Raw genomic sequence first — 55,724 nt, 5'->3', positions numbered from 1 at the left:
TGGCCCTGGGAATCTTCGACGCTGCCGCCCACTTCAACGGCCGGCTCCCGGAACTGTTCTGCGGTTTTGACCGGGGCGAGTTCGCCAGCCCGGTGCCCTACCCCACGGCCTGCTCGCCGCAGGCGTGGGCTGCCGCGGCACCGGTCCAGCTGGCACGGATCCTGCTGCGGTTCGATCCCGTCTTCACCCGCGGAGTGGTGCACCTGGCCCCGATCCTGCCCGAAGTCGTGGGGACATTCCGGGCAGAGAACGTGCTGCTGGACACCAGCCGCGTCACCATCACCGCCACGGGCACCAAGGGCAGCATCGAGGGCCTGCCGCCCGGACTCAGGTTCCTGGCGGAGCCCCGGCCGCCGCTGGCCTACCCGCCCAATGGATTTGCCGGCAGCCCTGGACGCCAGGGGATGGCCCAACCCAAAACGTAAGGCGACCCGGCACGGCTCAGGGCAGGGCGCGTTCCAGTACGAAGTCGTGCTCCACGGTGCTGCCCAGCCGGAAGGACTTGGTGCCCACCTTGTGAAAGCCGGACTTTTCGTAGAAGCGGATGGCGCGGGCGTTCTGGCTGTTCACACCCAGCCAGGCCCCGGCGCCCCCGGTGGAGGCCGCGGCCTGGAGGCTGGCGTGCATCAGTTCGGCAGCCGCGCCCAGGCCGTGATAGTCGGGGTGGACGTAGCACTTGCTGATTTCAACGGAGGGCAGCAGTGCCAGGGCGGAGGCCACGTCCGGGTCCGCGGCCGGCCTGTCCACCAGGAGGCTGTAGCCGGTGAGCCGCCCGTCGGCGTCGATGACCAGGATGGTGACGTCCGGGTCCTCAAGATAGCCCGTGAAGTGTTCCTCGCTGAGCGTGTTGGCCAGGTGGGCGGCAATGTCGGCAGGTGAGGACGACGGCGGGCAGGCCAGCGGAAAGGTGACGGCAGCCAGGTCGGCGAGCGGGCCGGCGTCGTCCCCTGTTGCCCTGCGGATGATGTGGGTCATGCGGTGTCCCTCCAGGTCAGGGGGTGATGGTTCGGACGGGGGAGCCGGCAAGCCAGGCGGTGATGTCCTCCAGGGCGCCCCCGTAGAACTGCCGGTAGCTTTCCTGGGTGACGTAGCCCAGGTGCGGGGAAAGCACCGTGTTCGGCGCGGCCAGGAGCGGGTGCCCGGCCTGCAGGGGTTCCTGGTCGAAGACGTCAAGGGCGGCGCCGCGGATCCACCCCTCGTTCAATGCCTTGATGAGCGCCTCCTGGTCCACCAGGGGTCCGCGGGCGGTGTTGACCAGGAGGCCTTCGGGGCCCAGCAGCCTCAGCTCCGCCTCGCCCACGGTGTTCTCCGACCGCGGGGAGAGCCGCAGGTGGAGCGTTGCGACGTCGGCCACTGTGAAGAGTTCCTCCTTGGACACCAGCCGGGCGCCGGCTTCTGCTGCGGACTCCGCGGTGAGGTTCTGGCTCCAGGCCACCACGTCCATGCCGAACGCCTGCCCGTAAGCGGCAATCCGCCGGCCGATCTTGCCCAGGCCCACGATGCCCAGGGTCTTCCCGGCCAGTTCGAGGCCTACCGTTGACTGCCAGGTACCTGCCCGCAGCGAGCTCTCCTCGGCGGGAAGGTGCCGGGCAATGGCCAGCAGGAGGGCCCAGGTCAGTTCCGGCGCGGCCGTGGGTGAGCCCGGGGTTCCGCACACCGTCACCCCGTGTTCGGCGGCAGCTTCGACGTCGATCGCGGCGTTCGCCATTCCGGTGGTGACGAGCAGCTCCAATGCCGGCAGCTTCTCGAAGACTTCCCGGGGGAACGCGGTCCGCTCGCGCATGGCGATCACCATGGTGGTGTCCGCCAACGCCGCAACCAGGGCATCCCGGGACGTGAAAGGTTCACGGTAGGTCGTCACGGTGACACCCGCCGTCTCCAAAGCCGTGAAATCGGCGAAGCCGTGGGCCGCGTCCTGGTAGTCATCGAGGATGGCAAGGCGGTGCGTCATCGGGTGTCCTTCGCAGTGTCCTACGTCCTGGGGTCACGCTTATCGTATGGCAGGAGTCGGTCACCAGGGCGCGTGAAGCCCCGGCACCGCAGGAGCGTGATAGCAATGGGAGTGATGAATCCATGCCCATTCCCGATTTTGGCCCTGTGAGCGGCCCCGCCCTGTCCCGCATCCCGAAAAGCTGGGTCCTGCTGGCCTGCATCGGCCTGCTGGCCCTGAACCTTCGCGGCCCCATCGTCTCCGTGGCACCCCTGGTGGACCTCATGCAGGCGGAACTGCACTTTTCGCCGGTCATGCTGGGGCTGCTGACCAGCATCCCGGTGCTGTGCTTTTCGCTCGCCGCTCCGCTGGCGTCCCTGGCGGCGCGGAAGTTCGGTGCGGAGTTCGCGGTGACGCTGACCATCGTGGGCGTGCTGGCCGGCGTGCTGCTCCGTTCCGCGGGAGGGCCGGCGCTGGTGGTGGCGGGGACGGTGGTCATTGGCGTGGCCATTACCGTGGGCAACATTGCGGTGCCGCTGATCATCCGCCGGGATTTTGCCCCGCGGCGGCAAGGGACCGCGATGGGGATCTATACCGCGGCCCTGAACATCGGGTCCTTCCTGACCTCGGTGGCCATGGCCCCGCTGGCGGCCGTGACGGGGTGGCGGCTGGCCCTGGCCGCGGTGGCTGTGCTGGCCGTGGCAGCGGTGGTGGTGTGGGTGCTGGCCGTGGGACCCCGCACCGCGTTCATGGTGTCAGGCGAGGACGGCGTGGACGCGCCGCGGGCCCCGGTGAGCCGTTCCGGCTGGGTCACGGTGGGGCTCACCGCGGGCTTCGGGGGCCAGGCCTTCTCCTACTATGGCGTCACGGCATGGCTGCCCAGCTACCTGCACGACGAACTGGGCATGAATGCCGCGCAGGCCGGCGCCGCGTCCTCGATCTTCCAGATCCTGGCCATCGTGGGCGGCCTCGGTGTGCCTTTTGCGGCCAAATACATGAGTACGACGGCGGTGGCGGTCACCCTGAGTGCCTTGTGGCTTGCCGTCCCGGTGGGGCTGCTTTTCCTGCCGCAGCTGTGGTGGCTGTGGTCCACCTCCGGCGGCATCGCGCAGGGCGGCGGCATCACGCTGATCTTCATCGCCGTCATCAAGCTGGCCCGGGACCAGGCCGCTGCGGGCCGGATGTCCGCCACCGTCCAGGGGCTCGGTTACTGCCTCGCGGCGGTGGCCCCGCCGCTGGTGGGCTTCGTCCACGACAGCTCAGGATCCTGGACGCCGGCCCTGCTGGTCATCCTGGGGTCGGTGCTGGCCTTCTTCGTCGGAACCACCCTGTCGGTGCGGAAGGTGCCGAAGGGCCGCTGAGGTGACCTGCCGCCGTCGACCGTTCTTCCCGGAACGCCTGTCCAGGTAACGCCTTAAACCGGCAACGCCCGCCCAATTTCCTGGTGAAAGTGGGCGGACGTGTGGGGTTGTTCCGCCGCCGGGCCGGCGCCCCGGATTTCGGGGGGCCTGTTGCGAAGGGCGTGCCGGCCCGGCAAACGGAGGTTTGTTACGCCGCGGCGAGCTCCTCGACGGTGGCCTTTTCGCGGGCCTCGGTCAGGTAGCGGGCGTAGGCGGGGAGGGTGAGGAACGAAGGGAACTCACGGCTGAGCGTGACTTCCTCGAAGATGTCCCGGGCGTCTTCGAACCGGTCGCCGTCGAAGCGTTCCAGCCGGGTGAATTCCTCGTCCAGCAGCTCCTCGACCCATTCGTGGCTGATGATCTCGCCCTGGTCGGTGATGGCCCGGGCGTAGATCCACTGCCACAGCTGGGAGCGTGAGATCTCCGCGGTGGCGGCGTCCTCCATGAGGTTGTGGATGGCCACGGCGCCGTTGCCGCGGAGCCAGGATTCGATATAGCGGATGCCGACTTCGATGTTGTTCCGGATGCCCTGCTCGGTGATGGTGCCGGTGGTGGCGGCCACGTCGATCAAGGCACGGTCATCCGGCGTGACGTCCTCCCGGAGCCGGTCCAGCTGGTTCGGCCTGGTGCCCAGGACGCCGTCGAACACCTCGCGGCACACCGGCACCAGGTCCGGGTGCGCCACCCAGGAGCCGTCGAAGCCGTCGTTGGCCTCGCGGGTCTTGTCGGCGCGGACCTTCTCGAGGGCGTTGGCGTTGGCTTCCGGATCCTTGCGGTTGGGAACGGCTGCCGCCATGCCGCCGATGGCCATGGCGCCGCGCTTGTGGCAGGCACGGACCAGCTGTTCGGTGTAGGCCCGCATGAACGGCTGGGTCATGGTCACCTGGCCGCGGTCCGGCAGGACGAAGCGGGGGCCGCGGGTGCGGAAGTTCTTGATCAGGGAGAAGATGTAGTCCCAGCGGCCGGCGTTCAGCCCTGCCGCGTGGTCGCGCAGTTCGTAGAGGATCTCCTCCATTTCGAACGCCGCGGTGATGGTCTCGATCAGCACCGTGGCGCGGATGGTGCCCTGCGGGATGCCGAGCAGGTCCTGGGCCAGGATGAAGATGTCATTCCACAGCCGTGCTTCGAGGTGGTTCTCGATCTTGGGCAGGTAGAAGTACGGGCCCTTGCCCTGGGCGAGCAGGCGGCGGGCGTTGTGGAAGAAGAACAGGCCGAAGTCCACGATGCCGCCGGCGATGGGCTGGCCGTCGATGAGCATGTGCTTCTCCGGCAGGTGCCAGCCGCGGGGGCGGACCACGATGGTGGGCAGGTCGCCGGCCGGGCGGAGCTTGTATTCCTTGCCTTCTTCGGTGGTGAAGTCGATCCGGCGCTCCAGGGCGTCGGTGAGGTTCAGCTGGCCTTTGATGACGTTCCGCCACGTGGGGGTGGAGGAGTCTTCCATGTCCGCCAGCCACACCTTGGCACCGGAGTTCAGGGCGTTGATGGTCATCTTCTTGTCCACCGGGCCCGTGATTTCGACGCGGCGGTCTTCCAGTCCCGGTGCCGGGGGAGCGACCCGCCACGAGGAGTCATTGCGGATGTGCTCGGTTTCCCGCAGGAACCGCGGGTCCGCTCCGGCAGCGATGTCAGCCCGCCGGGTGCGCCGCGCCTGCAGCAGCTCCTGCCGCCGCTCCGCAGTAGCCCGGTGCAGCTTCGCAATGAATGAGAGGGCATCCGGGGTCAGTACCTCGTCCTGCCGGCAGATGGGCTGCGCGGTCATGGTGATGCCGTTGATGGTGAAGCTATCGGTGAAGCTGTTCATCTCAGTCTCCTTAAAGACGGAAGGGAAGTTCGACGGCGGGACTTGCCTGGGTGGGGCCGGGAAGGGAAATCCTCCGCGTGCTATCCCCATCCCCGGCGTAAGACCTCGCAAAGCTCGGTCGACGCCGGGGACAGGGCCCCTTTACGCACGCTTCCGGATTTCCCCTCCCGGCCCGCGACGGTCACGCTTGGGCGAGTGCCGCCGTCGTGCCTCTTCGGTGAGCGAAGCGAACGGCTCACCTTGGGCGGCTGGGGATTAGTGGAACTGTCCCTCTTCGGTCGATCCGACCAATGCGAGGGTGGACGCGTTCGGGTTGAGCGCCGTGGAGATGGTGTCGAAGTAGCCGGTGCCGACTTCGCGCTGGTGCTTGGTTGCGGTGTAGCCGCGGGACTCGGAGGCGAATTCCTTTTCCTGCAGTTCGACGTAGGCGCTCATGCCTTCACGGGCGTAGCCGTGGGCGAGGTCGAACATCGAGTAGTTCAGGGCGTGGAAGCCGGCCAGGGTGATGAACTGGAAGGTGAAGCCCATGGCGCCGAGTTCGCGCTGGAACTTGGCGATGGTGGCGTCGTCCAGGTGCTTGCGCCAGTTGAAGGACGGGGAGCAGTTGTAGGAGAGCATCTGGTCCGGGAACTCGGCCTTGACGGACTCGGCGAACTTGCGGGCCAGCTCCAGGTCCGGGGTGCCGGTCTCCATCCAGATGAGGTCGGAATACGGGGCGTAGGCCTTGGCGCGGGCGATGCAGGGTTCGATGCCGTTGCGGACCTTATAAAAGCCTTCCGCCGTGCGCTCGCCGGTGATGAATTCCTGGTCGCGCTCGTCGACGTCGGAGGTGATCAGGGTGGCGGCCTCGGCGTCGGTGCGGGCAATGACGACGGTGGGGGTGCCGGCGACGTCAGCCGCGAGCCGTGCGGCGTTCAGGGTCCGGACGTGCTGCTGGGTGGGGATCAGCACCTTGCCGCCGAGGTGGCCGCACTTCTTTTCCGATGCGAGCTGGTCCTCCCAGTGAACACCTGCTGCACCGGCCTGGATCATGGATTTCATGAGTTCGTAGGCGTTCAGCGGGCCGCCGAAGCCGGCTTCGGCGTCGGCAACGATCGGGACCAGCCAGTCCTCGACGGTCTGGATGCCTTCGGAGAACTCGATCTGGTCCGCCCGGAGCAGGGCGTTGTTGATGCGGCGGACCACGGTGGGTACGGAGTTGGCCGGGTATAGCGACTGGTCCGGGTAGGTGTGGCCGGAGTTGTTGGCGTCGGCAGCTACCTGCCAGCCGGAGAGGTAGATGGCGCGCAGGCCCGCCTTGACCTGCTGGACGGCCTGGTTTCCGGTGAGGGCGCCCAGTGCGTTGGTGTAGCCGCCGGTCTTGTGCTCCTCGGTGAGCTGCTTCCACAGCTTTTCGGAGCCGCGGCGGGCCAGGGTCTGCTCTTCGGTGACGCGGCCGCGGAGGCGGACGACGTCGGAGGCTGAGTAGTCACGAGTCACACCTTCCCAGCGGGGGTTGGCGGCCCACTCGAGCTCCAGGGCGGCGGCCTGCTCTTCGGGCGTCTGCTGGGTGGGCTCAAATGCTGCAGTCATCGTTGATCTCCTTGATTGAGCTCCGGACGGGGTAGGTGGGAACCGCGTCGTTGAGGTTCCCACCGGCTTATCCGGTGCGGTGTTTCTTTCCGTGACAACTACTTTTCAGCACTTTCAACCCCCTTTCTAGACAAAAAGTCTGGAAAGAAATGCACTTCTTCACGTATTCTTCAGAAATGTCGCCTTCAAGCTGGAACAGGGACGTTTCCCAGCCCCCGTCAGCCGCCGCCGCGGAACTTGACGTCATCGCGCTGGGCCGCCGCGTCCGCCATCTCCGCAAACAAGCCGGGCTCACGCTCGATGACCTGAGCGCCGCCGTCGGCACCGCTCCCAGCCAGCTGAGCCTGATCGAAAACGGCAAGCGCGAGCCCAAACTGACGCTGCTCCAGCACCTGGCAGCGGCGCTGAACGTCAGCATCGACCAGCTGCTCGGGGCCGAACCGCCCAGCCGCCGCGCCGCTCTCGAAATTGAGCTGGAGCGCTACCAGCGCGGGCCGCTGTACGAGTCGCTGGACCTGCCCAAAATCCGCATCAGTTCGCGGCTTCCGCTGGATGTGCTGGAGGCCCAGGTGGGGCTGCTGCACGAGCTGGAACGGAAGATGAACGAGCAGGTCGCCACCCCGGAGGAAGCCCGCCGCGCCAACGGCGAACTGCGGGCCATGATGCGGGAACGCGGCAACTACTTCCCGGAGTACGAGGCCGAGGCGCAGAAGGTCCTCAAGGAGGTGGGTTACACCACCGGCCCGCTGAGCCAGCACGTCATCGCGGACATCGCCGAGCACCTCGGGTTCACCCTGCACCACGTGGGGGATTTGCCCCATTCCACCCGCTCCGTGACGGATTTGAAGAACCGCAAAATTTACCTGACGCAGAGCCAGCGGCAGGACCACGACCCCCGCTCGGTGCTGCTGCAGGCCCTGGGCCACTACGTCCTGGGCCATGAAACGCCCAAGAACTACGGTGACTTCCTCGCCCAGCGGGTAGCCACCAACTATTTCGCCGCCGCCCTGCTCCTGCCCGAGCAGGCAACCGTCGAATTTCTGCAAAAAGCCAAAGCGGCCAAGGAAATCGCGGTCGAGGACCTCCGGGACGCGTTCGCCGTGTCCTATGAGACCGCGGCGCACCGCTTCACCAACCTGGCCACGAAGCACCTGGGCATCACCACGCACTTCCAGAAGACGCACCAGAGCGGCATCATCTACAAGGCCTACGAGAACGACGGCGTGAACTTCCCCCAGGACCACACCGGCGCCATCGAGGGCCAGCCGTCGTGTAAGGCCTGGACCTCCCGTGCCGTGTTCGATGTGCCGGACAAGTTCAGTGCCTACAGCCAGTACACCGATACGCCGTCAGGCACGTACTGGTGCACAGCCCGCACCGAGCGGTCCGCCAGCGGGGAGTTCTCACTCAGCATCGGCGTGCCGTACCAGCACGTGAAATGGTTTCGCGGGCGGGAGACCACCGCCCGGGCCAGGTCCAACTGCCCGGATCCCAACTGCTGCAAGCGGCCGCCTGCCGAACTGACCAGCCAGTGGGCCGGGAACGCCTGGCCGTCCGCGCGTGCCCACTCGCACCTGCTGGCCGCGATGCCTCCCGGAGCTTTCCCGGGGGTGGATGAGACCGAGGTGTACAGCTTCCTGCAGGCGCACTCCGGCTCATAGGAACGCCCCATCACTTACTGCCCCTTTCTTCCCAACGCCCCATCACATCCCGCCGGTTTCCTCTGGACGCCCCATCAGATCCCACCGGTTTCCTCCGGACGCCCCATCAGATCCCGCCGGTTTCCTCCGGACGCCCCATCACTTTCCTGACGAAAGTGATGAGGCGTTTGGGTTTACGCCGCCAGAAGTGATGGCGCGTTGCTGGATTAAGTGCCAAAAGTGATGGGGCGTTGGGTCAGCCGTGGAGCTTGCGGTAGGCCTCAGCGGCGGCGGGATGCAGCGGGATCCCGGCGGTGTTGATGAGGCTCTCCGCGCTGAGGAACTGCACGCCCAGGGTGGACTGGGGGATGAGTTCGCCGGCGTTGTGCACCAGCAACTGGACTGTGCGCTCCACGGTGGCGCTGTCCAGGTCCCGCCGGCAGAGCAGCAGGTTGGGAGCGCCCACCGTCCACACCGCCGGTATGCCGGGATAGCTGCCCTCTGGAATCAGGACCCGGTCGTACATTCCGCCGTACCTCCGGCGCAGCTCCGGCAGCAGGGCGGACAAATCCAGCAGTCCCAACGCCACGTCCTGCTGCGCGGCAGCGATGGCCGCGGTGGGCACGCCGCCGGACCAGAACAGTGCATCCACGGTCCCCGCCTTGAGCGCTGCGATGCCGTCATTCAGGCCAAGATGTTCGACGCCGGCAGTCCCGGCGGAGGGCGGCGCGGCATCCGTTGAGGTGCCCAGGCCCGCTGCTTCGAGCAACCGTGGAGTGGTAAGGGAAGTCCCCGATCCGGGTTGCCCCACGGCCACGCGCCGCCCGGCAAGCCCGGAAATGTCCCGGATGCCGCTGTCCTTCCGCACCACGCAGTGGACGTAGTTCTCATACACCTTGCCGATCGCAGCGATCTCTGCCGCATCCCCGCCGGCCTGGTCCCCGGCGGCATCGGCCAGGGCCACGGCAAAGGAGGCACGCCCCGCCCGCAGTTCGGCGATGTTGTCCAGGCTTCCGCCGGTGGCCACGGCCCGGGCGTGGCCGGCGACACCGTGGCGTTCAAGTGCCGCGGCCAGCAGCGTTGAGAACTCGAGGTAGAAGCCGCCCGGTTCCCCGCCCGCCACCACCAGGTCCTCAGGGCGGTCGGCGCCGGTGCACGCACTGAGGGCAGGCGGCAGGCAGGCCGCGAGTCCGACGGCGATGGCTGACCTGAGCACGGACCGCCGCGGCAGTTGCGGCAAAGGACCGCCCGGGGCGACGGGATCACGCACGGGCGCTACCCCGGCTGGAACGCGGGAGCGCATGGTCCGCAGGGTTGACGGGGAACTCGAGGCGGGCGGACAACCCGTGGGGGACGGCGTCGGCCAGCACCAGGCGCGCGCCGTTGGCCGCGGCGAGCTCGCCCACAATGGTCATGCCCAGCCCGGTGCCCGGAACCGACGCGTGCTGAGGGGACCGCCAGAACCTGGTGGCTGCCGAGGCGCGCTCAACGGCGCTGAGCCCTGGACCGTCGTCGGAAATTTCCACTGCCACCATGCCCGGTTCCGGCCGGACCGCTGCCGTGATGGTGGCACCCCGGGCATATTTGATGGCGTTATTGAGCAGCTCGGCGGCCATCTGGGCCAGCTCCGCCGGGTGGCAGGAAACCAGTGCAGGCGGCTGCGGCGGCGGAGTGAGGACCAGCCGGCAGCCGGCCTGTTCGGCGAGCGGGGCTGCCCGTTCGATCTCGCCCTGGAGCACAGGGAACGGGTCCACCGGGTCCGGCGCGGGAAGCTCATCGAGGCTGCCGGCAGCCCGCAGATACCCCTCGGAGGCGCGGTGCTCTGCGGCGGCAAGCTTCAGTACCCCGTCCAGGATCTCTTCCACGCGTTCCAGCTCCGCCATGGCCCGCTCGGCGGCATCGTGTTCGCGGGCCGTCTTCAACTCGAGCTGCAGCAGGTCCAGCCGCAGCCGGAGGGCCCCCACCGGGTTGCGCAGCTGGTGCGAGGTGTCCGCAATCAGTTGGCGCTGGGCTGCCATGCTGGCACTGACAGTCCGCGCCATCGCCGTGAAGGACCGGCTCAGTTCCCGCAGCTCCGGGGGCCCGTCCTCCGGGAGGCGCCCGGTGCGTCCAGTCCGCTCCAGCTCGTGCAGGGCCGAATCCAGGCGCAGGACCGGACGCAGGACCCAGCCGGTGACCCGGGCAGCCCCCACCAGCAGCACGGCCGCCAGGGCAAGCGCGGCAATCCCCACCCCCAGCCAGCGCTCGCGGAGTTTCTGCCGCGCAGCGTCGGCGTGGACGTCCAGCAGTACGGCGCCGAGGACCTGGCTGGCGCTGCCGAACGGCCGGAAGATGAGCTGCGAACCGGAGCCAAGGGGTTCCAGTGGTTCAAGGGTGGTGTTGCTGACGTTCAGCCGGGCCAGGGACAAGGCGTTCTGCACGTCGGGCCGTCTCGCGTCCAAACCACCGGAGGCCAGGGTCTGCTCCTGAACGCGCACCACGATCCCCTCGCCGTACAACCCGGAATACGTGTCCATCTCCCGCTGCAGCCGCGCCGTGTCCCCGTCGCCCGCGGCGTCGAAGGCCACCTGGGCCAACCGGTTCAGCGACGCCGCCCGGTTGATCTGGAGTTCCTGGGTCAGCTCGCGGGACGCGGACGTGAGGATGGTGCCCGAGATCAGGAACACCACCACCAGGCAGAGCACGCTGAGGACGCCCAGCACCCGCAGCCTCATCCGGAAGCCGCTTCCACCCGGTAGCCCACTCCGCGGACGTTGATGATGAAGCCGGGTTTCTGCAGCTTGGCCCGCAGCCCGGTGAGGTGGACGTCCAGGGACCGGGAGGAGGCCAGGAAGGCGTCGCCCCACAGTGCGTCCAGGATCTGTTCGCGGGTAACCACCGAGCCGGCATGGCGTGCCAGCAGCGCCAGGAGCTCGAACTCGGTGGCGGTCAGGGCCAGCGGCAGCCCGGCTTTCGCAGCGGTGTGCCGGTTCAGGTCGATCGCGAGGTCGCCCAGCACAATGACGTCTTCCTGCTGGACGCCGCCGGCCCGGGCCGCCCGCCGCGTCACCGCTTCGATCCGGGCCAGCAGTTCCACCAGCTTGACCGGCTTGACCAGGTAGTCGTCCGCGCCGGAACGGAGTCCGAGCACCACGCTGCGTTCGTCGTCCCTGGCGGTGAGGATCAGGATGGGGACGTCGGTGACCTGGCGGAGCTTGCGCAGCACCTCCAGTCCGTCCATGTCCGGCAGTCCCAGGTCGAGGAGGATCACCTGGAAGTTCCGGTGGGAGAGCAGCGCGTCAGCGCCCCGCGCCAGCCGCCGGGCGTGGTGCCCGGCGCTTTCGACGGCGGCGGTCAGGGCACCTGCCATGGCGTCGTCATCCTCGACGATCAGCACGTCCATTGCCATCTTCCTTGCCGTTGTGCGGTTGCCCGGATCATCCCCGCTACTGGAGACTACCGCCTGCGGAAAGGTCTTGCCCGGCCGCGGCCGCCAGGCGGCGCCGCCGGAGCCACCGCAGATACCTAAGGAAGTGTTAGGAAATGCCCCGCGGCGTTGGTTGTGCGGTGGATCACCCATACCGTGGATGAGGCCCTCCGGCGTTGGAGGACGCACGTCACCACAAGGAGGAACTCACCGATGAGCACCCAGAAAACTGCGCCCCGATCGGAGGCCGCCCAGACCCGGCGGGCCGTGGGCAACATCCTGAAAGGTTCCGCCGGCAACCTTGTGGAGTGGTACGACCTCTACGTCTACACCGTCTTCGCCGCCTACTTCCAGGCCCACTTCTTCAATTCCAAGGATGAGCTCCAGGCGGGCCTGGAAGCGATGGCCGTCTTCTCGACGTCGTTCCTGATGCGTCCCATCGGCGCCTGGTTCTTCGGCCGGTACGCGGACCGCAGGGGCCGCAAGGCCGCCCTCACGCTCTCCGTGACCATGATGTCCGCCGGCTCCTTCGCCATCGCCGTGCTGCCCACCCAGGACGTCATCGGGCTGTGGGCCATGATCCTGCTGGTGCTGGTCCGCGTGATCCAGGGCTTCTCCGTGGGCGGAGAGTACGGCACCAGCGCCACCTACATGTCCGAGGCGGCCACCAGCAAGCGCCGCGGCTTCTTCTCCAGCTTCCAGTACGTCACCCTGATCGGCGGCCAGATGCTGGCCCTGCTGGTCCTGGTGGTCCTGCAGAACGTCATGCCCAAGGGCGACCTGAGCGAGTGGGGCTGGCGCATCCCGTTCGCGATCGGCGGCGTGGCTGCCCTGGTGGTGCTGTGGCTCCGCCGCTCCATGGAGGAGACCGTTTCCGCCGAGCAGATCGAGGCGGCCAAGACTCCCGCGGTGGCCGGACAGGCCCAGCCGGGCACCATGAAGCTGCTGTTCACGAGCTACTGGAAGCCGCTGCTGGTCTGCATCGGCATCACCCTTGGCGGCACCGTGGCGTTCTACACTTACACCAACTTCATCCTGAAGTTCATGAACGATACGTCCGGCATCGCCAAGACCGACACCTCCGTGATCAACTTCTGGGCGCTGTTCATCTTCATGCTGCTCCAGCCCGTGTACGGCATCATCTCGGACAAGGTGGGCCGCAAGCCGCTGCTGCTCTGGTTCGGCATCACCGGCGTACTCTTCACCTGGCCGCTGCTCTCCACCCTGGCCGGCACCAAGGACCCGTTCACCGCGTTCCTGCTGATGATGGGCGGCCTGCTGATCGTTGGCGGCTACACCTCCATCAACGCCCTGGTGAAGGCCGAACTGTTCCCCGCCTCCATCCGCGCGCTTGGCGTGGGCCTGGGCTACGCGATCGCCAACTCGCTGTTCGGCGGCACCGTGCCGCTGATCGGTGCGGCACTGCAGAAGGCCGGCCAGGAAGAGCTGTTCTTCACCTACGTCACCGTGGCCATCGCCATCTCGCTGCTGGTCTACATCTTCGCGCTGAAGAACAAGAAGGCCACGCACCTCGATGACGAACAGGGCCACGCCTGGGTGGCCAACGCGGCCGACGGCGACGAGCGGGTGGGTGCCGGACGCTAGCTTCCGGTGCGGGTGCTGCGCCGCCGCGCCAGCCGGCCGTGGACGGCGAAGAGGCGGGGCAGCACGAGGTAGACAGCAGTGGGAACCACCACCATGGTCAGGGCCATCGCCCGGAAGATGGGGTGCCAGCTTTCCATCAGGGGAGCGGCAGCCATCATGCCGATGGCCACCAGCGGAAAAATTGCCAGCCAAGTGATGGCCGCGCGGACATGGATGGACGGCGGTGCCGGCGGAATGACCTGCTCCTCGGGTGCTGTCACGGCTGGAAAAGCGGGGCTGGGGATGGTGTCCATCAGAATCTCCAACTAGGTAGTTGCAATTGCTTTTGGTAGACCCTAGCGGGGTTCGCGGAGCAATTGCAACTACCTGGTTGGAATTGCGTAGACTTATGTCATGGCATGGAACACAGAGCGCACCAAAGAGCTGCTGCTGGCCGCTGCCACGGAGGAATTCAGCGCCAAGGGGCTCGCGGGCGCCCGGGTGGACCGCATTGCAGCTGCCGCCGGCGTGAACAAGGAGCGCATCTACCAGTACTTCGGCAAGAAGGATGAGCTGTTCGACGCCGTCCTGGCAGCCGAAATGGTCCGGGTGATGACCGAGGTTCCCATCACCGGCAGCGGACCGGACGCGTTCGGGGAATACGCCGGCCGCCTCTTCGACCGACACACCACCGACGGCGTCCTGCCCAGGCTCCTGTTCTGGGAAGGCCTGGAGCGGGGCGGGGACACCGTCAGCCGCGCCACCCGCTCCGACCACTGCGCCATCAAGGTGGGCCAGGTCCTGGACGTCCTTCCCGGGATCGACCGGACTGACGCAGCGGACCTGCTGATCACCGTCATCACCCTCTGCGACGGCTGGCCCGTCCTGCCCCAGATCGACACGCTCCTGGCGGGCAGCAGCCCGGACCGGACCACCCGTCGTCGTGCGTTCATTGTCCGGACCGCGATCCTCCTCGCCGAAGCCCTCGCCGCCGGGGTGCGGCCGGCACCCGAAGCTGCCCTGGACCAGGCCGGCTGAAAGGCCTGCCGGACAGGTGGGCGGACTATATTGGGCCATGTCAGCACACCACCACCATCGCGGGAGTCTGCACCCATGGCCAAGGAACTCGCCACCCAGCTCATCGAACAACTCCAGGCTGCCGGCGTGCAGCGGATCTACGGGATTGTGGGCGACAGCCTCAACCCGATCGTGGACGCCGTCCGCCAGACCGGAGGCTCCGCGAAGGGCGGCATTGACTGGATCCACGTCCGCCATGAGGAAGCCGCAGCCTTTGCCGCCGCAGCCGAAGCCCAGCTCACCGGCAAGCTTGCCGTGTGCGCAGGGTCCTGCGGCCCCGGAAACCTGCACCTGATCAACGGACTCTACGACGCCAACCGCTCCGGCGCGCCCGTGCTGGCCATCGCCTCGCACATCCCCAGCAAGCAGATCGGCAGCAGCTTCTTCCAGGAAACCCACCCGGACCGGCTGTTCAACGAGTGCTCGGTGTACTCGGAGCTGGTCAGCACCGCTGAGCAGGCTCCCCGCGTCATGCACAGCGCCATCCAGCATGCGCTGGGCCTTGGGGGAGTTGCCGTTGTGACCCTGCCGGGGGACATCGCCGGGCTGGAAGCCGCAGGCCCCACGCCACTCCCGGCCACCTTCCGGCCGGCCAGCCTGGTCCCGGACCCGGCCAGCGTCGAGGCACTCGCGGACGCCATCAACGACGCCGGCAAGGTGGCCATCTTCGCCGGCGCCGGCGTGGAGGGGGCGCACAGCGAGCTGATGGCGCTCGCCGAACTGGCCAAGGCGCCGGTGGGCCACTCCCTGCGCGGCAAGGACTTCGTCCAGTACGACAACCCGTTCGATATCGGCATGACCGGGCTGCTGGGCTACGGGGCCGCGGCGGAAGGCATCGAGGACGCCGACCTGCTGATCCTCCTGGGCACCGACTTCCCGTACGACCAGTTCCTGCCGGACACCCGCACCGCGCAGGTGGACCGGGTGGCCCACCGGCTGGGACGCCGGACCGACGTCGACATCGCCGTCCACGGCGACGTGCTTCCCACCCTGCGCGCACTGCTGCCGCTGGTGAAAGCGAAGAAGAGCCGCAGGTTCCTGGACCAGATGCTCAAGAAGCACGACCGGCTGATGAACAAGGCCGTGGGCGCCTACACCCGGAAGGTGGAGAAGAAGCAGCCCATCCACCCGGAGTACGCGGCGTCCCTGCTGGACCAGGTGGCCGCTGAGGACGCCATCTTCACCGCGGACACGGGCATGTGCAACGTCTGGACCGCGCGGTACATCAATCCGCTGGGCACCCGCCGGCTGATCGGGTCCTTCCTGCACGGCTCCATGGCCAACGCCTTGCCGCACGCCATTGGCGCCCAGTTGGCGTACCCCGGCCGGCAGGTCATCTCCGTTTCCGGCGACGGCGGGCTGTCCATGCTGCTGGGTGAGCTCATCACGGCCGCCGCCTACAAGCTGCCGGTCAACGTGGTGGTGTTCAACAACTCCACCCTGGGCATGGTCAAACTCGAGATGCTGGTGGACGGCCTGCCCGATTTCGGCGTGGACGTGCCGGACGCCAACTACGCGGCCGTGGCGCAGGCGCTGGGCTTCCATGCCGTCCGGGTCACGGATCCGGCGCAGATCGAATCGGCGTACCGGGAGGCGTTCGCCCACCCCGGCCCGTCGCTGGTGGAGCTCATCACCGACCCCAAGGCGCTGTCCATCCCGCCGAAGATCTCCGGTTCGCAGGTGATCGGGTTCGCCACCGCCATGTCCAAGGTGGTCCTGAACCGCGGGGCCGGCGAGGCCGTGAGCATGGCGCGCAGCAACCTGCGCAACATCCCCCGGCGCTGACCGGGGTCCAAACCCGCCATCAAATCCTGCCCATAAATCCGGAACGCGTCTGCATAAGTGCAGACGCGTTCCGGATTTTACGGCGAAAAGTGATGGGGCGTTTGGTGTGTGGGGCCCGAAAGTGATGGGGCGTTTGGTCAGCGGGCGCCGCCCTGCCACAGGGCATCGAACGGGGCGCCGGAGGCAACGCGGTTGCGGATGCCGGCGGTGACGAAGTCCTTGGCGGTCCGGGCAGCCTCCAGCGGGCTGGCGCCCTTGGCCAGTTCTGCCGTTACGGCGGCGGCCAGCGAGCAGCCCGCACCGGAAACTGCCACCTCGCCCACCTTGGGAGCACTCAGGACTTCGAGCGTCTCGCCGTCATAGAAGACGTCGACGGCGTCCGGGCCTTCCAGCCGGACCCCACCCTTGGCCAGGACTGCTGCGCCGCTGAGCTCGTGGATGCGGACCGCAGCGGCTTTCAGTGACTCCACGTCCGTGATGTCCAGGCCGGACAAGGACTCCGCCTCGAAGTGGTTGGGGGTGACGAACGTGGCCAGCGGCAGGATCTGCGCCTTCAGGGCCTGGTCCGTGTCCAGCGCGTGCCCCGGTTCCTGGCCCTTGCAGATCAGCACCGGGTCCAGGACAACGTTGGCGAAGCTGTTCTCCTGCAGGGCACCGGCCACGGTGTTGATGGTGGCCGGGCTGCCCAGCATGCCGATCTTCACCGTGTCCAATGCCGAAGGTGCGCCCGACGCCGGACCGTAGGCCGCCGTCGTCGCCTCCAGCTGGTCCGCGATTACCTGCTGGTCCACCGGCACGAAGCGGTGGTTCCAGCTGTCCTTCGGGTCGAAGGACACGATGCAGGTGAGGTTGGCGATGCCGAAGACGCCGAGTTCCTGGAAGGTCTTCAGGTCGGCCTGCGCGCCGGCGCCTCCGGTGGCTTCGGAGCCGGCGATGGTGAGGACGACGGCGGGACTTGCGGCGGGCAGCGTTGCTTCAGGGGTAGCGGAAGTCATGCACCCATCCTGCCACCCGCCGTCGGACGCTTTCCATGTGTCACCGGACAGGGCTCCGGGACGCCGTGTGGTCAGGGTTCCAGCGGTGCCGGTGCGGGTGCTCCGGGTTGGTGCCCCGCTGCGTCATGGATCGTGACGAGGCCGGACACGGCCGCCCGCCCCAGCGCCGCGCAGAATCCTGTCCACAGGACCGTGCCCCACATAGCAGTCCAGTGGCTCCCCGTGATGAACATGAGCGTCAGCATCCCGGTGGCCAGGCCGGCCACGCCGACGGCCAGGATGTGCAGGCCCTGGTTGCGGACCGGCCGCATGCAAACTCCGGTAGCCAGCGCCAGGGGCATGCCCAGAAGCAGGGCGGAGAGCGTCCCGTAGAGATAGCCGGGGAAACCCAGGGGGAACCCGAAGACAAGGACTGTGAGGAACGCGCCTGCAAGGAACGCGCCGGGACCGAAGGTGACGCGCAGCGGGCGGCTCATCACCGGCCCTTGGCGATCTGCAGCAGTGCCCGCCCCAGCTCCGGCTGGCTGTAGACGAAGCCCGCGTCCAGCAGTTTCCGCGGCTGGACCCACCGGCTTTTGAGCACCAGCTCGGTCTCCGTGCGGATCAGCACGGCACCTGCCCGGAGGAGCCACGCAGGGGTGGGGAGTCCGAAGCGGGCGCCGTAGGCCCGCCGCAGCAGGCGCATCATTTCCCTGTTGCTCACCACGTCCGGCGATGCCACGTTGACCGGTCCGGTGATATCAGTCCGCGCGTACAGGAAGCGGATGCTGCGGTACAGGTCCTCCACGTGGATCCAGCTGAACTTCTGTGCGCCGTCGCCCATGTGGCCGCCCAGCCCCAGCCGTGCCAGGTTGGCGAACGGCGCCAGCGCGCCGCCGCCGCGGCCCAGCACGATGGCGATCCGCAGCGGGACCTTCCGGGTGGCCGGCGTCGTGGCCGCTGCGAGGGCGGCCTCCCACGCTTTGGCCACGTCCACGGAGAAGCCGGAGCCAAGCTCGCCGTCTACTTCGGACTGGGGGCGGTCCCTGGCGTCGCGGTAGATGGTGCCGGTGCTGGCATTCAGCCAGGTCGACGGCGGCTCGGGGCACTGCGCGATGGCCCGCCCCAGCGCCTGGGTGGTGGCCACGCGGGAGTCCAAGATGATCGCCTTGTTCCGCCGGTTGTAGCGGCAGGAGACGGACCGTCCGGCGAGGTTCACCACCAGCCCGGCGCCGTTGAGCACCCGGACCATGCCGGCGTCGTCATCCCATGCCGCCGCGGCGCCGCCCGTTCCCTTGCGTCCAATGGTGCGCACGGTCCACCCGTCTTCCTGGAAACGCCGGCGAAGGTACGTGCCGATGAAGCCGGAAGCCCCTGCCACCACAACGGTCTTTGTGCTGCCCATCTTTTCCCCCAATGTTTCTGCCCTAATCGCGGATGCTGCGGCTCAGGTCCAGGACGTCGTCCAAAACCTTGCTGGCTCCCGGGATGCGGGCCAGTGCGAGGCCGCGGGCAATGAGGGGGGCCGCGCCGTCCACCAGCCTCCTGGTCCGCCGCTGGCCCTCCGAGGTGTCATAGACCCAAAAGAGGGTGATGCCCATGTAGCAAAGCCACAGCAGCTCCGGCAGGTCGGCCCGCAGTTTCTTCGGCACGGCGGGCCTGGCCCCCTCCACGGTGCGCCTGAAGATGTCCAGGGATGCCTCCCGGGCCGGCGTGGACCCTGCTGAAAAGGGGTTCACCGGTGATGTTGGCCGGATCGCGGTGGCCACGAAGTCCGCGCCGAACCGGTGGTACGGGGCCATGACGTCGAGGCCGGCATGCAGTGTTGCCTTGAGGCGGTCAGCCAGGGAAGCTGTCCCGTCCAGCGCTTCCGATGCCCGCGCCGCGTGCTCTGCCTGCACCTGGATGTACAGCTCGTGGACCAGGTCATCCTTGGATGCGAAGTAGTAGTAGGCGTTGCCGACCGAGACGCCTGCCTCGGCGGCGATGGCGCGCATGGTGGTCTTCTCGAACCCGATCTCACGGAACATGCTCAGCGCGGTGTCCGCCACCAGCTGCCTGGTCTGTTCGCTCTTCGCCGCCACTGCACTCCATTCTTTGAACGTGTTCAAAAATCAGTGTGCCACAAGAGTTGAACATGTTCAAAAAATAGTTCGTGCCGGTCGGCCTTTCTCCTTGGGGAGCTTCGTTGCTTGGCGCGGTGCGAGAATGGCACGAGTGCTAATACAACCGGCCGCCCAGTACGGCAGGCCGGCCAACCACTCTTGAACGGATCCCTTGATGACCCCTGCCCCCGGCCACGGCACCGTGCCCCAAACCGTCCAACCGACTGCCGCAGGTCCCAACGCCAGATTCGCGGACATCGGTTCGCCCTACTTCGGGATCATGCTGGCGGCCATGGCAGTGGTGCTGATCCTGTCCAACATCGGAGCGTCCAAGGGGGTGGCATTCGGCCCCATCGTCACCGACGGCGGCTTCTTCCTCTTCCCGCTCGCCTACATCCTTGGCGACGTGATCAGTGAGGTCTACGGCTTCAAGGTGGCCCGCAAAGCCATTCTCACCACATTTGCGCTGTCCGTCTTCGCTTCCCTCTGCTACTGGGTGGTTATTGCGCTGCCCGGGTTCGACGACGAGTACGGCGCCGCGAAACAGTCCGCCCTGGAAGGGGCACTTGGCCCCGTGCCACAGATCGTCCTGGCCTCCCTGCTGGCATTCCTGGCAGGGCAGACCATCAACTCCTGGATCCTGGTCCGGATGAAGGCGCGCACCGGCGAGAAGTCCCTGTGGGCACGGCTCATGGGTTCCTCGGGAGCCGGGGAGTTTGTGGACACGCTGATCTTCTGCAGCATCGCCGCGCCCGTCATCGGCATCGCCGATCTCGGCAGCTTCGTGAACTACGTGCTGGTGGGTTTCGTCTACAAGACCCTGGTGGAGTTCCTCTTCGTCCCTGTGACTTCGCTGGCCATCAACTGGGTCAAGCGGCGCGAGCCCAGTTACGGGGCCTCCGTGCCATCAGGTTGCTAATCGCGTGGGATCGCCGGAAAGGTGCCGGATCGACGGAAAGAACCGGCGATCCGGCACCTTTCCGGCGATTTGGGCGCTCCACCGGCGTGGCTAGGGTCGGAGTGCGGCAAGCACGCGGGCTTTGAACACGTGTTCGCGGAAGAGGTCGGCCCACTTCACGCGCACAAACGTCCAGCCGTTCTCGGTGAGGGCATTCTCCCGCTGTCGTTCCTGGAACAGCACCTCACCAGTCGGTTTGTAGTCGAAGTACTTTGTTTTCCCGTCGAATTCGAGGGCAACCTTCTTTTCCTTCCAGGCGAAATCCAGCCGGTACCGGCCGGCACGCGTAGCCACCGAGACTTGGGGCTCCGGCAGGGGAAGTCTCAGCCGCATGAGGAGTTCGCGCGTGAGTGTCTCTCCGGCGGACTCCGAGCGCGGATCTGCGTGCGCGAGCGCCAGCCGGAGGGTCCGGATCCCGCGCCGTCCCCGCAGGCCGTCAGCCATGCTTTCCATCAGAGCCCTGTCCGCGCCGAGCCGGAGGGCGTGGTCCATCAGCACCAGCGACTGCCGATAGCCCAGCATCATGGCACAATCCACTGCCGTCCGCTCCAGCGAGGTCACCTTGAGGCCTCCGAGGGTCACCACCTCCAACGCAGTCCAGGGCCGGGTATGGCCGCGGACATCCTTGCCGAGCCGCTCACTGGAAGGGTTTCCCGGCATCAAAAGGTGGACCAGGTCATCCACGTCCCAGAGATACAACCCGTGCAGCCGGGCCGCGGAGGTGTGGCTGTACACGTAGCCGCCGGCCGAAGTAATCAGAGTCCCGAGTGCATGGGCGTGAATCAGCTGCATGCTGCGGACGGGACGTGACTGCTTTTCCCACAGCTCGGCGCGGATGTAGCAACCGTGGCGGAGGCGGACCAGCTTCCCGTGGAGGACCAAGGCCTTGATGGCCCGGGAATTGAGGCCGGCCACGTGCAGTTGCCCGGTCCGCCACAGGTTGCCGGTGTTTGGCAGAGCCGGGAGAGGGGTTGGTTGCTGCGGTGTCATCCCGACAGGATCCCGCCGCTGCGGCACTCACTGAAAGCGCCGCCGTCGTCATGTGGACAACGTCCTGCGTCCCCAACTCGCCGGAACCCGTCCGGTTCGCCGCAACGTTCCGGCGGCCCGGCAGCTTTCCGGCGGGTTCGACGGCGGGCGGTCGGCTTAGGCCTTCAGCGTCCCGTCCAGCAGGGCGCGCAGTTCCTCGAAGTGCCGCTCCGTGGCTTCCGGGTGGAACGCCGAGGTGTCCGCCATGGAGTATCCGTGTGGCGCGCCCTGGTAGATCTCGTTGGATGCCTGCAGCCCCGCGGCGTTGAGCGCTTCGCCCAGGCGCGCGACGGCGTCGGGGGCCATGCTCCGGTCGTGGTCCGCGTGCCCGAAGACGAACCGGGCACGGGCGCTGCCAAGCCCCAGGTGCGGGCTGTCCGGATCCTCCGTTGCCAGGCCGCCGCCGTGGAAGCCGCCGCACGCTGCCACCACTTCGGGGTGCGAGGTGGCGGTCCGGACAGCGAGCCGGGCGCCCATGCAGTAGCCGGTGGTGCCGATGGGACCCGGCGCCACGCCGTCGAGGGCTGCCAGCGCGGAAACCCAGGCATCGATGTCCGGCAGGGCCTTGTCCGGGGTCAGGCGGCCTACCCGCGGGAAGGCAGCTTTGCCGGCGGCTTCCCGGCCCTCCTGGGTGGACATGTCGCCCTCGGGTGCGAGCTCGGCGACTGTTCCTTCGCGGTAGAAAACGTTGGGCGCCAGCACCACGTATCCCCAGTCGGCAATGCGCTGTGCCATCTCCTGGATGCGCGGGCGCAGGCCGAACGCGTCCATGTAGAAGATGACCCCCGGGAACGGGCCGGTTCCGGTGGACGGGCGGGCAACGATGGCTTCGGCACGGCCCGCAGGGGCCTGGATCTCGATGAGCATCTGGTCAGGATAGCCGAGGCACCCGGGAGGCATGCTCAGGAGTAGTACCGGCCCAGGGTCTCTGCCTTGAAGTCGAAGAACGTTCCCGACTCGATGGCCAGGCGGGCGTCGTCCACCATCTTCACCACGAACCGCTCATTGTGGATGGAGATCAGGGTGGCGGACACCATTTCCTTGGCCTTGAACAGGTGGTGGATGTAGGCCCGCGAGTAGTTGGTGCAGGCGTAGCAGTCGCAGCCCTCCTGCAGCGGCCCAAAGTCGCGCTTGTACTTGGCGCCGGAGAGGTTGAACCGGCCTTCCGGGGTATAGAAGGCCGAGTTCCGGGCCACCCGGGTGGGGGAGACGCAGTCGAAAGTGTCGGCGCCGTTTTCGATGGCCGTGAAGATGTCATCCGGTTCGGAAATGCCCAGCAGGTGCCGCGGCTTGTCCTCCGGCAGTTCCTCGTTGCACCAGCGGACGATCGTGCCCAGGTTTTCCTTCTCCAGCGCCCCGCCGATCCCAAACCCGTCGAACGGCATGGCGCCAAGGTCGCGGCACGCCTTCCGGCGCAGGTCCTCGTACTGGGCGCCCTGGATCACGCCGAACAGGGCCTGGTACGGCTTGCCCGCGCGGTCCTCCGTAAGGCGGAAGTGTTCCGAGATGCACCGCTCCGCCCACAGCCGGGTGCGCTCCAGCGATTCCTCCTGGTACCGCCGGGAGTTCTGCAGGGTGGTGAGCTCATCGAACGCGAACATGATGTCCGCGCCGATCTGGTGCTGGACCTGCATGGAGATCTCGGGGGAGAACCGGTGCCGGTCGCCGTTCAGGTGGGACTTGAACCAGACACCGTCGTCGTCGATGTGCGCCAGCCGCTCCTTGCCCGGGGCCACGGCGTCATCGGGCCCGGAAGTATCCACGGACTTCATGTCGATGACTTTCTTGAACCCCGAACCGAGGCTCATTACCTGGAAGCCGCCGGAATCAGTGAAGGTGGGGCCCGGCCAGTTCATGAAGGCACCCAGGCCGCCGGCCTCGTCCAGGATGTCCGGGCCCGGCTGCAGGTACAGGTGGTAGGCATTGGCCAGGAGCGCCTGCGCTCCCAGGTCCGCCATGGATTCCGGCAGCACGGCCTTCACCGTGGCTTTGGTCCCGACGGCGATGAACGCCGGCGTCTGGATCTCACCGTGCGGGGTGGTGACGGTCCCGGTGCGGCCCAGGAATTCCCCGCCGTTTCCAGCTTCCTGCGCAGCCGATGGCGGGCAGGACTCCGCAAGGCGCGTGCCGACCTTGAAGGAGAACTGTGATCGGATTTCCGGCAGGGCAAAGGCGGGGTTGGCTGGCACCGTACCAGTGTGCCAGCAATCCGCCCGCGGCCCGTAAACGCGGGCCCCTGAAGCCGTGTGCCGGTACGCTCAGCTGGCCGGTTCCGAGGCCGGATAGTTCGAGGCGCGCCAGGAATCCCAGGATTGCCGGATGGCGTCGAAGGCGCCGGCGCCAAGATCGTAGGTGGAGGCGATGACGAACGAGCCGTCACCCTCCTCGCGGACGTCCTTGATGGCGGGATGGTCTGCCACCACCAGCAGCCCCTCGCCGTGCTCCGCGTAGCTGTGCACCGTGAGCCCCACCTGGTGGCTGGTCCGGTACCAGACCTTGCCGCTGATCTCCTCGCCGGTGCCGAGCGTCAGCTGGTACGGCTCACCCGGTGCAGGGAGGTCCGAGAGCCCCAGCTTGTCGATCGCGGAGCCGTTGCCTTCGCTCAGGTGCAGGAACAGGGTGTGCCGCTTGCCGTGCGGGTGGCGTTCCAGGGCGAACCGGAGCTGCTGCAGGAAGGTCAGCCAGCCCTGCGTGATGTCCTCGTCCCAGGCCGCCCATTCGGAGTTGTGGTCCACCGCGCCGCGGTTGACGCTGACCCGGGTACCGTCCGCGACCGGGTGGAGCTCGAACGTGTCCCCGCCGTGCACGGTCAGGCTGGTGTGGTCCGCGGATTCCTGCACATCGGAGAAGTAGATCTCCTTGATCTCGGACTCCAGGTCCTCGGCCTGCCAGCCATGCCACTGGGCCACCCTGGACGGTTCCCGCAGCATGGTCCAGACCTGCGGGGCATCGGCGTTGATCACTACGCTGAGATTGTTCGTCATAGCCCCGAATGTACAACTCCGGCTACGCCCGGGGTAGGGCTAATTTCCCTTGCCGGAAGATGCCGGCAACGCGGCCCCGGGGTCAGGAGCGTACGGCCTCCAGCTCGTTGCTGATGCGCCGTTCAAGTTCGGACATGCCGATGGTTTCCGATCCGCCGTGGGCCCGCAGGAACAGCAGGGATTCGAGCCGCAGCAGCCGCCATTCGCGCTCGGCGTCGTGGTTGGAGTTGTCGATCGAGCGGAAGATTTCCTTGTCGTACAGGTTGGGCTCATTGAGCGAGCGCTGCCGCACCTTGGCCGCCATCCGTGCCTTGAAGGCGTCCGTCTCCTGGTTTTCGGGAGTGCGGATCAATTTCTCGTAGACCTCGGCGCGTTCGTCCTGGCCATCCTGCCGGCAGATATAGCTGGCCAGCGCGAGGGCTGCCTCCACCGAGGTCCACCGGCCCGGGTTTCCGTCGTAGGGGAGCACGGTGATCAGGTCCGCCACCGACAGTGCGCCGTCCGCGTCCTTGAGCGTGATGAACAGTTCGTGCGCCAGGTCGCTGAGGTCCTTCAGGCAGCTGCCGGACTTGAAGTTGACCCCCTTCGAGAGCCGGTCCGCCAGGAGCAGGACGCCCTCGGCATCGGGGTGGGCCTCCGCGGCTGCTTCCACCACGGATTCGGGGGTGCCGTCCGGGGCCGGGATGAGCGCCAGTTCCTCCTCGCCGGGCCCGGTCACCGCAGGCGGTGCCGGGGGAAGGGGCGGGACGACGACGGCGGGCGCCACGTTGAGGGGACCGGTCCCGGCGCCGGGCTGCTCCTGCGCGCCGTGCCGGGGCGTCGGGGTTTCCGCCGGCGGTACGGCCTCGGGAAGGTCCGCCGGCAGCGGAAGCTGGGTGACGTCGTCGTGCGCGCCGTCCACCACGGTGACCATGGTGCCGATGGCCACCCGCAGGGTGCCGCCGCCGGAGAGGCTGGCCAGGACCAGTGCAGGGGAGCCGAAGTCGTCGTGCTCGAGCTCCACCTGGTCGATTTCGGCTGTGCGCCGGCCGTCGGGGAGGAGGATGTGGCTGCCGGTGGTCAGAGATCCAGCCTGCTGTTCACGGTGGTGCCTGGCGGCTGGTGATTCGGTCATGGGAGTCCTTAAGTTCTCTTGCGGTCCGCCCTACAGTCTACAAAGGGAGGCACTCAAAACCGGGGACCCCCACGTCCCGGCGGGGTGGTCAGAAGCCCACGCCTGCAAACGCCAGGGCCTGCCGGATCAGGCCGCCGCGGCCGCCGGAGAACTCCATCTGGACGCCGGGGCTGAGGACTTCCTCCGGGGTCATCCAGGTCAGTTCCAGGGCGTCCTGGCGCGGCTCGCACTCGCCCGTCACCGGGATCACGTAGGCCAGCGACACGGCGTGTTGCCGCTCGTCCGTGAAGCCGGTCTGGGACGGTGCGGGGAAGTATTCAGCCACGGTAAACGGCACGGGGCTCAGCGGCAGCTGCGGGAACGCCAGGGGGCCCAGGTCCTTTTCCATGTGCCGGAGCAGGGCGGCGCGGATGGTTTCGCGGTAGATCACACGGCCGGAGACCAGGGAGCGCACCATGGTCCCGTCCGCATCCGCCTGCAGCAGCGTGCCCACCTCGTTGACGTATCCCAGCGGGTCCAGCCTGACCGGTACTGCCTCCACGTACACCATGGGCAGCCGCCCGCGCGCCTCAAAGAGGTCTTCTTCGGAGAGCCAGCCGGGATTCGGGTCAGGTGTGCGCACGTTCATGCTTAAGTTCTACCCCATGGGGCGGTGCTGCGAGACCCACACCGTGGCGGGCGCGTTGGGGGTGCCCGCGTCGGGATTGGCCACGTGGAGGGTACTGCCAAACGCCTCCTCCGTCAGGCTGGCGGCGAAGCCGGCCGCGGTGAGGCGCTCCCGCAGCGGCTCCAGGCCGCCGTCGTATTCAAAGCCAAGGCCCGAGCGGGACGCTCCGGCTGCCGGCCGCACCAGGAGTACCCCGCCATTCTTGGCCGTGAAGTCCGCGGTTTCGTCGTTGTCCGGCACGGGCCGGGGGCGGACGCCGATGTGCAGCAGCGTGCGGACGGCACCTTCGGGGTCCGCGGTGTACCAGACCGCGGCTACGGCCAGTGCGGGATCGGCGTCAGCGCACTGGGCAAAGTGGGCAGCCTTGTCCGCGAGGAAGCTGAATCCGTCCGGCGCGCTGATCCGGCAGGCGTCACCGTGGTCAGCGGTGACGAGTTCGGCCGGTCCGGCGCCTTCCGCCGCGCCTTCCTGTGGGGACTCCTCCTGGGCTGAGAGGTTGGTGCGCCTGGCGAATTCGGCCACGTCTCCCACTTCCACCGCCAGCACCGTCCGGCCGTCCTGGCCCGAACCCGCCTCCGCGGAGTGGAGCGCCACGCGGCCCGACGCCGAATCAAAGACCTGCCACCCGCCGTCGTCCTCTGTCTGCACCATCCCCAGGGCGGTGAGGAGCTGCTTCCAGGACTCGGTGCGCGAGGTGAAATGGACGGGGCGGACTCGGAGCATGGCGTTGTCCTCGGGGTAGCGGATGGGCCGGTAGGGCCATGATGCCACGTGTGGCTGTCCGGCACACGGGCCTTGTGGTGCAGGATTCCACAGGCAGAATTAGGCCATGGCCAATGACCTTGAGGAACTGCTGCTGCCCGATGCTGCCGCATGGCGCGCCTGGCTGGAAGAGAACCACGGCACCAGCCCGGGGGTGTGGCTGGTGCTGCACAAGAAGGGCGGGACGGTGACGGGCCTTGACTACGCGGCGGCCCTGGACGAGGCCCTGTGTTTTGGCTGGATCGATGGCCAGGGCCGGCGCCGGGACAGCGAAAGCGTGTTCCAGCGGATGACGCCGCGGCGCCCCCGGAGCATCTGGTCGGCGCGGAACGTGGGGCACATTGCGCGGCTGGAGGAGGCCGGGAAGATGACCGGGGCCGGACGGGCCGCTGTGGCGGCGGCCAAGGCTGACGGCCGCTGGGACGCGGCCTACGGCGGGCAGGCCGACCTCGAGGTGCCGGAAGACCTCGCGGCCGCCATTGCAGCCAACCCGGCGGCGCAGGCCACCTTCGAGGTCCTGACGAAAACCAACCTGTTCGCCCTGGTGTTCAGGACCAATTCGGCGAAACAGGCGGCCACCCGGGAACGCAGGATCGCCGGGTTCGTGGACATGCTGGCACGGGGAGAGACACCCTATCCGCAGAAGAAGCGGCCACCGGCACGGGACTGACTGCTGGTGTATGACGTCCCGGGATTGGGTTCCCAGGAACCTGGCCGGTAAAATTGACGGTTCACTTGCGCTGGTGCCGTTCCCCTGTCCCGGGGGGACGGCACTTGTGCGTTCAGCGACGGATCGACACCACCCATGCCCTCCCCACGTCCCGCGTCCATTCGTGCCGCCCTTCGGCGTCCCCCCGTTCCGTGGGTCCTGGCCGCCGTCGCCGTGCTGGCGCTGGCAGCATTGCTGGTGCTGGGCGGCAACACGCAGAGGGACGGCGGGCAAGCCGGAACCCCGCAGACCGGTACTGGGCAGAGCGGTACCGGGCAGCCCGGTGATCCGCCAGCAGCCGCCCCCGCGGACGATGCCGGTTTCCGTCCGGCGTACCACCTCACGCCGGACGGGCACTGGATGAACGATCCGCAGCGGCCCTTTTTCCTTGATGGGCTGTGGCATTACTACTACCTCTACAACGCCGACTACCCGGAGGGGAATGGCACCGAGTGGTTCCACGCCACCAGCACGGACCTGGTGCACTGGAAGAACCAGGGCGTGGCCATTCCCAAATTCCGCAACGGCCTGGGCGACGTCGAGACCGGCTCCGCGGTGGTGGACACCGAAGGGACCGCCGGGTTTGGCAAGGGGGCCGTGATCGCCGTCCTCACCCAGCAGCACGACGGTGTCCAGCGCCAGTCCCTGTTCTACTCCACCGACAAGGGCTACAGCTTCCAGGCCTATGGGCAGAACCCGGTGATGGAGAACCCCGGCGCCGAGCACTGGCGGGACCCGCGGATCGTCCGGGACGACGCCAACAACCAGTGGCTGATGCTCCTCGCGGAGGGCCACAAGATCGGCTTCTACACGTCAAAGGACCTCAAGCAATGGACCTACGTTTCGGGGTTTGGCCAGGAGGGGCTGGGAATCCTGGAGTGCCCGGACTTCTTCCAGCTGGACCTCGACGGCGACCCCGCCAGGCGCACCTGGGTCCTGGCAGCGAGCGCCAACGGATCAGCGGAGGGCCGCACCACCGGCCTGGCCTACTGGACCGGAAGCTTCGACGGAAAGGCCTTCGCTCCGGAGGGCGGCCACCAGTGGCTCGACGGCGGCCCGGACTTCTACGCGGCCGTCACCTGGGATGACCCGCGGCTGGACGACGCGCAGCGGAAGGCGTCCCGGCACGCCATCGGCTGGATGAACAACTGGGCGTACGCCCGGAACCTTCCCACCGACACCTGGTACGGGGCCGCATCCGTGGTGCGGGATATCCGGCTGGCGTCCGACGGCGGCCGGCCGGCCCTGGTGTCCTCGCCCACCGCCGCGCTCCAGTCGCTGGAAGGGGAACCGGTCCAGGTGCCCGGCGGGAGCATTGGTGACGGCCTGGCACTCCCGGTTCCTGACAGTGGCGCCTTCAAGGCCGACGTCGAGCTGGCCCGGCCCGCGGGCGGCACCGGACAGGCGCGGCTGCTGCTGCAAAGCGGCGGCACCACTTATGCCACGGTGGGCTACGATTTCGCGGCCGGCCTGGCGTTCGTGGACCGCGGCGGCGATGCGGCGGCCGCCGGGGCGGACTCCAGTGGCGAATACCGGCAGGAGCGCTCGGTGGACGCCCGGCCGGCCGGGGACACCATCCGCCTCACCGTCTACGTGGACCGGTCCTCCATTGAGGTCTTTGTGGCGGGGCGGACCCTGACGTCCCTGGCGTTTCCGCCGGCAGGCAACAAGGAAGCCCGGCTGGTTGCTGACGGGCCGATATCGCTCAACGGCGGAACCGTCACGCCGCTGGCCGGCATCCGCTAAGCGCCGCGGGCGGCGGTGACGGCTGCCGCGGCCTCCAGCGTCATCCATGCCTGGAGCTGGGTGGAGAGCTCGACGGCGGCGCCCGGCGGATACGTCGCAGCCGCCGGTTGGGATGCGTGCACCGAGAAGATGCTCGTGCCTTCCCGCCGGGCTTTTGCCTCGCCGGAGCCGACGGGGCGACGGCCGGACCAGAATGCTTCGGCCGTGCCGGTCACCAGCCGCGCAGCCGTGGTGCGGGTGGCTCCGGGAAGCCGTTGGTCTGCGGCGGCGAGTGCCAGGTAACGGCAGAGGATCCCGGTAAAGAGGCCGCCGTCGCCCGTTCCTTCGCAGCGCAGCACCGCACCACCGGAGCCGGGACCGGGGCCGTTGCTGCCTGGAACGGTCAGCAGCCGCTCCACCGCATCAACCAGGACCGCGGCGCGGGCCAGGTTCGCCTCGCCGCCCAGCTCCAGGAGCGCACCCAGCACCGGGCCCTGGTTGTAGGTGTACACCGCCCGCTCCAGCACCACCTCCCCGGCGGGATTCAGGCGCGCGCCGTCGAGGTAGAGGGCCTGGTCCGCGTCAAAGAGCGTGGCATCGAGCCAGTCCAGGAGCGCCTGGGCCTTGGCGTGCTGGCCGGTGCGGGCATAGAACAGGGCCACCGGCGCCGTGGCGGGGGTGTTCTTGAAGTCCCGTTTCTTGCTCCAGAATGTCCCACCGCCCAGGTCCTCGGTGCAGGCGGCGTCGAACTGCAGCGCCAGCGACGCCCGGACCACGGCGTTGCGGCGGCGGCCCGGGCGCCGGGTTTCCTCTGCCAGCCTGTCCAGTCGGAGCGTTGCCAGCGCGAGCCACGCCATGTCGTCGTAGTAGCTGTTCACGAAGGTCAGGGCGTTGCGGAGCCTGATCCCGGTGACCAGCCGCGAGGCCAGGTGCCCCGCGCTGGGCCGGCCCGGGCCGTCGAACCGGGCCGCCGGGGTGGCTCCGCCGCCAAGTTCCCGCCGCCCGGCGTCCACCAGGCAGTCAACGTAGTGCGCCTGCCACCAGTAGTGCCAGGGGAGGGCCAACGATGCGGCGGGCCGCATCCGGCGGAGCACGGCACGCCACCGCGGCCCTGGCTGGGTGCCGGGCTCCTGCTCCGGCGTTGAGGGGGTGGGCTGACCGGCCGCATGCCGGCCCTGCCACAGCACGGCGCCCAGGTGGGTTCCGGGCAGGAACAGCAGTTTCCGGCCGAACAGGGCGGTCACGGAACGGGCCGCGTGGTTCGCCCGGTCCTGCCAGGCTGTCAGGGAGGTGCTGCTGGACGTCATGCCGTCCACCCTAACCGGGCCGCCGGAGCCGGGAGGGCAGGGAACCGGGAGTGCGTGCGGCGGCGCCGGATTTCAGTTAACATTCATTAACTGTTGCCCAAGGCCGTGCCGCGGCGTGGGACACGCATCAAGGAGGATGTATGGACATCAAAGGCAGCGTCGCACTGGTGACAGGCGGGGCGTCCGGGCTGGGCGCAGCCACCGCGCAGAGATTGTTCGACGCCGGCGCATCCGTCGTGCTCGTTGACCTGCCGTCCTCAGGCGGCCAGGCAAGGGCGGACGATCTGAACGGCCGCGCCGCAGCCGGCCAGTCCGCCGTCTTTGCCCCCGCTGACGTGACCAGCGAGGCCGATGTCCGGGCCGCCGTCGGGACCGCCGCGGGGCTGGGTCCGCTCCGGATCGTGGTTAACTGCGCTGGGATCGCCACCCCCGGTAAGGTCCTGGGACGGGACGGAGTGCTGCCCCTGGAATCCTTCAGCAAGGTCATCCAGGTCAACCTGGTCGGGACCTTCAACGTCCTGCGCCTGGCCGCCGAGGCAATGGTGGCCACCGAGCCCGCCGACACCCCGCTGGGCGGCCCGGAACGCGGCGTCATCATCAACACCGCCTCCGTGGCGGCCTTCGACGGGCAGATCGGCCAGCCCGCATACTCGGCCTCCAAGGGCGCCGTGGCCGCCATGACGCTGCCGATCGCCCGGGAGCTGGCGCGCTCGCTGGTCCGGGTGGTCACCATCGCCCCGGGCATTTTCGAGACCCCCATGATGGCCGGCCTGTCGCAGGAGGCGCAGGACTCGCTGGGCGCCCAGGTTCCGCACCCGTCCCGGCTGGGCAAGCCCGCGGAATACGCCAACCTGGTGGCGCACATCGTGGACAACGCCATGCTGAACGGCGAAACCATCCGCCTGGACGGCGCTATCCGGATGGCACCGAAATGAGCGCGCCGGACTCCCCGCAGCTGCCGGCGGCGGACTTCTTCGCCGTCGAAGCGATGCTGGACGAGGCTGAACGGAAAAAGCTCGCCGAGCTGCGTGACTTCCTGGCCGCCGAGGTGGCGCCGTACGCAGGGGAGTGGTGGAACAAGGCCGAGTTTCCTGCCCATATCCTCCCCAAGCTGGCCACGCTGGAGCTGAGCACGCCGGTCCACCGCGGCTACAGCCACCTCTTCGCCGGGCTGGTCATCGCGGAGATCACCCGCGTGGATACTTCCCTGGCCACGTTCTTCCTGGTCCATCACGACCTCTTCGTCGAGTCCCTGCACACCTTCGGCACGGAGGACCAGAAGCAGCGGCTGCTGGCCGACGCCTCGGAGCTGCGCACCACGGGTGCCTTCGCGCTGACCGAACCACTGCATGGCTCGGATGTGGCGGGCGGCCTGGAGACCCGGGCCCGGCGGATCTCCTCCACTACGGGAGAAACGGACGACGCCGGCGACACCTGGGTGCTGAACGGTGCCAAGCGCTGGATCGGCAACGGGACGTTCTGCGACTACATGTTGGTGTGGGCCCGGGACGAGGCGGACGGTTCGGTGCGCGGCTTCATCGTGGACGCCACGCTGCCGGGGGTCAGCCGGAGCAGGATCGAGAACAAGATCGCCCTGCGCACCGTCCAGAACGCAGACATTGTCTTCGAGGATGTCAGGGTTGCCGAGGCGGACCGGTTTGCCGGGATCAGCAGCTTCGAGGACACCAAGGAACTGCTCCGCAGCTCACGGATCATGGTGGCCTGGCAGGCGGTGGGCCAGCAGCTCGCAGCCTTCGACGTCGCCCGGCAGTACGCGGTGGACCGGCAGCAGTTCGGCCGGCCGCTGGCGCACTTCCAGTTGATCCAGCAGCAGCTGGTGACCATGCTGGGGAACGCCGTGGCCAGCATGTCCATGATGGCCGGACTCGCCCGGCTGCAGGAGCAGGGGGCAGCCAACATGCCGCAGGTTGCCCTGGCCAAGTCCTACCTCAGCGCCCGCATGCGCGAAACCGTGGCGCTGGGCCGCTCCATCCTGGGCGGCAACGGGATTGTCACCGACTACCGGATGGCCAAGATCTTCGCCGACGCCGAGGCCATCTACACCTATGAGGGCTCGTTCGAGGTGAACACCCTGATCGTGGGCCGGGCCATCACCGGAATCTCCGCCATCGGTGGTTGAGCCGGTCGAAACCCCTACTGGATGGGGTACGGCTCCTTCTCGCCGGCTTCCACCCGGAGGTCCAGGCTGTTGTTCTTCACGGGCATGGGGCAGGTGCCGTACGGGGTGAAGGCGCTGGGGTAATTGATGGCCCGGTTGAAGTCCAGCACCACGGAGCCGTCCGGCCGCGGCCTGGGGAGGGAGAGTTTCCGCCACTCGTCCGTGGTGTCGCCGTTGGTTTCGTCGTGGAACGTGACGGTCAGGGCGCCGAGCTTTTCTTCCTCCGCCTGGAGCCGGAACTCGTGACCGCTGCCCGGGAGGCGGAAGACCACCTCGCCTACGCTGCGGTGCACGCCGTCAACCAGCGGGTTCGCGGTGCCGATCGGCACATCCACCGGCGCAGGGTAGGGCTCAAACCTGCCGGTGACCTCCCAGTCGGGGTCGTACGGAAAGGTCGGCACGCCGTCGAATTCCGTGAAGACCGGCGATGCCGCGTCCCGGGTGCGGATCGCGTACCGGCCGCCGCGCATGGCCAGTTCCACCACCACCTGGTCCCCGTCCGGGCCGCCGAACTGCACCCACATCAGCGATTCCTCATCCGCCAGGACGGCGGATACAGTGCCGTCCACCGTTTCCCCTGTCTCCACCAGCGTGAGCCCGTCGGCCGGAACCGCAGTGAGGAACGCCGTCGAGCCCGTGGCGTCACTGGACCACAGGCCGGGGGCCAGTTCGACGGCGGACGGTGCGTCTTCGAGCCACTGGAAGGAGGTGAGGGTAAGCCAGCCGTGCGGCGTTGCCAGGGCTTTGTTGCGGTTGGCGCGGAAGCGCTGCCAGCGCTCCTCCCTGGCGGCTGGAGCGGTGGTGGCTGGGGTGGTGGTCATGGTTCCTTCCGGTTGCGTATGCCTTCGGCTACAACCGGATCGCCGGCATGTTCATTCCGCCGCTGATTCCTTTGTCCGGGGTTGAATGGAGAGGTGGACATCCTTGCGGAAGTGAATCGGGAGTGGCTTGCCGCGCTCACCTGGCTGGCGGCCGCCCTTGCCGCCGCGGGCGTCCTGGCGTGGCGCCGCCGGCGGCCGGACCTCGCAGCGCCCTCCGCCGTCGCCGTCTTCATGGCAGCCAATGTGGGCGCCGGCATCTACGTCCTGAACCACCTCGCGGACGGGCGCTGGGGCGGGGACGCGCAGGCGAAACTCGCCCCACCCGAACTCTCCGGAACCCCCGTGGTGGGCCAGTTCCTGCAGCCGCTCGATGGAGCCATGGCAGGGATGGCCGGCGGGGTCAACGATTTCATCGACTTCCGGGCCGCGCTGCCGGTGGCACTGGATTTCTTCGCGGCCGCCGGCTGGGCGCTGGCCCTCCTGGTGCCGCTGCTGCTCACGGCTGCCGTGGTCCAGGCCGGAAGGGCCCGGCGCCGCTCGGCGGAGGCTGCCGCCTGGCAGGACGAGGTGCAGAACCTACGGGCTGAACTCGACGCCGTCAAACGGCATGTGGGGTACCGCGACATCTTGTGAGACGGATTCCACTGAGGCGAGGCACCGGGGGTAGCATCTTTAGCTAGTAACGTGGCTCACAGTATCCAGCGCAGTGTACGAGCCAAGTCCGAATCCCTCGAAAGATTGTTTCAATGGCTCACACTGCAACACCTCCCGAGACTGACCTTGCCTCCGAACTGCGCGCGGATGTCCGGCGCGTGTCCACCCTGCTGGGCGAATCGCTGGTTCGCCAGCACGGACCGGAGCTCCTGGACCTCGTGGAGCAGGTCCGGCTCCTGACCAAGGAATCCAAGGAAGCGGCGCGCGGCGGTGCGCACGCCACCGGGCCCTGGAGCGCGCACGACGTCGTTGCCCAGGTCCGCGAACTCCTCGGCTCCCTGCCGATCGAGCAGGCAACCGACCTGGTGCGCGCCTTTGCCTTCTACTTCCACCTGGCCAACGCCGCCGAACAGGTCCACCGCGTCCGCAGACTCCGGACCCGGGCCGAAAAGGACGGCTGGCTTGCCAAGACGGTGGCGGACATCGCCGCGCAGGCCGGCCCGGACGTGCTGCAGGAAGTAGTCAACGGCCTGGACGTGCGGCCCATCTTCACCGCCCATCCCACCGAGGCGTCCCGCCGGTCCGTCCTGGACAAGATCCGGAAGCTCTCCGACGTCCTGTCCCAGTCCACTGCCGAAGGGTCAACCGGCAGGCGCCGGCAGGACCGGCAGCTGGCCGAGATCATCGACCAGATGTGGCAGACCGACGAGCTGCGCCAGGTCCGGCCCACCCCCGTGGATGAGGCCCGGAACGCCATCTACTACCTGGGCGGGATCCTCACCGACGCCATGCCGGAAATGCTGTCGGAGCTTTCCGAACTGCTTGGGGAACATGGCGTCAGCCTCGCCTCCAAGGACGCGCCCATCAGGTTCGGCTCCTGGATCGGCGGTGACCGCGACGGCAACCCGAACGTGACCGCGGCCGTGACCCGCGAGATCCTGCAGATCCAGAACCAGAGCGCCATCCGGATCAGCATCGGCATGATCGATGAGCTGATTTCCATCCTGTCCAACTCCACGGCCCTGGCCGGTGCGGATGACGCTTTGCTGGCATCCATTGACGAGGATCTGAAGAAGCTGCCGGGCCTGGACAAGCGGGTCCTGGAACTCAATGCCCAGGAACCGTACCGGCTGAAGCTCACCTGCATCAAGGCCAAGCTCATCAACACGGGCAAGCGGGTGGCCGCCAACTCCAACCACGAGCATGGCCGCGACTACAGCGGCACCGAGGAACTCCTGGCTGACCTGCATCTGCTGGAGCTCTCGCTCCGCAACCACTCCGCGGCCCTCGCCGCGGACGGCTCCCTGGCCCGTGTCCGCCGCGCCATCGCCTCCTTCGGCCTGCACCTGGCCACCCTGGACATCCGCGAACACGCTGACCACCACCACGACGCCGTTGGCCAGCTGATGGACCGAATCGGCGGCCCCGGACTGCGCTACGCCGAGCTGAGCCGTGAGGAACGCTTCGAGGTGCTCGGCTCCGAGCTGGCGTCCCGCCGCCCGCTGTCCGGCCACCCGATCAAGCTCGACGGCGCCGCCGACGGCACCTACGACGTCTTCCGCGAGATCCGCCGGGCCCTGCGCATGTATGGCCCGGACGTCATCGAGACCTACATCATCTCCATGACCCGCGGCGCCGACGACGTCCTGGCCGCCGCCGTCCTGGCCCGCGAAGCCGGCCTGGTGAACCTCTTCGGCGACAAGCCGTACGCAAAGCTCGGTTTTGCGCCGCTGCTGGAAACGGTGGAGGAACTGCGGGCCTCGGCCGAGATCGTCGACCAGCTGCTCTCCGACCCGTCCTACCGCGAACTCGTGCGGCTGCGCGGGGACGTCCAGGAAGTGATGCTGGGCTACTCGGACTCCAACAAGGAATCCGGCGTGATGACCAGCCAGTGGGAAATCCACAAGACCCAGCGCAAGCTGCGCGACGTCGCCGCCAAGCACGGCGTCCGCGTCCGCCTGTTCCACGGCCGTGGCGGTTCCGTGGGCCGTGGTGGCGGACCAACCTACGACGCCATCCTGGCCCAGCCCAACGGTGTCCTGGAAGGCGAAATTAAGTTCACCGAGCAGGGCGAAGTCATCTCGGACAAGTACTCCCTGCCGGAGCTGGCCCGCGAAAACCTGGAGCTGTCCCTGGCCGCCGTGCTGCAGGGGTCTGCCCTGCACCGGAACCCGCGGACCTCCGAGGACCAGCGCGAGCGGTACGGCCACGTCATGGAAGCCATCTCCGACGCGGCGTTTGACCGCTACCGGAAGCTGATCGACCACCCGGACCTGCCCGCCTACTTCATGGCCTCCACCCCGGTGGAGCAGTTGGGCTCCCTGAATATCGGTTCCCGCCCGTCCAAGCGTCCGGACTCCGGCGCCGGCCTCGGTGGCCTGCGCGCCATCCCCTGGGTATTCGGCTGGACCCAGTCCCGGCAGATCGTGCCCGGCTGGTTCGGCGTCGGCTCAGGGCTCAAGGCCGCCCGCGAAGCCGGGCACTCGGCCCAGCTGGTGGAGATGATCGACCACTGGAACTTCTTCAAGTCCGTGCTGTCCAACGTCGAGATGACGCTCGCCAAAACGGACATGGATATCGCCGGCTACTACGTGTCCACCCTGGTCCCGGAGGAACTTCACCACCTGTTCCGCACCATCCGGGAAGAGTACGAACTCACGGTCGCCGAGGTGCGAAAGCTCACCGGCGAGAACATCCTCCTGGATGCCCAACCCACCCTGAAACGCTCCCTCGAAATCCGCGACCAGTACCTGGACCCCATCAGTTACCTCCAGGTGGAACTCCTGCGCCGCATCCGCACCGAAGCAGGCATCACCGGGGCCGAGATCGATGAACGCCTCCAGCGGGCCATGCTGATCACCGTCAACGGCGTGGCGGCCGGCCTCCGCAACACCGGGTAATTCATCCTGATGCCCTATCACTTGTGGTCCCTAACAGGCGCTGTTAGGGACCACAAGTGATGGAGCATCCGGGGGTTTGGATAGGGTTGGAGGCATGCCTTCCTTCCAGACCCGCCTCAAGATCACCGGGCTCCGGCCGGGTAATCCGCCCGAGTCCGTCATGGACGCGGCCGTGGAGGCGCTGGGCACCCGACACCACGTGGAGGCGCACCAGCTGCAGATCGCCGGAGGCGTGCCGCAACTCAACCTTCGGTTCCTCGTGGAGGCGAGCGAGTACAGCGGTGAGAACCGCCAGGCGGTGGACTCGGCAGCCATGATGCGCGACGCCGTCGAACGCGTTGCGCTGACAGGTTCACTCAGCGTGCTGCGGCGCAGCCGCGGCAAGTGGCTGCCGGTCTAGCCTGCGTCGGGGAGGGGCTCGTCCTCCACCGGGGACCGGTCGCCGCGGCGGCGGGTGACAAGGATGCCCACGACGGCGCCGATCACCAGGCCGACGGCCACGCCAATCAGGGAGCTGGCCCAGAACGGCAGCCTGGTGGTTGAGCCGGTGAAGTAGCCCAGGCCCACCAGCCAGCAGGCCCAGAGGACGGCGCCCAAGCCAGCGCACAGGCTGAAACCGCGTACCGAGACATTCGCCACGCCGGAGGCTGCCGCCGTGGCAAGCCGGCCGCCCGGGATGAACCTGGCCCCGATGATGGTGCCGTATGTCGAGGAGCGCCCGGCTTTGGCCAGCGCCGCGTGGATGCCGCTGTGGACCCGCCGGCCCCACCGCCAGCGGTCCAGCACGTGGCTCAGCCGCCGGCGGAACAGGTTGAACACCACCATGTCGCCCAGCCATGACGCGACGGCGGCGAGCACCAGCACCAGGAACACATTGGCCCGGCCCTCCGCGGACAGCGCGCCGCCGGTGATCACCAGCATCTCGGACGGGATGGGCGGAAAAATGGCATCGCCGATCACGACGGGGACAACCCAGAAATAGAGGGCCGTCCCCCAGCTGTCAACGCTGCCGAAGTCCATTGCCACAAGGTACCGCACTTGGGAAACTGGCGGCATGCGGATCTCGGTCCTGCAGGGAGACATTACGCAGCGGCGGGTGGACGCGGTGGTGAACGCCGCGAATTCCTCGCTGCTCGGCGGCGGGGGAGTGGACGGTGCGCTGCACCGGGGCGCCGGGCCGGAACTGCTTGAGGCATGCCGGGAACTTCGCTCCGCCAGGCTGCCGCACGGCCTGCAGACCGGCGCCGCCGTGGCTACGCCGGGCTTCCGGTTGCCGGCCCGCTGGGTGATCCACACGGTGGGACCCAACCGGCATGCAGGGCAGACCAACCCGGCGCTCCTGGTGTCGTGCTTCAGTGAGAGCCTGCGCCTGGCTGAAACGTTGGATGTCCGGGAGCTGGCCTTCCCCGCTGTGGGAGCCGGGGCTTACGGGTGGAGCGCCGGGGCCGTTGCCGCGGCGGCGCTGGAAGCGCTGGCCGGTTTCCGGGCCGCCCATCCGGCCGGCGGGGTGGAGCTAGTGGAGTTCGTGCTGCGCACCGCGGAGGTGGAGGCGGTGTTCAGGGACGTCCTCGGGGCCTAGGCCCGTCCCCGGACCGCTTCGCTGAGTTCCAGGCTGCTGCGGTATTCCACGGGCTTTCCCGAGACCGGGTCAACGAACCGGATGCCGCGGGCCAGGAGCTGGAGCGGCCTGGCGTAGTCGTCCGGGGCCTTGTCCAGCAGGTCCGGATAGAAGGCGTCATTCACGATCCCCAGCCCCAGCGAGGCCATGTGGACCCGCAGCTGGTGGGTCTTGCCGGTGTGCGGTTCCAGGCGGTACCTGGCCAGGCGCTGAGCTGTACCCATGGCGCCTGTATCGGTGCCGCCGGCACTTGCCGGTGCGCCGCCGTCGAACGTTTCCAGCCGCTCAATCCTGGTTTCCGCGTTCGGTTCGCCGTCGATGACCTCCGCCAGCAGGTAGCTGCGGGACTTGGTCATCCGGTTGCGGACCACCACGGGGAAGTCGACGGCGGGGTGCCCCGGCGCGGGCTCGGCGGCGGAGACGCACTCGTACTCCTTCTGCACCTGCCGCTTTTCGAACAACACCTGGTACTTCCCCCGGGTCAGCGGGTTGGTGGAGAACAGCAGGACCCCGGCGGTCATGCGGTCCAGCCGGTGCATGGGGATCAGGTCCGGCAGCTCCAGCTGGTTGCGGAGGCGCACCAGGGCCGATTCCTGGATGTAGGTGCCGCCCGGCGTGGTGGGCAGGAAGTGCGGCTTGTCCACCACCAGCAGGTGCTCGTCCCGGTGCAGGATGCTGATCTCCACCGGCAGCCGCGTCTCGGGCGGTAACGTCCGGTAGTACCAGATGAAGGTGTGGTCCTCTAGCCTGGTGTGCCGGGTCAGTGGTACGCCGCCCTCGCCCACGATCTCGCCGGCGTCGAACCTGTCCTCGATGCCCTGCGGGTCGATGTGGCCCCAGCGGTGCATCATGTAGTCCATCGCGGTCTCCCACGGGCCCTCCTCCGGAAGGCGCAGGCGCGTGGCATTGACGCCGTCGCGGACGGGGAGGGGGGATTGCATCACCGGTCCATTCTACCGGCGCTGCTGCGGCCGGTCCGGCCCGCTGCCGGCCGCCGAGCCGCCGGGTTCGCCGGAGGCATGCGAGCTCGCCGGAAGTTTACGGCGACCCGGCAGCGTTCCGTCGAACTCGGTGATAACCATGGACGCCCGCGCCGGCGACATCCGACGATAAAAAAGTTCTTGACAAAAAAAGTTGTCGGTGGGCACACTGGTGGCATGCAGGACATTGCAGTCATCGAGGACCCGGCAGCCGCCGAAGCATCCCTGGACCCCATCCGCACCCGCATCCTGCGGGAGCTGGTGCAGCCGGCGTCAGCCACGCAGCTGGCGGTGCGCGTCGGCTTGCCCCGGCAGAAAGTGAACTACCACCTCAAGGCGCTGGAGCGGCACGGACTGGTGGAACTCGTGGAGGAGCGGCGCAAGGGCAACGTGACCGAGCGGGTCCTGCAGGCGGCGGCGGCCTCCTATCTGATCTCGCCGTCTGCCCTTGCCGCCGTGTCCCCGGACCCGGGCCGGTTCTCCAACCGCTTCTCGGCTTTCTGGCTGCTGGCGCTCGCCGGCCGGATGGTGCAGGAAGTGGGAAAGCTCATCACCGGTGCCGCCGCGGCCCGGCAGAAGCTGGCCACCTTCGCGATCGACGGCGACATCACGTTCCGCACAGCCGCGGACAGGGCCGCGTTCGCCGAGGAGCTCGGCGTTGAGGTGACCAGGCTGGTGGACAAATACCACGACGCCGGCGGGTCGCCGCGCGGGCGTCGGCACCGGCTGGTGGTGGCGCTGCACCCGGCACTCAAAGAAACCAATGCCTCCACGGCAACCAACGAAACAGCAGGCAAGGAGCAGGACAAATGAGCGACAAGCGGGACTTCGAGATCGTCCAGGACACCGAACTGCCCGGCACCCCCGAGCGGGTGTGGGAAGCCGTCACCAGCGGAACGCCGGCGTGGATGTTCCCCACGGACCAATGGCCGGCAGTCAACACGGTGGAGGAATATCCCCACCACCTGGTGTCCCGGATGGAGGGGCCGGACGGCTGGTTCAACCAACTGGAGCACGTGCTGGAGCCCCTGGACGGCGGCCGGGCCCGGCTCCACTACGTCCACAGCGGCATCTTCGCGGACGACTGGGACCAGCAGTACGACGGCGCCAGCCGCCACACCGAGTTCTACCTGCACACGCTGGGCCAGTACCTGCAGTACTTCGACGGCCGTCCCGTGGTGTTCACCGACATCCAGGCGCCCGACGCATCCCGGGCCTCGGACGGCTTCACCCGGCTCCGTGAGGCGCTGGGTGCAGGCTCGGCGGAGCAGGGCGCCACGGTTGATGTGGAGCTCGACGGCGTGGGGCGGCTTAGGGGCGACGTGGATTTCTCGAATGAGCACTTCCTGGGCATCCGCACGCCGGACGCGCTGTACCGGTTCTTCGGCCGCAACGCATGGGGTGCCCCCGTGGGCATGACGGTGCACGATTTCAGCGGCGCCGGCGACACGGAGGCCACCGCCAAGGCCTGGGGCGGCTTCCTGGAGCGCGTGTACGGGTAGCTACCGCTTCCCGTTTCGCGCCCAGATCGCCGGAACGGTGCGGGGTCGCCGTTTCTTTCCGGCGGTTACGCACCGTTCCGGCGATTCCGGTGGCGGAGAGTCGGGCGAGTCCGGTGGCGGCGCTTAGGCGATGGCGACGGCGGGAGCCTGGGTGAGTGAGCGACGCAGCTGGGGTGCGGCGTCCAGCCGGTCCTGTGCTGCCCGGAGGGCCAGGACGGCCACCTCCAGTTTGTCCGGCGGAAGCGTGAAGGGCAGCCGCAGGTTGCGTTCGAAGGCGCCGCCGATTCCGAACCGGGGTCCGGCGGCCAGCCTGATGCCGTAGTCGGGGGCCAGGACCGTCAGCGCCGTGCTGATGGGGGCCGGGAGCCGGCACCATACGGAGAGGCCGCCGGCGGGCGGAGCCACCTGCCACGTGGGAAGGTGTTCCGCCAGGAGATCCAGGAGGGCCGACCGGTTGCGGCGCAGCGTCTGCAGCAGGGCAGGCAGCGGTTCTTCCAGCGCCCGCACCAGATGGGCTGCCGCCAGCTGCTCCATGACGGGGCCGCCCAGGTCCAACGTGGTCCGGGCCGCCGCAAAGCGCTGGATCATGGATTCCGAGGCACGGATCCAGCCGGTGCGCAGGCCGCCCCAGTGCGACTTGCTCAGTGATCCGATGGACACCGCGGTGCTTCCGAAACCCGCCAGGGGAGTGGTGGCAACGCCGTCGAGGTTGAGATCACGGAGGGTTTCGTCCGCCACCAGCACGGTTCCGGCCGCGGCGGCCGCGCGGGCCAATTGGCGGCGCTGGGCATCAGGCATGATCAGGCCCGTGGGGTTGTGGAAGTCCGGGACCAGGTAGGCGAGTTTTGGCTGCTGCTGGACCATGGCGGCTTCCATCGCGGGCAGGTCCCAGCCGGAATCGGCGAAGGCCACCGGCACGGGGCGGCACCGGGCGGAACGGATGGCATCCAGCGCGTGCGGGTAGCTGGGGTGCTCCACCAAGATCCGGTCCTGCCGGTCAGCCAGGGTGCGGATGATGATGGTCAGGGCGTGCTGGGCTCCGGAGGTCACCATGATCTGGCCCGGCTGGGTTGGCACTCCGGCGGCGCTGTAGCGGTCCGCGACCGCCTGCCGCAGCGGCAGCAGTCCCAGGGCGTCGTAGCCAAACCCGGGCAGCAGTGCCGGGAGCTCCGTCAGCGCTGCGGCGAAGGCCCGGTGCACCACCTCGCCGCTGGCGGGCAGCGCCGAATAGGCCAGATCAACCAGGCCGCCCGGCGCCGTGAGTCCGGGTGCGGTGAGCCCCGGCGCCGCCAGCGCGCCGGTGGACGGAGGCTGCGGACCGAAGAGGGCTGAACCAAAAGGGGTCAATTCCGGAATGCGGGTGCGGCCGCGGCTGCCCTGGCCGCTGCTGAGGAATCCCTGTTCCCGAAGGCTTGAATACGCCGCCGTTACCGTCGTCCTGCTGACATCCAGTGCCGCGCACAGCGCGCGTTCGCTGGGCAGCGCCGTATCCAGCGGGATCCTGCCGTCCAGGATGAGCAGCCGGACGACGTCGGCGAGTTCGCGGTATGCCGGCCCCGTACCGGTGTTCCACGGGCCGAGGAGGCGCGACAGCGCGAGGGCGGTAAGGGCAGCAGCCATGTAGCCAGTATTTCAGACTGGCTCTGTAATTCAATGCCAGTTGGCTGTGATCATGGTTCCATGATGACCCGCAGACTTGTCCAGCTCTTCACCGGCCTCGCCATGTACGGCATCTCCCTGGCCATGTTTATCCGCGCCGGCCTGGGCCTGGATCCGTGGGACGTGTTCCATCAGGGGCTGGCCAACCGGACCGGGCTGAGCATCGGAGTGGTGGTGATCGCCGTGAGCTTCCTGGTGCTGCTGCTGTGGATTCCGCTGCGGCAGATGCCCGGCTTCGGCACGCTCTGCAATGCCATCCTGGTGGGCGTCTTCGCGGACATCGGGCTGGCACTGATCCCGACGGTGAGCCACCTGGCCGCCCAGATCGGAATCCTCGCGGGCGCCGTGCTGGTCAATGCCGTGGCCTCTGCGTGCTACATCGGTGCCGGTTTCGGGCCAGGTGCCCGCGATGGCCTCATGACCGGTCTTGCCCGGCGCACTGGATGGACGGTCAGGTTTTCCCGGACACTGATTGAGGTGACGGTGCTGGCGGCCGGCTGGCTGCTGGGCGGATCGGTGGGTGTGGGCACTGTGGTCTACGCGCTGGCGATTGGTCCCCTGGTCCACCTCCTGCTGCCGCGCTTCGTGGTTGGCACCGGCAAGGCCAGTGCCGCCAAGGAACCCACCACGGCGAACTGCTAAAGCGGCGGGCAGCACGTCAGGCAGGCGGGGGCTGGCACCTCGGACAGAAGTAGATGTCCCGCTCCTCTTCGCCGTTCGGCTTGCCGAGGAGCCCGCGCTGGATGGGCGTGCCGCACTTCAGGCACGGCCGCCGCTCTCCGCCGTAGACCCAGTAGCCCGGCCTGCCCGCCATCCTGCCCACCGGCATGCCCCGGCTATTGAGGATCGTGACGCGGCGCCCCGCACCCAGGTTGACCTCCAAAAGCTGCTTGGCGTCGGTCATCATGGTCCGCACGTCCGCCACGTCGGCAACCGGGGTGGCGGGATGCACTCCCGACAGGAAGCACGCCTCGCAGCGGTAGATGTTTCCGATCCCGGCAAGGTTCCGCTGGTCCAGCAGCGCGACGCCGATGGGAACCTCGGGTCGGGACCTGACGCGCCGTTCGGCCTCATCCAGGTCCCAGTCCGGGCCCAGGAGGTCCGGGCCGAGGAAGCCCACAATCGAATCCTCATTGGCGGTGGCCACAACTTCCACGATGCCCAGTGAGAAGCCGACCGCGTCCGCCACCGCCGTGCGCAGGACGCACCGGGCCGTGTAACCCGGCTTCCGCCACCTCCCGCCGGGCGGATAAACCTGCCAGGCGCCTTCCATCTTCAGGTGCGAGTGTATGGTCAGCCTTTTGTCCTCGGGGCTGACCACACGCATCAGCAGGTGCTTTCCCCTGGGGACCACTTCCTCCACGGTCCAGCCTGAAAGGTCCAGGGTGGCGAACCGGGGGACGCGGAAGTCAGAGGCAATCAGTGTCTGGCCCGCCAGGGCCTCATGCAGCTGGTGCGCGGCCCGCCAGACAGAATCCCCCTCAGGCACGGATCCTCAGGCCTTTCGGGGTGGAGTAGGCTCCGGCGGCGCTGAGGGCAGCGGCAACAGGGGTGTCGAGGATGCCGTGGCCGTTCACCTTCTCCATGATCAGCTTGTCCACCGCCCCACGGGTCACTACTCCCACCAGCGCTGCCCCTGCCGCCGCGAGGACGGCGTCGTCGTCGCTGAAGGCCAGCAGCGTCTTTCCGCCGCGCTCCACGTAGAGAACCAGCGCCCCGTCCACCAGCACCACCAGCGCCCCGGCTTTGCGGCCGGGGCGGTGCCCGGTGCCGGCGTCGTCCTGCGGAGCGGGCCAGGGGAGTGCGGCACCGTAGGGGTTGGCTGGATCCGTGGCAGCGAGGGCCAGGGCCACGGGTTCGGCCTTGGCCAGCCCGGTGTCCTCCGAGTAGGAGCGAAGCCGGTCCACGGTGGCCGGCACTGCGAACTGGGCGGCGCCGAGGTGCTCGATAAAGTAGCCGCGGCGGCAGCGGCCGGCTTCCTCCAGCCGGGCCAGCACCTTGTACATGAGGCCGAAACCGCCCAGGATCTGCTCAGCCATGACCGAGCCCCTGGTGACTACGCCGTAGCGGTCCAGCAACAGTTCCGCGGTGGCACGGGCGTGGATGGTGGCATCGAGTTCAGGCTCGGGCAGGGCAGACCACCGGCCCGCGGCAGTGGGCGGGGTGGCCGCCCCCTGCGATCCGTACCGGCCGCCGGATAGTCCGGGGGATCCCATCAGGCCGGTGCCATGGGAACGGCCCAACCGGCTCAGCCGTGGTGCCCTGGCCCGCGGTGCGCGGGCCACCTGGCGGTGGGCGGTGTGGCCTCCGGCAATCAGGGCCCGCACCGGGGCGAAGGTGTCTCCGGTGATCCGGCCGGCCCAGGCCAGGTCCCAGAGCGCAGCCACCACCTCCTGGTCGCTGAGGACGGCGTCCATGCCCCCGGCCACCTCGGACAGTTGCCGGAAGAAATAGCCGCCACCGTTGTTCCGCAGGTGGTCCAGGAGCCGTTGGCCGGCGTCCCCTGGTTCGAACTCGGGGGACGGGTTCAGCGTGAGCTCCACCGAGTCCGCCAGGTGGAGGCTGATCCAGCCGTCGTTCCCGGGAAGCGCCCCCGCCCCGGACCACAAGACCTCACCGGCAGCCATCAACTCATCCAGCATGGCCGGCTGGTAGTTGGACACGCGGGTGGACAGTACCAGGGGTTCCCACGCCGAGGCGGGAACGGGTACTCCCGAGAGCTGGTCGATGGCAGTGATGATGCCGTCCAGTCCGCGCAGCGAGGGCTGTCCGCGGCCGCCGCCAGGGGTCCTGACATGTTGCCATGCCGGCAGGAAGCGGCCGTAGGCGGCGGCATCCACCGGTTCCACTTCCGCGCGCAGGGCAGCCAGGGAACGACGGCGGAGCTTGCGCAGCACTTCGGCGTCGCACCACTCGCTGGCGATGGTATGCGTCGTGCCGGCGGGGGAGCCCGCCCCAACGGGCGGCAGTTCATCCGCTGGCTGTGTTCCGGCCTCAATGCCGGATTCCTGCGCGGACTCCAGGGCGGATGCCTGGGCGGTCCCATCCTTCGGTTCGTCCTGCGGTGGGGGCGCCGCCTGCGCGGCCCCGGGCGGGGTCACGTGCGGCCGGAATTCGCCTTCCACCACGCGGCCGTCCGCGGCCAGGCGTTTCAGCGCGGTGCCCACCACGGCCACGCCCAGGCCCAGCCGGGCCGCAGCTTCCGCCGCGGTGAAGGGGCCGTGGGTGCGGGCATACCGGGAGACCAGGTCGCCCAGGGGATCGGCAACCGGCTCAATGAAGGCCAGCGGAACACCCATCGGCAACGGCACGCCGATGGCATCGCGGAGGCGGGCAGCGTCCTCCACCGCAGCGAAGCGTTCCACGCCGCCGATGTTGACCTTGATGGCACGGTTGGCCCGCTGCAGCGCCAGGAGGTGGGCGGTGGCTTCCGCCACAGTGGCGGAGGGAGTTTCGGCGCGTGCCGTCTCCACGGCCTCAGCCACCGGTTCGGCGGACTCATTGGCCGCGGTTTCGGCGGCCTCAGCCACCGGGGTTTCGGCAGGTTCCAGCCGCACAGCGGCCTCTTCCGGATCCAGGGGCCCCAATAGCCGCAGCAGGTCCGCCATGCCTTCCATTCCGCGGGCACGGCGGTCCGTGGCAAGGCGCTGCAGCTCGCGTTCGGTGGCGTCGATGACCTTCGCGTCCAGGAGTTCGCGCAGTTCCACCCTGCCCAGCAGCTCATTGAGCAGCGTGGAGTCCAGTGCCAGCGCGGCGGCGCGCCGCTCCGCGAGCGGGGAATCGCCTTCGTACAGGAACTGGGCCACGTAGCCAAACAGAAGGGACTTGGCGAACGGCGAGGGCTGCTGCGTGGTGGTCTGCACGATCCGCAGTTCCCGCCGTTCCACGGATGCAGCGATGTCCTTCAGCGCCGGCAGGTCGTAGACGTCCTGCAGGCACTCGCGCACGGTCTCCAGCACGATCGGGAAGGTGGGGTATTTCCTGGCCACATCCAGCAGCTGGGCTGACCGCTGGCGCTGCTGCCACAGGGGCTGGCGCTTGCCGGGGGTCTGCCGCGGCAGCAGGAGCGCCCGTGCCGCGCATTCCCGGAACCGGGAGGCGAAGAGGGCGCTGCCGCCCACCTCGGCGGTGACGATCTGCTCCAGTTCCTCGGGATCGAAGAGGAACAGTTCCGCTCCGGGCGGTTCGTCCTCCATCATGGGCACCCGGAGCACGATGCCGTCGTCGGCCGCCATGGCCGAGCCGTCCAGCCCGTAGCGCTGGTGCAGCCGCTGCCCCACGGCCAGGGCCCACGGTGCGTGCACCGGCATGCCGAACGGGCTGTGCAGGATGACCCGCCAGTCGCCCAGTTCGTCGTGGAAGCGCTCCACCACCAGCGTGGTGTCGCTGGGGACCACTTCGGTGGCCAGCTTCTGCTCGGTGAGGTACTGGATGAGGTTGTTGGCGGCGAAGTCGTCCAGCCCGCTGGCCTTGCAGCGCTCGATGGCCGGGCCGGCGTCGGACGCTGACAGCTCGCGCACAAACGCGCCCAGGGCGCGGCCAAGGTCCACCGGCCGGCCCAGCGAATCACCCTTCCAGAACGGCAGCTTCCCGGGCTGCCCGAACGCGGGGGAGACCAGGACGCGGTCGTGCGTGATGTCCTCGATCTTCCAACTGGTGGCGCCCAGGGCAAAGACGTCACCCACCCGGGACTCGTACACCATTTCTTCGTCGAGCTCGCCCACACGGCGGCCGCCCTTGGGTGCGCGGGCCGGTTTGCCGTCCTCCGCGGGGGAGGCCGAGCCTTCCTGTTCGGTGCCGATGATGTAGACGCCGAACAGGCCGCGGTCCGGAATGGTGCCACCGGACGTCACAGCCAGGCGCTGGGCTCCCGGCCGGCCCTCGATGGTGCCGGCGTTGCGGTCCCAGATGATCCGGGGTCGGAGCTCGGCGAATTCATCCGATGGGTATCGACCGGCCAGCAGGTCCAGGGTGGCCTCGAAGGCCGACCGGGGGAGGGACGCGAAAGGCGCCGAGCGCCGGACCGTGCTGAACCATTCCTCCACGTCGATGCTGCCCAGCGCCGTCGCCGCCACGGTCTGCTGGGCCAGGATGTCCAGCGGGTTGGCCGGGATGCTGAGCCGCTCGATCTTGCCGTCCAGCATGCGCTCCACCGTGATGGCGGTGTGGACCAGGTCCGCGCGGTGCTTGGGGAAGAGGACGCCCTGCGAGATTTCGCCCACCTGGTGCCCGGCGCGGCCCACCCGCTGCAGGCCGCTGGCCACCGAGGGCGGCGACTCCACCTGGACCACGAGGTCCACGGCACCCATATCAATGCCCAGTTCCAGGGATGACGTGGCCACCACGCAGCGGAGCCGCCCGGATTTCAGGTCGTCCTCGATGAGCGCACGCTGGTCCTTTGAAACCGAACCATGGTGGGCGCGGGCCAGTACCGGATCGGCCCCGGCCGAGCTGCCGGCCTGGGCCATCATGTGTGCGGGCGTGGCGGTTGACGCGGGAATGCCCGACGCCGGTTCCCCCGCAGTGCCGGGTACGGCTTCCTGCCCTTCCGGGCCGGGCCCGTCCCAGCCGCCGCCCACGGCCACCAGCTGGCGCTCAGCGTAGATCTCGTTGAGCCGGGCGGTGAGGCGCTCGGCGAGGCGCCGGGAATTGGCGAAGACGATGGTTGACTGGTTGGCCAGCACCAGGTCCACGATCTTTTCCTCCACATGCGGCCAGATGGACGCCTGCGGCTGCAGCCCGGACGCCGGACCGGAATCGAACGCCCCGGCCGCGCCCTGCAGGTCCGACATGTCCTCCACCGGCACGGAAACGGTCAGGTCCCAGTTCTTCCGGGCCGGCGGAGCGACGATTTCCACCGGGGCCGAACCCGCAAGGAACTGGGCCACGAGTTCCCGGGGCTCCACCGTGGCGGAGAGCCCGATGCGCTGCGCGGGCTTGGGCAGCAGCGCATCCAGCCGCTCCAGCGACACGGCAAGGTGTGCTCCCCGCTTGGTGCCGGCAACTGCGTGGACCTCGTCAATGATGATGGTGTCCACCTCGGCCAAGGTCTCCCGGGCCTTTGAGGTGAGCATGAGGAACAGGGACTCGGGGGTGGTGATGAGGATGTCCGGTGGGTTGCTGAGGAGCCCGCGGCGCTCGGCTGCGGGGGTATCCCCGGACCGGACCCCCACGGTGATCAGCGGCGCGGGAAGCCCCAACCGCTTTGCGGTCTGGGTGATGCCGATCAGTGGGGAGCGGAGGTTCCGTTCCACGTCCACGCCCAACGCCTTCAGCGGCGATATGTAGAGGACGCGGGTCTTGCGCTTGGGTGCCCGCGTGCGCTTGCCTTTGGCCGGCGGTTCCTCCGGGGCAGGCCCGGGGGCGTGCGACGACGAGACCAGGAGCCGGTCCAATGCCCAAAGGAAGGCGGCGAGCGTCTTTCCGGAGCCGGTGGGAGCCACCACCAGGGCATGCGAGCCGGAGGAGATGGCGTTCCAGGCGCCGGCCTGTGCCGGCGTCGGCTCCGAAAATGCGCCCAGGAACCAGTCCCGGGTGGGCCGGCTGAACTGGCCCATGGGCGTAGCCGTGCCGGAGGCGCCGCCGCCGGCAGGACGCTGTTCCTGGTTCATGCCTCCATCATGCCCCACGGCACCGACACCCAACTCCGAGGCAGCCGCAGGCCCTGACCTCGGCAGCACACTTCGCTACCCAGCCCGCGTTGCTGCTTGGCGGCGCCCCACCCTGGGCCCATCCACTCACGCAGTTCCAGCCCGCGGCAGGTCGTTGCCGGCAGGGGTGCAGGCCGCGGACAGCCGCAGGTTCTTCCGCCACACGTCATCTCCACCCTGCCTTCGTAGGCAGCCTTCACACGGCGGTTTCGTCAAGTACCCGCCGTCGGCAGCCTTTTGCTAAGTGTACTTATGAAATTGGGCTTTGGTTCGACGGCGTCCCAACAGGAAACGAAAGGCGGCCCGGCTTCTGAGCCGGGCCGCCTTTGCGTCATTCGGGAGCTTGCCACGAGGCGCGAAGCCAAGCGGTCAGGCGGGCTGGAATGCTCCAATGCTCAGCAGGGCAATGTCCGCGTTGCTGCAGGCCGTGGTGGGCTCCGGGATGAACAGGGAGTCGGTGTCCTCCGGCGGGTAGATCCTGTACCCGGCGGCGTCCACGGCTGCGCAGCCCTGGTAGTTGCGGGCCTGCGTGTACCGGAGGACTGCGGTGCCGGTCTGGCCGGGGGCCAGGAGGACGTCAACGACGCCGGCGGAGTCGTCCCGGGCCGCGGGGGCGCCGATGGGGGCGCCGGTGGCGTCCGCTACGAGGGAGACGCCGGGGTAGCCGCGAAGGATGCAGGGTTCGGAGCCCTTGTTGGTGAGGTTGAGCTTCATGTAGACACTGCCGGCCGCGCCGCCGCCGGATGCGTCAGTTGCGGCGGTGAGCCCGGCCGCCTTGCACAGCCCCGGACCGCCTGCAGCGGAGGTGGCTGGGGCGGGTGAAGCGGGCGTCGACGTTGCCGGTGCCGGGGAGGATGGAGGCGGCGTGGACGCCGATGACGTGGCGGACTGGCTGGCCGGCCCGGTGGCGGGCGTGGTCGTCGTCTGGGACTGTGGCTGGCTTGGCCCGCACGCGGTGAGCAGCAGCGCCGCAGCAGCGGCCGCCGTCGTCAAGGCAAACCCCTGGGAAATTTTCTGAGACCTCATGGCACCACCTTCGCGGTAGCCGTTGCCCGCGTCAACGATGCCACATGCGGTAACAGCAATTTGATGCCCGGATCGTGATGATCCGGGCATCAAATGCGTCCCTACTTACCGCCGGTGGGCGCGTGGCCGGTTGTGTCCGCTGCCGGTGTGCGGCGTCCGCCAAGGCTCCGGAACAGGGCGGCACCGCCCAGGGCCAGTCCGCCCACCCCGGCAGCAAGCCCCGCCCAGCTCCGGGCCTCGGCGCCGGTACCGGTCACAGACGCTGCCTGCGCGGTGGCGTGCGCTGTCCCGTGGCCATCTCCGCCTGCCCCGGCGGTAAGGGTGATCGACGGTGCGGGTGCCTTGAGCCCGTGCGGGTCCTGCCCATCGGCGGCGATCTGGGACCAGTCCGTCTGGCCGCTTTCACAGGTCTGCAGCGTGGGGAAGTGCAGGGTTGCGCCGGCACTGTCCGGAAGGTGCACGGACAGGACCAAGGCGTCGCGGAGTTCAGGGCTCAGCGGCGCTTTGGCGGTGTACACAATCTGGCTGGTGCGCTTGGTGATGCTGGAACCGTCGGGAAGCTTCCGGGGTTCGGCGAACTGTTCGGTCACCTTCTCTGCAGTCCAGTTCGGGTTGACCGTGGGCTGGGCATCGTTCAGTTCCTGGGGCAGCGTGATGGCCACCTTGGTGGTGGGGGACGTATCGCAGCCATGGGGGATTCCGAACGTCAGCAGCGCATAGGCGCCGGCGTCGGTCTTGTCTGGCGTCACGCCAACGTGGGCGGAAGCACCGGCCGCGCCCGCGAGCAGCAGGGCAGCTGCGCCTGCGGCGGCTGCGGACGTGGTCAGGGCACGGCGAAGGAATGGGGTTGTCATGGGTTGCCTTTCGGGCGCACGCCTCTGGGCGAGGGGTGCAAAAGTCTGGTCCCCGGCGCCGGGAGGCCGGTGCCGGGCTTTAAAGCGGAAGTACGACGGCGGAAGGCGGGCCGCGCCGGCTGTCCTGGCGCAGGTTGCGCCAGGGGGAGCGGCACACGGGGGCGTGCCGGAAGAGTCCGTCCAGGCGGACGGCGGGCAATGGTGCAACGGCGCGGGGAAGGCCCGCGAAAGGCCGGAGCCAGGCGGCGAGTGCCCACAGGGCAGCTTCGCCCTTGGCCAGGAGCAGCGCGCAAACCAGGGTCGCTGCCGCGTGGGCCGCGAGCATGAGGGGTGCCCGCCCGGGGTCTGCCGGACTCAGGTGTTCCGCGAGTGGAGCAAAGCCGTTCAAGGCGAGCAGGCTGTCGCTGTGCAGGTGGGTTGCCGCTGCCCCCGTTGCCGCCCCCGGGAGCGGGGCGGAGAAGGCGGTGAGGAGCTCGTGCAGCGCAAGCTGGCCGCCGGCCAGGAGTGCGGTCATGGCGGGGAACGAGAGCCGGAGCCGGGTGGCCACAGTGCTGGCCAGCCCGGTCAGCGCCAGGACGGCAAGGAGGATTCCGGTCGGCGGCAATTGGCCGCCGGCCGCGACATGGGCGGCGGCGGCGAGGGCAAGGGTGCCTGCCGCCAAAGCAGAGGCGCGCAGGAGGTGGAAGGGTGCCCGCGGGAGGGAACCACGCACGGCTGCTCCTCCTGCTGTGAGTCGGCGCTTCGGGTGCAGGGCCGGTTCCGCTTGCTGGTCCGGAACGAAGGTTCCGGCCATTCAGATTCTATCGGGAATACCGGCTGTGCCGGGCCCTGTGACGGCGCGGAGGGGCAGCGCTAGACTGCCAGCGTACGTGTTGGCGATCGAAGGAGAAGTTCATGGACTACACCGGAAGCCAGTCGGAGAAGGTCGTCCAGGCCGGTGAACTGGGCCGCAGCCACATTGGGCAGACCATCAGCTTCCAGCCGAACGAGTTCACCGTCGTCTTCGGGAAGCTCGCCGGCATCGCGCGGACTGAGGCCATGGTCTACCTTTCCCTGGCGGGAGTGGGAAACGGCACGCACCTGAAGGATGAATACGACCTGCCCGTGACGCATGAGGTCTACGTGCCGGTGGATGTCATTTCCAACGCGGAATCGACCATCAAGGACCTGTTCGGGAAGGTCCAGGAGAACCTCCGGGGTGCCGGCCATAAGGGTGGCGAGGACCGGACTGACCGGCTCTAGCCGCCCCTGAAGGCGGAAGGCCGGCACGAACGTGCCGGCCTTCCCGTCTGCCTGTCCTGGTGCGTGCTTCGCGGGCTACGCCGCGGCAACGAACCTCAGGGCCGAGTTCCACTGGAACTGCGGCAGCTGCTCATTGGCTGAGAGCAGGATGTTCAGGAAACCGGTCTGTTCCAGCTGCCGTGCGCGGCGGAGCGGTCCCACCATGATGGGGGTCAGGCCGGCGGCAGAAGCGAAGGCGGCCACGGCGGCGACAGCGTCGTCATCGTCGCCGGCAACCAGGACGTCCAGCGGCTGGCCGGCCACCTTGCCCGCACCCAATGCGGCGGCGAAGGTGGTGTTGAACGCCTTGACCACTTTGGCTCCGGTGGTCTTCTGCAGTTCTTCCGCGGCGGAGCTGCCGGCGGGAACGGAGAGGCCTTCAAAGGTGGAGAAGTCCACTGGGTTGGTGATGTCCACGTAGACCTTGCCGTCGAGGCTGTCGCCGTAGCGGGCCACGATGTCCTTGGCGGCGTCGAAGTACACAGCCGGGATGACGATGGAACCGGTGATGGCGTCGCCCAGCACGCCGGTGCTCACCTGGCCTGTGAATTCCGCGGCCAGGGCGTCGGCCGTGGCCTTGTCCCCGTGGGCCAGGATCTGGACACTGTTGCCTCCGGCGACGGCGCGGGCTGCAAGTCCGCGGGCCATGTTGCCGGTGCCAATGATGGTGATGTCAGTCATGATGTTCTTCTTTCCAAGGAGGCGGGATAGGAAATTCACTGAAGTCCTTCGTTGAAATGCCCTTACTTGAAGCTTCAACTACAGTAGGTGCCGTTCTATTCCGCTGACCGGCATTAAACCCAAACGGACGACGGCGGGAGGTCCCGCCGTCGTCCGGGTCACCGGAGGGGACCGGCGGCAGCAGCCGCCCGTTACCCTAATACGCCTTGACGCGCTGCTCCACGATGAGGTGGATAAGGGCGAACACCCCGTCATCGTCGATGGCCGCCAGCGCGGCATCCAGGGCGGCCGGCACGTCCCTGTCCTCGGTGACGGTGATGCCGAAGCCGCCGAAAGCCCTGGCCATCAGCGCGAAGTCCGGGTTCTTCAACTGCGTTCCGGAGACGCGCTGCGGGTAGTGACGTTCCTGGTGCGTGCGGATGGTGCCATATTCCTGGTTGTCCATGACCACCACCAGGGGCGTCGCACCGTACTGGGCGGCGGTGGCGAGTTCCTGCCCGTTCATAAGGAACTCGCCGTCCCCCGCGATGGTCACCACCCGCCGCCCGGGCTCAGCCAGGGAAGCGGCGATCGCGGACGGTACCGAGTACCCCATTGAGCCGTTGCGGGCGCTGATCATGGACGCGTAGCGGCGGGTGGGGAAATACCGGTGGGCCCAGTTGGTGTGTTCCCCGGCCCCGAACGTCACCATCGCGTCCCCGGGCAGACGGGGCACCAGGTTGGCCATCAGCGTGTCCATCCTCGCCTGGCCCGGAGCCGGCACCGCAGAAGGGAGCGCCGCGAAGCTTTCCTGCTCGGCGCGCATTCTGGCGGTCCAGGCCTTCCACTCCTCCTTGACCGGCAGGTCGATGCCCGCCAGGTCGCGGACGAACGCCTCCGGTTTGGCCAGGATCTGCCGGGACACGGGTCCGGACCGCCCGCGCAGGGACGGGTCCGCCGTCACCAGGAAGTTCTTCTTGCTCCAGTCCTGGCGACACACGAATCCGTCAGTGATTACATCTCCCGGCACCGTGCCCACGAACACAAGGAGGTCGGTCTCCTCCAGGAGGTCATAGGTGGGGCGCGGCCGGCCGTACCCGATGGGCCCCACGTAGGACGGCGAATCAAAGGACACCGTGCCCTGCGTGCGCCATTCGGCGGCGGCCGGGATGTGGTGCCGCTCCAGCCAGGCGGTGAGCTGCCCGGCTGCCTCCTGCGTCCAGTCGTTGCCGCCGGTGACGAAGAGCGGCTTGCTGGACTCGGCCAGGGCAGCCTCCAGCGCCGCGGAGTCCGTGCCGCTCAGGCCCCCTGCGGCTACGGGTATCGCAGGGTGGAGAACCGGGCTGACCTGCTGGCGGATCACGTCCTCCGGCAGGCCGACAACCACGGGCCCGGGCCGTCCGCTCATCGCGGCAAACATGGCCTCGGCCACGATCTCGGAGGCCCGCTCCGGATGGTCCAGGACCATGACGCGCTTGGCGCCGGTATCGAACCAGGACTTGATGTCGAATTCCTGGAACGCTTCCCGGTCCCGGTGGGCGAACGGGATCAGGCCCACGAAGAGCAGCATGGGGGTGGAGTCCTGCCAAGCGGTGTGCAGGCCCACATGCGCATTCGCGGCGCCCGGTCCCCGGGTGACCATCGCTACGCCCGGGCGCTGGTGCATCTTGCCGTCCGCCTCCGCCATGTATGCGGCCCCGCCCTCATGCCGGCAGACGATGGTTTCGATGCTGGACTGGTGCAGGCCGTCCAGCACGTCGAGAAAGCTCTCGCCGGGAACCACGTAGGTGCGTTCCACACCGTGGGCCACCAGCGAATCGACGATGACGTGCCCGGCGGATTTGAGGGCGGGCGCCATGGCGTCCTGGTGGTGGACGACGGCGGCGGGCTGGGGACGGGATGTGGTCAGGGTGGGCTGCGGCTCTGGTGTCATGGTCTTTCTTCAGCTCGGAGGATTGGAGGCGTTGTGGTCAGGAAATGGGCGTCCGGTTGGCGATCACGGGGGATGTTCCGGTGTAGCCGTCGCGGGTTTCGGCGATTTGGCGGATGCGGTGGCGGCAGGCGTACCAGCCGAGGACCATGAGGATGGAGGCGATGGCGGTGACGAGCATGGTCAGGGGTGAGTCGATGAAGACCATGATGAGGACGCCGACGAGGAAGAGCAGGGAGAGGTAGCCGGTGTAGGGGGCGCCGAACATGCGGAAGGAGGGGCGTTCGACCCAGCCTTTGTCGGCCCAGCGTTTGAGTTGGATTTGGCATAGGACGATGGTGGCCCAGGTCATGATGATGCCGACGGAGGCGATGTTCAGGACGATTTCGAAGGCTTCGGCGGGGACGAGGTAGTTCAGCGGGACGCCGAGGAGGGAGACGGTGGCGGTGATGGCGATGCCGCCGTAGGGGACGCCTGCTTT

The 55,724-nt window shown here is 68.3% G+C and carries 50 protein-coding genes and 1 pseudogene (1 of these 51 running past the window's edge); 19 read left to right on the top strand and 32 right to left on the bottom strand.

Annotated elements, in window-relative coordinates; all coding sequences use genetic code 11:
* Positions 1 to 425, top strand: the 3' end of a protein-coding gene (locus AC1DIP_RS11470; RefSeq protein ID WP_477733816.1) for an amylo-alpha-1,6-glucosidase. 1,756 nt of this gene lie to the left of the window's left edge; only the last 425 of its 2,181 coding nucleotides appear in the window; its start codon lies beyond the left edge, outside the window; it ends in the stop codon at positions 423 to 425.
* 16 nt (positions 426 to 441) lie between these two features.
* Here AC1DIP_RS11470 and AC1DIP_RS11465 read toward each other — a convergent pair whose 3' ends face one another.
* Together AC1DIP_RS11465 and AC1DIP_RS11460 are read right to left on the bottom strand one after the other, a co-directional pair.
* Positions 442 to 975, bottom strand: a complete 534-nt coding sequence (locus AC1DIP_RS11465) for a GNAT family N-acetyltransferase (RefSeq protein WP_477733815.1) — start codon at positions 973 to 975, stop codon at positions 442 to 444.
* A gap of 16 nt (positions 976 to 991) precedes the next feature.
* On the bottom strand, positions 992 to 1,951 hold the full coding sequence (locus AC1DIP_RS11460; RefSeq protein ID WP_477733814.1) for a D-2-hydroxyacid dehydrogenase family protein: 960 nt from the start codon (positions 1,949 to 1,951) through the stop codon (positions 992 to 994).
* Between the two features lie 122 nt (positions 1,952 to 2,073).
* Between AC1DIP_RS11460 and AC1DIP_RS11455 the strand changes: the two genes are divergently transcribed.
* Positions 2,074 to 3,291: an MFS transporter gene (locus tag AC1DIP_RS11455; protein WP_477733813.1), complete on the top strand. Its 1,218-nt coding sequence runs from the start codon at positions 2,074 to 2,076 to the stop codon at positions 3,289 to 3,291.
* Between the two features lie 187 nt (positions 3,292 to 3,478).
* Here the strand turns inward: AC1DIP_RS11455 and aceB are convergent, their stop codons facing one another.
* Both aceB and aceA read right to left on the bottom strand, forming a co-directional pair.
* Entirely contained in the window at positions 3,479 to 5,131 is a 1,653-nt protein-coding gene (aceB, locus tag AC1DIP_RS11450) for a malate synthase A (RefSeq protein WP_477733812.1), read from the bottom strand.
* A 255-nt stretch (positions 5,132 to 5,386) separates the two neighbouring features.
* Positions 5,387 to 6,703, bottom strand: coding sequence for an isocitrate lyase (aceA, locus tag AC1DIP_RS11445; RefSeq protein ID WP_141158209.1), 1,317 nt, complete (start codon positions 6,701 to 6,703; stop codon positions 5,387 to 5,389).
* 149 nt (positions 6,704 to 6,852) lie between these two features.
* Here aceA and AC1DIP_RS11440 point away from each other — a divergent pair, with 149 nt between their 5' ends.
* Entirely contained in the window at positions 6,853 to 8,364 is a 1,512-nt protein-coding gene (locus AC1DIP_RS11440; protein ID WP_477733811.1) for a helix-turn-helix domain-containing protein, read from the top strand.
* Between the two features lie 235 nt (positions 8,365 to 8,599).
* On the opposite strand, the gene AC1DIP_RS11435 is transcribed toward AC1DIP_RS11440, so the two are convergent.
* From AC1DIP_RS11435 to AC1DIP_RS11425, 3 genes are read right to left on the bottom strand one after another with little or no spacing between them, the layout of a single operon-like run.
* Positions 8,600 to 9,646 carry a TAXI family TRAP transporter solute-binding subunit gene (locus AC1DIP_RS11435; RefSeq protein WP_476209101.1) on the bottom strand — a complete coding sequence of 349 codons (1,047 nt, stop codon included), beginning with the start codon at positions 9,644 to 9,646 and terminating at the stop codon, positions 8,600 to 8,602.
* Complete coding sequence (locus AC1DIP_RS11430; RefSeq protein ID WP_476209103.1) at positions 9,606 to 11,057, bottom strand: ATP-binding protein; 1,452 nt, start codon at positions 11,055 to 11,057, stop codon at positions 9,606 to 9,608. Before AC1DIP_RS11430 ends, AC1DIP_RS11435 begins: the two co-directional genes overlap by 41 nt.
* Positions 11,054 to 11,725 carry a response regulator gene (locus AC1DIP_RS11425; protein ID WP_476209105.1) on the bottom strand — a complete coding sequence of 224 codons (672 nt, stop codon included), beginning with the start codon at positions 11,723 to 11,725 and terminating at the stop codon, positions 11,054 to 11,056. The genes AC1DIP_RS11430 and AC1DIP_RS11425 overlap by 4 nt, the downstream gene beginning before the upstream one ends.
* A 180-nt stretch (positions 11,726 to 11,905) precedes the next feature.
* Between AC1DIP_RS11425 and AC1DIP_RS11420 the strand changes: the two genes are divergently transcribed.
* The gene (locus tag AC1DIP_RS11420; RefSeq protein ID WP_476209107.1) at positions 11,906 to 13,354 is read left to right on the top strand and encodes an MFS transporter; all 1,449 of its coding nucleotides are present in this window, start codon (positions 11,906 to 11,908) and stop codon (positions 13,352 to 13,354) included.
* Here the strand turns inward: AC1DIP_RS11420 and AC1DIP_RS11415 are convergent.
* Positions 13,351 to 13,647 (bottom strand): hypothetical protein, encoded by a 297-nt coding sequence (locus AC1DIP_RS11415; protein ID WP_476209109.1) that lies wholly within the window; start codon positions 13,645 to 13,647, stop codon positions 13,351 to 13,353. The two genes, AC1DIP_RS11420 and AC1DIP_RS11415, sit on opposite strands and share 4 nt — an antisense overlap.
* 100 nt (positions 13,648 to 13,747) lie before the next feature.
* Between AC1DIP_RS11415 and AC1DIP_RS11410 the strand changes: the two genes are divergently transcribed.
* Together AC1DIP_RS11410 and AC1DIP_RS11405 are read left to right on the top strand one after the other, a co-directional pair.
* On the top strand, positions 13,748 to 14,371 hold the full coding sequence (locus AC1DIP_RS11410; RefSeq protein ID WP_476209111.1) for a TetR family transcriptional regulator: 624 nt from the start codon (positions 13,748 to 13,750) through the stop codon (positions 14,369 to 14,371).
* Between the two features lie 75 nt (positions 14,372 to 14,446).
* Positions 14,447 to 16,195, top strand: a complete 1,749-nt coding sequence (locus tag AC1DIP_RS11405; protein ID WP_477733810.1) for a pyruvate dehydrogenase — start codon at positions 14,447 to 14,449, stop codon at positions 16,193 to 16,195.
* 137 nt (positions 16,196 to 16,332) lie between these two features.
* On the opposite strand, the gene AC1DIP_RS11400 is transcribed toward AC1DIP_RS11405, so the two are convergent.
* The 4 genes from AC1DIP_RS11400 to AC1DIP_RS11385 form a co-directional block, all read right to left on the bottom strand.
* The gene (locus AC1DIP_RS11400; protein WP_476209113.1) at positions 16,333 to 17,190 is read right to left on the bottom strand and encodes a PfkB family carbohydrate kinase; all 858 of its coding nucleotides are present in this window, start codon (positions 17,188 to 17,190) and stop codon (positions 16,333 to 16,335) included.
* A 71-nt stretch (positions 17,191 to 17,261) separates the two neighbouring features.
* On the bottom strand, positions 17,262 to 17,666 hold the full coding sequence (locus tag AC1DIP_RS11395) for a hypothetical protein (RefSeq protein WP_477733809.1): 405 nt from the start codon (positions 17,664 to 17,666) through the stop codon (positions 17,262 to 17,264).
* A complete protein-coding gene (locus AC1DIP_RS11390) occupies positions 17,666 to 18,574 on the bottom strand; it encodes a TIGR01777 family oxidoreductase (protein ID WP_476209115.1) in 909 nt (302 codons plus the stop codon). The genes AC1DIP_RS11395 and AC1DIP_RS11390 overlap by 1 nt, the downstream gene beginning before the upstream one ends.
* Positions 18,575 to 18,596: 22 nt before the next feature.
* Positions 18,597 to 19,253: a TetR family transcriptional regulator gene (locus AC1DIP_RS11385; protein ID WP_476211833.1), complete on the bottom strand. Its 657-nt coding sequence runs from the start codon at positions 19,251 to 19,253 to the stop codon at positions 18,597 to 18,599.
* Positions 19,254 to 19,449: 196 nt separating this feature from the next.
* Here AC1DIP_RS11385 and AC1DIP_RS11380 point away from each other — a divergent pair, with 196 nt between their 5' ends.
* Complete coding sequence (locus AC1DIP_RS11380) at positions 19,450 to 20,193, top strand: queuosine precursor transporter (RefSeq protein WP_476209116.1); 744 nt, start codon at positions 19,450 to 19,452, stop codon at positions 20,191 to 20,193.
* 90 nt (positions 20,194 to 20,283) lie between these two features.
* On the opposite strand, the gene AC1DIP_RS11375 is transcribed toward AC1DIP_RS11380, so the two are convergent.
* The 7 genes from AC1DIP_RS11375 to AC1DIP_RS11345 form a co-directional block, all read right to left on the bottom strand.
* Positions 20,284 to 21,222, bottom strand: coding sequence for a type IV toxin-antitoxin system AbiEi family antitoxin domain-containing protein (locus AC1DIP_RS11375; RefSeq protein WP_477733808.1), 939 nt, complete (start codon positions 21,220 to 21,222; stop codon positions 20,284 to 20,286).
* A 156-nt stretch (positions 21,223 to 21,378) separates the two neighbouring features.
* Entirely contained in the window at positions 21,379 to 22,128 is a 750-nt protein-coding gene (locus AC1DIP_RS11370; protein ID WP_476209119.1) for a dienelactone hydrolase family protein, read from the bottom strand.
* A 35-nt stretch (positions 22,129 to 22,163) separates the two neighbouring features.
* Positions 22,164 to 23,450: a tRNA guanosine(34) transglycosylase Tgt gene (gene tgt, locus AC1DIP_RS11365; RefSeq protein ID WP_477733807.1), complete on the bottom strand. Its 1,287-nt coding sequence runs from the start codon at positions 23,448 to 23,450 to the stop codon at positions 22,164 to 22,166.
* A gap of 69 nt (positions 23,451 to 23,519) precedes the next feature.
* Complete coding sequence (locus tag AC1DIP_RS11360) at positions 23,520 to 24,245, bottom strand: SRPBCC family protein (protein WP_476209123.1); 726 nt, start codon at positions 24,243 to 24,245, stop codon at positions 23,520 to 23,522.
* A gap of 82 nt (positions 24,246 to 24,327) precedes the next feature.
* Positions 24,328 to 25,359, bottom strand: coding sequence for a DUF6707 family protein (locus tag AC1DIP_RS11355; protein ID WP_476209124.1), 1,032 nt, complete (start codon positions 25,357 to 25,359; stop codon positions 24,328 to 24,330).
* Between the two features lie 88 nt (positions 25,360 to 25,447).
* Positions 25,448 to 25,987 (bottom strand): NUDIX hydrolase family protein, encoded by a 540-nt coding sequence (locus AC1DIP_RS11350; protein WP_141158190.1) that lies wholly within the window; start codon positions 25,985 to 25,987, stop codon positions 25,448 to 25,450.
* Positions 25,988 to 25,996: 9 nt separating this feature from the next.
* Positions 25,997 to 26,749 carry a VOC family protein gene (locus tag AC1DIP_RS11345; RefSeq protein ID WP_477733877.1) on the bottom strand — a complete coding sequence of 251 codons (753 nt, stop codon included), beginning with the start codon at positions 26,747 to 26,749 and terminating at the stop codon, positions 25,997 to 25,999.
* 106 nt (positions 26,750 to 26,855) lie between these two features.
* On the opposite strand from AC1DIP_RS11345, the gene AC1DIP_RS11340 reads away from it, so the two are divergent.
* Entirely contained in the window at positions 26,856 to 27,458 is a 603-nt protein-coding gene (locus AC1DIP_RS11340; protein WP_477733806.1) for a YdeI/OmpD-associated family protein, read from the top strand.
* A 135-nt stretch (positions 27,459 to 27,593) separates the two neighbouring features.
* Positions 27,594 to 29,243 (top strand): glycoside hydrolase family 32 protein, encoded by a 1,650-nt coding sequence (locus tag AC1DIP_RS11335; protein ID WP_477733805.1) that lies wholly within the window; start codon positions 27,594 to 27,596, stop codon positions 29,241 to 29,243.
* On the opposite strand, the gene AC1DIP_RS11330 is transcribed toward AC1DIP_RS11335, so the two are convergent.
* Positions 29,240 to 30,529, bottom strand: a complete 1,290-nt coding sequence (locus tag AC1DIP_RS11330) for a glycoside hydrolase family 76 protein (protein WP_477733804.1) — start codon at positions 30,527 to 30,529, stop codon at positions 29,240 to 29,242. The two genes, AC1DIP_RS11335 and AC1DIP_RS11330, sit on opposite strands and share 4 nt — an antisense overlap.
* 140 nt (positions 30,530 to 30,669) lie before the next feature.
* Between AC1DIP_RS11330 and AC1DIP_RS11325 the strand changes: the two genes are divergently transcribed.
* A complete protein-coding gene (locus AC1DIP_RS11325) occupies positions 30,670 to 31,464 on the top strand; it encodes an SDR family NAD(P)-dependent oxidoreductase (protein WP_476209129.1) in 795 nt (264 codons plus the stop codon).
* Positions 31,461 to 32,669, top strand: coding sequence for an acyl-CoA dehydrogenase family protein (locus AC1DIP_RS11320; RefSeq protein ID WP_477733803.1), 1,209 nt, complete (start codon positions 31,461 to 31,463; stop codon positions 32,667 to 32,669). The genes AC1DIP_RS11325 and AC1DIP_RS11320 overlap by 4 nt, the downstream gene beginning before the upstream one ends.
* Positions 32,670 to 32,683: 14 nt before the next feature.
* Here the strand turns inward: AC1DIP_RS11320 and AC1DIP_RS11315 are convergent, their stop codons facing one another.
* Positions 32,684 to 33,529: a DUF1684 domain-containing protein gene (locus AC1DIP_RS11315; protein ID WP_477733802.1), complete on the bottom strand. Its 846-nt coding sequence runs from the start codon at positions 33,527 to 33,529 to the stop codon at positions 32,684 to 32,686.
* 93 nt (positions 33,530 to 33,622) lie between these two features.
* On the opposite strand from AC1DIP_RS11315, the gene AC1DIP_RS11310 reads away from it, so the two are divergent.
* The 3 genes from AC1DIP_RS11310 (at position 33,623) to AC1DIP_RS11300 (ending at position 37,483) form a co-directional block, all read left to right on the top strand.
* On the top strand, positions 33,623 to 34,162 hold the full coding sequence (locus tag AC1DIP_RS11310; protein WP_477733801.1) for a hypothetical protein: 540 nt from the start codon (positions 33,623 to 33,625) through the stop codon (positions 34,160 to 34,162).
* Between the two features lie 113 nt (positions 34,163 to 34,275).
* Positions 34,276 to 37,083 (top strand): phosphoenolpyruvate carboxylase, encoded by a 2,808-nt coding sequence (gene ppc, locus AC1DIP_RS11305; protein WP_477733800.1) that lies wholly within the window; start codon positions 34,276 to 34,278, stop codon positions 37,081 to 37,083.
* A gap of 94 nt (positions 37,084 to 37,177) precedes the next feature.
* Complete coding sequence (locus tag AC1DIP_RS11300) at positions 37,178 to 37,483, top strand: hypothetical protein (protein WP_477733799.1); 306 nt, start codon at positions 37,178 to 37,180, stop codon at positions 37,481 to 37,483.
* Here the strand turns inward: AC1DIP_RS11300 and AC1DIP_RS11295 are convergent.
* Positions 37,480 to 38,103 (bottom strand): DedA family protein, encoded by a 624-nt coding sequence (locus tag AC1DIP_RS11295; protein ID WP_477733798.1) that lies wholly within the window; start codon positions 38,101 to 38,103, stop codon positions 37,480 to 37,482. The genes AC1DIP_RS11300 and AC1DIP_RS11295 overlap by 4 nt on opposite strands.
* A gap of 34 nt (positions 38,104 to 38,137) precedes the next feature.
* Here AC1DIP_RS11295 and AC1DIP_RS11290 point away from each other — a divergent pair, with 34 nt between their 5' ends.
* Positions 38,138 to 38,662, top strand: a complete 525-nt coding sequence (locus tag AC1DIP_RS11290; RefSeq protein WP_477733797.1) for an O-acetyl-ADP-ribose deacetylase — start codon at positions 38,138 to 38,140, stop codon at positions 38,660 to 38,662.
* Here the strand turns inward: AC1DIP_RS11290 and AC1DIP_RS11285 are convergent.
* A complete protein-coding gene (locus AC1DIP_RS11285) occupies positions 38,659 to 39,642 on the bottom strand; it encodes an RluA family pseudouridine synthase (RefSeq protein WP_477733876.1) in 984 nt (327 codons plus the stop codon). The genes AC1DIP_RS11290 and AC1DIP_RS11285 overlap by 4 nt on opposite strands.
* Positions 39,643 to 39,858: 216 nt before the next feature.
* Between AC1DIP_RS11285 and AC1DIP_RS11280 the strand changes: the two genes are divergently transcribed.
* Positions 39,859 to 40,494, top strand: a complete 636-nt coding sequence (locus AC1DIP_RS11280) for a helix-turn-helix domain-containing protein (RefSeq protein WP_477733796.1) — start codon at positions 39,859 to 39,861, stop codon at positions 40,492 to 40,494.
* Positions 40,491 to 41,183, top strand: coding sequence for an SRPBCC family protein (locus tag AC1DIP_RS11275; protein ID WP_477733795.1), 693 nt, complete (start codon positions 40,491 to 40,493; stop codon positions 41,181 to 41,183). The genes AC1DIP_RS11280 and AC1DIP_RS11275 overlap by 4 nt, the downstream gene beginning before the upstream one ends.
* Before the next feature lie 123 nt (positions 41,184 to 41,306).
* On the opposite strand, the gene yczR is transcribed toward AC1DIP_RS11275, so the two are convergent.
* Positions 41,307 to 42,803 (bottom strand): MocR-like transcription factor YczR, encoded by a 1,497-nt coding sequence (gene yczR, locus AC1DIP_RS11270; protein WP_477733794.1) that lies wholly within the window; start codon positions 42,801 to 42,803, stop codon positions 41,307 to 41,309.
* Positions 42,804 to 42,863: 60 nt separating this feature from the next.
* Here yczR and yczE point away from each other — a divergent pair, with 60 nt between their 5' ends.
* Positions 42,864 to 43,484, top strand: a complete 621-nt coding sequence (gene yczE, locus AC1DIP_RS11265; protein WP_477733793.1) for a membrane protein YczE — start codon at positions 42,864 to 42,866, stop codon at positions 43,482 to 43,484.
* 16 nt (positions 43,485 to 43,500) lie between these two features.
* Here yczE and AC1DIP_RS11260 read toward each other — a convergent pair whose 3' ends face one another.
* The 5 genes from AC1DIP_RS11260 to AC1DIP_RS11240 all read right to left on the bottom strand — a co-directional run bounded on the left by AC1DIP_RS11260 (position 43,501) and on the right by AC1DIP_RS11240 (position 52,084).
* A complete protein-coding gene (locus AC1DIP_RS11260; protein WP_477733792.1) occupies positions 43,501 to 44,331 on the bottom strand; it encodes an Fpg/Nei family DNA glycosylase in 831 nt (276 codons plus the stop codon).
* Positions 44,324 to 49,453, bottom strand: coding sequence for an Lhr family helicase (locus AC1DIP_RS11255; RefSeq protein ID WP_477733791.1), 5,130 nt, complete (start codon positions 49,451 to 49,453; stop codon positions 44,324 to 44,326). Before AC1DIP_RS11255 ends, AC1DIP_RS11260 begins: the two co-directional genes overlap by 8 nt.
* Before the next feature lie 408 nt (positions 49,454 to 49,861).
* Positions 49,862 to 50,518, bottom strand: a complete 657-nt coding sequence (locus tag AC1DIP_RS11250) for a DUF4232 domain-containing protein (protein ID WP_477733790.1) — start codon at positions 50,516 to 50,518, stop codon at positions 49,862 to 49,864.
* 101 nt (positions 50,519 to 50,619) lie between these two features.
* Positions 50,620 to 51,372 carry a YcnI family copper-binding membrane protein gene (locus tag AC1DIP_RS11245; RefSeq protein ID WP_477733789.1) on the bottom strand — a complete coding sequence of 251 codons (753 nt, stop codon included), beginning with the start codon at positions 51,370 to 51,372 and terminating at the stop codon, positions 50,620 to 50,622.
* A gap of 79 nt (positions 51,373 to 51,451) precedes the next feature.
* A complete protein-coding gene (locus AC1DIP_RS11240; RefSeq protein ID WP_477733875.1) occupies positions 51,452 to 52,084 on the bottom strand; it encodes a hypothetical protein in 633 nt (210 codons plus the stop codon).
* Between the two features lie 182 nt (positions 52,085 to 52,266).
* Between AC1DIP_RS11240 and AC1DIP_RS11235 the strand changes: the two genes are divergently transcribed.
* Complete coding sequence (locus tag AC1DIP_RS11235) at positions 52,267 to 52,614, top strand: hypothetical protein (protein ID WP_477733788.1); 348 nt, start codon at positions 52,267 to 52,269, stop codon at positions 52,612 to 52,614.
* Between the two features lie 75 nt (positions 52,615 to 52,689).
* Here the strand turns inward: AC1DIP_RS11235 and AC1DIP_RS11230 are convergent, their stop codons facing one another.
* The 3 genes and pseudogenes from AC1DIP_RS11230 to AC1DIP_RS11220 form a co-directional block, all read right to left on the bottom strand.
* Positions 52,690 to 53,334 (bottom strand): NADPH-dependent F420 reductase, encoded by a 645-nt coding sequence (locus AC1DIP_RS11230; RefSeq protein WP_477733787.1) that lies wholly within the window; start codon positions 53,332 to 53,334, stop codon positions 52,690 to 52,692.
* A 196-nt stretch (positions 53,335 to 53,530) separates the two neighbouring features.
* Positions 53,531 to 55,246, bottom strand: coding sequence for a thiamine pyrophosphate-dependent enzyme (locus AC1DIP_RS11225; RefSeq protein ID WP_477733786.1), 1,716 nt, complete (start codon positions 55,244 to 55,246; stop codon positions 53,531 to 53,533).
* 37 nt (positions 55,247 to 55,283) lie between these two features.
* Positions 55,284 to 55,724 (bottom strand): annotated as a pseudogene (locus AC1DIP_RS11220) (amino acid permease); the annotation flags it as partial.

The sequence above is a fragment of the Pseudarthrobacter sp. 05T312 genome (assembly GCF_056396685.1).
Note: the sequence above shows the minus strand (reverse complement) of the source record. Positions and strands in the feature narration are given on the sequence as shown.

Coding starts and splice junctions, on each gene's coding strand:
- AC1DIP_RS11465 (WP_477733815.1), bottom strand. CDS start 975: ATGACCCACATCATCCGCAGGGCAACAGGGGACGACGCCGGCCCGCTC.
- AC1DIP_RS11460 (WP_477733814.1), bottom strand. CDS start 1,951: ATGACGCACCGCCTTGCCATCCTCGATGACTACCAGGACGCGGCCCAC.
- AC1DIP_RS11455 (WP_477733813.1), top strand. CDS start 2,074: ATGCCCATTCCCGATTTTGGCCCTGTGAGCGGCCCCGCCCTGTCCCGC.
- aceB (WP_477733812.1), bottom strand. CDS start 5,131: ATGAACAGCTTCACCGATAGCTTCACCATCAACGGCATCACCATGACC.
- aceA (WP_141158209.1), bottom strand. CDS start 6,703: ATGACTGCAGCATTTGAGCCCACCCAGCAGACGCCCGAAGAGCAGGCC.
- AC1DIP_RS11440 (WP_477733811.1), top strand. CDS start 6,853: ATGCACTTCTTCACGTATTCTTCAGAAATGTCGCCTTCAAGCTGGAAC.
- AC1DIP_RS11435 (WP_476209101.1), bottom strand. CDS start 9,646: ATGCGCTCCCGCGTTCCAGCCGGGGTAGCGCCCGTGCGTGATCCCGTC.
- AC1DIP_RS11430 (WP_476209103.1), bottom strand. CDS start 11,057: ATGAGGCTGCGGGTGCTGGGCGTCCTCAGCGTGCTCTGCCTGGTGGTG.
- AC1DIP_RS11425 (WP_476209105.1), bottom strand. CDS start 11,725: ATGGACGTGCTGATCGTCGAGGATGACGACGCCATGGCAGGTGCCCTG.
- AC1DIP_RS11415 (WP_476209109.1), bottom strand. CDS start 13,647: ATGGACACCATCCCCAGCCCCGCTTTTCCAGCCGTGACAGCACCCGAG.
- AC1DIP_RS11410 (WP_476209111.1), top strand. CDS start 13,748: ATGGCATGGAACACAGAGCGCACCAAAGAGCTGCTGCTGGCCGCTGCC.
- AC1DIP_RS11405 (WP_477733810.1), top strand. CDS start 14,447: ATGGCCAAGGAACTCGCCACCCAGCTCATCGAACAACTCCAGGCTGCC.
- AC1DIP_RS11400 (WP_476209113.1), bottom strand. CDS start 17,190: ATGACTTCCGCTACCCCTGAAGCAACGCTGCCCGCCGCAAGTCCCGCC.
- AC1DIP_RS11395 (WP_477733809.1), bottom strand. CDS start 17,666: ATGAGCCGCCCGCTGCGCGTCACCTTCGGTCCCGGCGCGTTCCTTGCA.
- AC1DIP_RS11390 (WP_476209115.1), bottom strand. CDS start 18,574: ATGGGCAGCACAAAGACCGTTGTGGTGGCAGGGGCTTCCGGCTTCATC.
- AC1DIP_RS11380 (WP_476209116.1), top strand. CDS start 19,450: ATGACCCCTGCCCCCGGCCACGGCACCGTGCCCCAAACCGTCCAACCG.
- AC1DIP_RS11375 (WP_477733808.1), bottom strand. CDS start 21,222: ATGACACCGCAGCAACCAACCCCTCTCCCGGCTCTGCCAAACACCGGC.
- AC1DIP_RS11370 (WP_476209119.1), bottom strand. CDS start 22,128: ATGCTCATCGAGATCCAGGCCCCTGCGGGCCGTGCCGAAGCCATCGTT.
- AC1DIP_RS11360 (WP_476209123.1), bottom strand. CDS start 24,245: ATGACGAACAATCTCAGCGTAGTGATCAACGCCGATGCCCCGCAGGTC.
- AC1DIP_RS11355 (WP_476209124.1), bottom strand. CDS start 25,359: ATGACCGAATCACCAGCCGCCAGGCACCACCGTGAACAGCAGGCTGGA.
- AC1DIP_RS11350 (WP_141158190.1), bottom strand. CDS start 25,987: ATGAACGTGCGCACACCTGACCCGAATCCCGGCTGGCTCTCCGAAGAA.
- AC1DIP_RS11345 (WP_477733877.1), bottom strand. CDS start 26,749: ATGCTCCGAGTCCGCCCCGTCCATTTCACCTCGCGCACCGAGTCCTGG.
- AC1DIP_RS11340 (WP_477733806.1), top strand. CDS start 26,856: ATGGCCAATGACCTTGAGGAACTGCTGCTGCCCGATGCTGCCGCATGG.
- AC1DIP_RS11335 (WP_477733805.1), top strand. CDS start 27,594: ATGCCCTCCCCACGTCCCGCGTCCATTCGTGCCGCCCTTCGGCGTCCC.
- AC1DIP_RS11330 (WP_477733804.1), bottom strand. CDS start 30,529: ATGACGTCCAGCAGCACCTCCCTGACAGCCTGGCAGGACCGGGCGAAC.
- AC1DIP_RS11325 (WP_476209129.1), top strand. CDS start 30,670: ATGGACATCAAAGGCAGCGTCGCACTGGTGACAGGCGGGGCGTCCGGG.
- AC1DIP_RS11320 (WP_477733803.1), top strand. CDS start 31,461: ATGAGCGCGCCGGACTCCCCGCAGCTGCCGGCGGCGGACTTCTTCGCC.
- AC1DIP_RS11315 (WP_477733802.1), bottom strand. CDS start 33,529: ATGACCACCACCCCAGCCACCACCGCTCCAGCCGCCAGGGAGGAGCGC.
- ppc (WP_477733800.1), top strand. CDS start 34,276: ATGGCTCACACTGCAACACCTCCCGAGACTGACCTTGCCTCCGAACTG.
- AC1DIP_RS11300 (WP_477733799.1), top strand. CDS start 37,178: ATGCCTTCCTTCCAGACCCGCCTCAAGATCACCGGGCTCCGGCCGGGT.
- AC1DIP_RS11295 (WP_477733798.1), bottom strand. CDS start 38,103: ATGGACTTCGGCAGCGTTGACAGCTGGGGGACGGCCCTCTATTTCTGG.
- AC1DIP_RS11290 (WP_477733797.1), top strand. CDS start 38,138: ATGCGGATCTCGGTCCTGCAGGGAGACATTACGCAGCGGCGGGTGGAC.
- AC1DIP_RS11285 (WP_477733876.1), bottom strand. CDS start 39,642: ATGCAATCCCCCCTCCCCGTCCGCGACGGCGTCAATGCCACGCGCCTG.
- AC1DIP_RS11280 (WP_477733796.1), top strand. CDS start 39,859: ATGCAGGACATTGCAGTCATCGAGGACCCGGCAGCCGCCGAAGCATCC.
- AC1DIP_RS11275 (WP_477733795.1), top strand. CDS start 40,491: ATGAGCGACAAGCGGGACTTCGAGATCGTCCAGGACACCGAACTGCCC.
- yczR (WP_477733794.1), bottom strand. CDS start 42,803: ATGGCTGCTGCCCTTACCGCCCTCGCGCTGTCGCGCCTCCTCGGCCCG.
- yczE (WP_477733793.1), top strand. CDS start 42,864: ATGATGACCCGCAGACTTGTCCAGCTCTTCACCGGCCTCGCCATGTAC.
- AC1DIP_RS11255 (WP_477733791.1), bottom strand. CDS start 49,453: ATGAACCAGGAACAGCGTCCTGCCGGCGGCGGCGCCTCCGGCACGGCT.
- AC1DIP_RS11250 (WP_477733790.1), bottom strand. CDS start 50,518: ATGAGGTCTCAGAAAATTTCCCAGGGGTTTGCCTTGACGACGGCGGCC.
- AC1DIP_RS11245 (WP_477733789.1), bottom strand. CDS start 51,372: ATGACAACCCCATTCCTTCGCCGTGCCCTGACCACGTCCGCAGCCGCC.
- AC1DIP_RS11235 (WP_477733788.1), top strand. CDS start 52,267: ATGGACTACACCGGAAGCCAGTCGGAGAAGGTCGTCCAGGCCGGTGAA.
- AC1DIP_RS11230 (WP_477733787.1), bottom strand. CDS start 53,334: ATGACTGACATCACCATCATTGGCACCGGCAACATGGCCCGCGGACTT.
- AC1DIP_RS11225 (WP_477733786.1), bottom strand. CDS start 55,246: ATGACACCAGAGCCGCAGCCCACCCTGACCACATCCCGTCCCCAGCCC.